This is a genomic window from Oerskovia sp. 140933 (assembly GCF_059651515.1).
Genome location: NZ_JAMXIO010000018.1, coordinates 1 through 57,671, shown reverse-complemented (window position 1 = coordinate 57,671; position 57,671 = coordinate 1). Strand labels below are relative to the sequence as shown.

Below are 57,671 nucleotides of genomic sequence, written 5' to 3'. Positions count from 1 at the left end.
CCCGCGACCAGATGGCCGCCCGAGCAGCGCACGAGCTTCGTGATGGCGACTACGTCAATCTCGGGATCGGCATCCCCACGCTCGTCGCCGGTCACGTGCCGGGCGACGTGCGTGTGACCTTGCAGAGCGAGAACGGACTTCTCGGCATCGGTCCGTTTCCGCTGGACGGCGACGAGGATCCCGACCTCGTCAACGCCGGCAAGCAGACGGTCACCATGCAGCCCGGTGCCAGCTCCTTCGACTCCGTGACGTCCTTCACCATGATCCGCGGTGGACGCATCGCGGTGGCGATCCTCGGCGCGCTCCAGGTCTCGGCCGCCGGTGACCTCGCCAACTGGCAGGTCCCCGGGTCCATGGTCAAGGGAATGGGAGGGGCGATGGATCTGGTCGTGGGTGCGCGACGGGTCGTCGTCCTCATGGACCACCTCACCCGGGACGGCGCACCCAAGATCGTCGAGGAGTGCGACCTGCCGTTGACGGCCCGAGGCGTCGTCGACCGCATCATCACAGACTGCGCCGTGCTCGACGTCGCGCCGAGCGGGCTGATCCTGCGCGAGCTCGCGCCCGGCGTCACCGCCGACGACCTTCGGACGTCGACGGAACCAGCGTTCCACGTTGACCTCGATCTCACGCGGCTCCCTGCCGCGGATTCAGGCACATGAGGCAGACCAAGGCGCACGAGATCGTCATCGTCGGCGCCGCTCGCACACCGCAAGGACGACTGCGAGGCCAGCTCGCACCGGTACCCGCCACCGAGCTCGGCGCGATCGCTCTCCGCGGCGCACTCGCCCAAGCCGACATCAGCCCCCGTGTCGTGGACGGAGTCGCGATGGGGCAGGTCCTCCAGGCCGGCGCCGGCCAGAACCCCGCCCGTCAGGCCGCGCTGGGCGCCGGCCTCGACTGGGAGGCTCGCGCCGTCACGGTCAATACAGTGTGCCTCTCAGGCCTCACCGCGATCATCGAAGCGGCCCGGTGGCTGCAGCTCGGCGAGGCAGAGGTGGTCGTCGCAGGCGGGATGGAGTCGATGACCCGGGCTCCTCACCTCCTCCCCGAGTCTCGCGCGGGATACACCTTCGGCGATGTGGGGCTCCTCGACCACGCAGGTCACGACGGCCTCACCGACGCGTTCGACGAAGTCGCCATGGGCGAGCTGACAGAGCGCAGCATCGTCAGCCAGCCGATCAGCCGAGTCCTCCAGGACGCCCTCGCGGTGCGTTCTCACCGCCGAGCGGCACGGGCCAGCGCGGACGGCACCCTGCGCGCCGAGATCGTCCCAGTCCACGTCCCCCACCGCCGTGGCGAACTCCTCGTCACGGACGACGAAGGCGTTCGCCCGCAGGCCACGGGCGACACGCTGGCGCGTCTCGCGCCAGCGTTCCACCCCGACGGCACCATCACCGCCGGCAACGCCTCTCCGTTGTCCGACGGCGCAGCAACGGTCGTCCTCACGACCCGAGCGCGCGCCGAGGCCGAGGCATGGCCCGTGCTCGCCTCACTCCGAGCGCACGCCGAAGTAGCGGGACCGGACAACACGCTCCTCGAACAGGCCGCCCGCGCGCTCACCATCGCGCTCAAGGCCGAGAACTGGACCACCGACCAACTCACCACGATCGAGATCAACGAGGCCTTCGCCGTCGTCGTCGCCGCATCGGCGCACGCCCTCGGCATCGACCCATCAGATCCCCGGCTCAACACGGACGGTGGCGGCATCGCCCTCGGACACCCGCTCGGAGCGAGCGGAGCACGGCTCGTCGTCCACGCAGCACACACCCTCCGACGCACCGCAGGGCGAGCAGGCGTTGCGCTCTGCGGTGGCGGCGGACAGGGGGCCGCACTCCTCCTCCAAGGGTGAGCCATCTGCCCAGGCACCCCCTCAGGTGACGGCCCGTCACTTCCCATGACCGCTGGCAGGCGCACGTCTCCTACCGAGCGCCCGCTAACGACGCGCCTCGACGACGAGACGCACGCAGTTGACACACCACCGTCGAAGATCAAAGGAGATCTCATGACTGACGTTGTTGAACATCACACGGCGACCCCACGCAGAGCGGGCGTCGCCCAAGCGGTGCCCTTGCTCGCGGCCAGCTGCATGCCGGTACTCGGGTCAGTCCTCATCACCCCGGTACTGCCGCAGATCTCCGAGCACTTCGCGACCGTCCCCGGCGCTCCCGTGCTCGTGCCGATGATCGTCGCCATACCGGCCCTGATGATCGCCCTCTTCGCGCCCTTCGCCGGGCAGATCGCCGACCGGATCGCGCGCAAGAAGCTCCTCCTGGGCGCACTCATCATCTACTCGGTCGTCGGTGTCGCCCCCGCGTTCATGGACGCACTCCCCAGCATCCTCGTCACCCGCGTCCTTCTTGGCATCTGCGAGGCCGCGATCATGACTGTCGCGACAGCGCTCATCGTCGACTACTTTCCCGACGAGAAGCGCAGGAATCGCTACCTCGGGCTGCAGGCCGTCACCGCGACCCTGGCCGCGACAGCCTTCATCGCCATCGGCGGCGCGCTGGGTGCCAGCGGCTGGCACACACCGTTCTGGATCTACTCAGCGGGGTTCGTGATCGCCGTCCCGGTCGCGCTCCTCCTCTGGGAACCCACGGCCCAGCGGTCCACCTCCGCCGCGACATCACTCGCGCTGTCCCGCATCCCCTGGCGCGAGATCTCCGTCCCCCTCCTCGTGACGCTGACAGGCGGCATCACGTTCTACGTGCTGATCGTCGAGATCAGCTACCTCGTGGTCGGTACCGGAGTCGATGCCCAGTCCACCGCGGTTATCGGTGCCGTTGCGGCCGGGGCATCTCTGGCCACTGCCGTCGGCGGCCTCACCTTCCCGCGCGTGGCACGGTTCACCCCCGCGACGCTGCTTCCCACGGCATTCGGGTTGCAGGCCATCGGCATGCTGGTCATCTGGCTCGCACCAGGCGGCCTCGCAGCATTGGTCACGGGAGCGGTGATCACGTCGGTGGGATCTGGACTACTCCTGCCAACCCTGGTGGTCTGGGTCATCGCACGCCAGCCGTTCGAGCAGCGTGGTCGTGTCTCCGGGCTATGGAACTCATCCTTCTACCTCGGTCAGTTCCTCGCTCCGCTCGTCGTGACCGGAGTGGCCGCCGCTCTCGGCGGTCTGCCCGCGGCGATCGGTGCCGTCGGGGCAGCGGCACTCGTACTCGCCCTACTCCTGCTCGCGCGGAGCCGACGATCACCGATCGGCGACAGCACGCCCGACTGACGGCCTTCGCCGCTACAAGTGATGCAGGGCCGGGGCGCACCAGCAGCCCCGGCCCGATCGCGGCCTAGAAGTGGTGTGCAAGCGGTTGGAGTCCACTGACCGCGCATCCACTGCCACAACAGCGCGCTTGATCAATCGACACCAGCACCACCGATCGCCGCCACACGTACCGTGGTCTCGCACTTGTTTGTTACAAAGGTGCGTTCGTTTGCAAACTAGTCTGCATCTCGACACCGGTCAGACCAGGGAAGATGACGAAACTACGGGCTAGACCTGCATGTCCACGAAGCGCGCGTAGTGCCCTTGGAACGCGACGGTGATCGTGTCGGTCGGGCCGTTACGGTGCTTTGCGACGATCAGGTCGGCCTCACCGGCTCGCGGGGACTCCTTCTCGTAGGCGTCCTCACGGTGCAGAAGGATGACCATGTCGGCGTCCTGCTCGATGCTGTTGTGGACGGCGATACCGTTGGCGACGAAGTTGTGGGTCCCGACGACCGTCGCGTCGTAGACGGGCTTCTCGCCCTCGGGGGTGATGGAGACGACCTCGTCCCACAGCAGGTCGTTGACCGCCATGATCTCGAGCTCCTCGCTGTCGAGGACTTCCGCGATCTTCCCGAGCCGCTGCCGGGAAGGCGATGCCTTGAACATCGCGCTCCCGCTGAACTGCGTCCCCATGGCTTCGGCGAACTTGCGGTGCGACATACTGCGTTCCTCGAGGAGCACGCGGACGTCGTCCCACACCTGGCGCGGCACGGTGTCGACGTTGGTGTTCGCGCGGGTGTCCCGGATGATCTCGAGGAGGCGCTCGGCGGCGGCACCGCGCTCGCCGTGCACCCCGATCTCCTGGAGGAACCGTCGCTGGTCGTCCACGCCGGAGATGTCGAGCGTGTACCCGGTCCGGTACGCGCCCTTGGCGGTTGCCGTCCGCAGGCGTGTCGAGATGCCGAAGCGCAGCAGCAGGCGGGAGAGCCCGTCGACGAGCTGACGCGAGGTCGAGGCGTAGTAGATGCGACCGCTGCGACCGTTGGCGTTGACGGTCACCGAGCCGTCGGTCGCCCAGATGTGCCGGATGAAGAGCGCGATCTGCTCCTTCGGCAGGTGGAACACGGTGGACGGCACGAACTTCTCGTGGCTCCGCGCCCCGAAGAGCCCCATGTCGTCGAGCCACTCCGCCACGGGGTTCCGCTTGCCCCGGGCGAGCCGGTACGGCGCGGGGAGGCGAAGCGTGGTGCAGCGGGCGACCGCGTACTCGTCGCGGATCGGGGTGATGCCGAAGGCACCCGCGGCCTCCGAGACGACCGCGAGGTTCTTCTCGTCGATCGACGCGTAGCGGATGGGCTGGCGCTTGACGAACGAGCCGTCGCCCAGCATGTGGGCGAGCATGACGACCTTGCGGTCGTCCCACGCGACGCTCTGCTCCGGTCCGGGGACGTGGCGCGGCACGCCGAGGCGCGAGCCCACCTGCAGCTCGCCGAGCGGCGTCCAGCCCTCGTAGGTGAGGAACGGGTGGTTGGCGGTCGCGCTGATCTCCTTGCCGGAGGCCAGCTTGAGCCGGAACGTCTCGCGCGTCCCGGTGGGGAACACGTGCGTGAGGTGGCGTCGCACGTACTGGAGGCGCTCGTTGAGCGCCCACACGGGCACGTCCTTGGCACCGAGGGCGTACAGCTCACCCATCGTGGTCTCGGCCCCCGTGTCGGCTCGCAGGATCTTGGTGTCCTCGGTGAGGCAGCCCGACTCACGCAGGTCGCTCATCGCGGGCTTCTTGTCCGTGCGCTGCTCGGCGCCACGGTTCAGCTGCGAGATCGCGATGACGGGCACCTCGAGCTCCTTCGCGAGGAGCTTGAGCGCACGCGAGAACTCGGAGACCTCCTGCTGTCGGGACTCGACTCGCTTGCCCGACGTCATGAGCTGGAGGTAGTCGATCACGACGAGCTTGAGGTCGTGCTTCTGCTTGAGCCTGCGGCACTTGGCGCGGATCTCCATGAGCGACATGTTGGGCGAGTCGTCGATGAAGAGCGGCGCCTCGGAGATCTTGCCCATGGTGCCGGCGAGCTTCTGCCAGTCGTCCTCCCCCATGGAGCCGTTGCGCATCTTCTGCAGGTGGATGCGCGCCTCGGCAGCCAACAGACGCATCGTGATCTCGTTGCGGCTCATCTCGAGCGAGAACACGACGGACGTCATGTTGTGCTTGATCGACGCCGACCTGACGATGTCGATTCCCAGCGTCGAGTTGTGCGTGGGGATCATCGTGCGACTAGCCAGGTAGAGGTGCTCGGGGTGGTCGATCTCCACGCACCGGACGGGCACCGAGTCGATGCGTCGGACGTCGACGATGAAGCGAGACCTCAGTCGAGGGGTCGACGGGCGACGACGTTCCTTGTGAACCAGTTTCTTCCGCTCGAGAGCGAAGACGTCGTCGTCGGTCGTGAACGTGATGGTGTAGGCGGTGGACGACTTTTCGGATCGCCCGCCCACCCTCTTCTCGGACCAACCCGTCCGGTACCCGAGGCTGTGGATCAGTTCGCGGACGCCTTCGGCAAGGCGCCGGTTCGTCAGGGCGATCTGGGGGCTACCCGTGGGATTGACCGTGCCGTCCGTGTCCAGGAGTCCCGCCAGCAGCTCGCGACGCTGCGCCTCGCTCGCCCGGAGGTAGGTGAGGGGGATGTGCTTGTCGTCCATCACACCGAGCGTGCGCAGGATCCCGGCGACGGTCCCGCGAGCGTTGTGGCAGTCCTGGCAGCGCCGAAGACCGGTGCTGGGGCGTCCGCAGTCCGGGCACGTCGGGGCAGGCATCTTCTCGGAGATGCCCTTGGACTTCCCACCGCACGAGCGTCCACAGGTCTTGATCTGGCTCGTACGTGGCAGGAACTCGCGCCCGCAGACGACACAGTTCCGCGTGGCGACGGCCGGTGCCTCGGGAAGCTGCAGCGTGTAGAGGCGCGCCGCCCCCTCGAAACGCGTGCGCTCCTCGGCGACCAGTCCCAGCCCTTCGATACGTGCCGCGATCTCGGGATCGGCAGACGTGAACCGGGCTGATGCGGAGTGACCGTCCCCCAGCCAGACACCCAGGGCGTAGGGATGCAGGGGAAGGTCCGCCACGGGGAGTGCCAGCGCACCCGCCGTCCTCACCGCGTGGTTGGCGCGTCGGTCTGCCGTCTCGCACCGGAGCGTCGCGGCGATCTCCTCGGTGGTCCGAACGGTCCCGTCCAGCCCACCCTTCCGGCGCGACGCCCTGGTGCTCGTCGACCATTCGTGCAGCGCATCGGCCACGATCGTCGTACCGTCGTCGAACACGACCTCGTAGCACGGCCGGTCCGTGAGGACCTCGGTCGCGCCCACGACGGTCGTCGGGGTGCCGTCCGCAGCGAGGAGCTGGTCACCGACCGCCACCTCGCCCATGGTGGTCCACCCCGTCGGCGTGGGCAGGAGGGTGTCGAGCGCGAGCGCCTTCCCGATGGCCGGGCGCGCCGCGATCACGATCATCTGCCCGGGGTGCAGCCCGTTGGTCAGGCGGTCAAGGTCCGCGAACCCGGTCGGGACCCCCACCATGCCCTCGCCGCGGTGCCCGGCGGCCTCGATCTCGTCGACGGTCCCGCCGATGACCTCGCCCAGGACGATGTAGTCCTCGGCGGTGCGTCGTTCGGTGACCGCGTAGACCTCGGCCTGCGCGTTGTTGACGACGTCGTCGACGTCGCCCCCGTCGGTCGCGTACCCGAGCTGCACGATGCGCGTCCCGGCCTCGACGAGGCGGCGCAGCACGGCCCGCTCGCGCACGATGCGGGCGTAGTAGCCCGCGTTCGCGGCGGTGGGGACCATGGCCATGAGGTCGTGGATGTAGGGCGCTCCGCCGATCCGTCCCAGCTCGCCGCGGCGCGTGAGCTCGGCGACGACCGTGATGGCGTCGGCAGGCTCACCACGACCGTAGAGGTCGATGATGACGTCGTAGATCGACTCGTGCGCGGGCTTGTAGAAGTCGGTGCCGCGGATCTGCTCGATCACGTCCGCGATGGCGTCCTTGGACAGGAGCATGCCACCGAGGACGCTCTGCTCGGCCGCGATGTCCTGCGGCGGGGTGCGGTCGAAGCCGGGACCACCGCTGCCTGCGGGCGGTCCGAAGCTCGACTCGAGCTCGTCGATCGACATGCGGGCCCCTCACTCCCCCGGCGTGGCCGGGTATCGTCCTGCGTCGCACATCTGTTCTACTCCGGCCCACCAACACGTCCTTGAGCCCGCGTCGTTGAGGGGTGTCGTGTGGTGCTGCACCGTCGACCGTCCGTAGGCCCGAGCATGCACGACTCAGCGACAGTAGATCGCGCTTCCATCCCCCGCAAACGACCCTGTTCACAGAGGTGTGGACAGCCTGTGGACAGACCCCGCCAGCCTGTTCACAGCCATGTGGACAACCATGTGGACAACTGACGAGTTGTCCCCTGTACAGGCCCATGAGCAGCCTGTTCACTAGGCTCAGGGGTGTGGACGAAAGAAATTCCGGCGACACGCCGCACGCACGCCAGCCAGCTCCCGGTCAGCCCTCCGACGCCGGTCGTTCACCCCGTTCACCCGAGGACCCCTCCCCGGTCACCGCCGGTGCCCCGCACCCGCAGCCGTCGTCCACAGGGAGCGCCCCGCCGAGCCGTCGCGTGATCGACCGGCAGATCCTGGCCCTCGCGGTCCCTGCCCTGGGCGCGCTCGTCGCGGAGCCGATCTTCGTGCTCGTGGACAGCGCCGTCGTCGGGCACCTGGGGACCGCCGAGCTCGCCGGGCTCTCCCTCGCGTCCACGGTCCTCCTGACCCTCGTCGGCCTGTGCGTGTTCCTCGCGTACGCGACGACCGCGGCCGTGGCCCGGCGCATCGGCGCCGGGCACCGGCGCGAGGCGCTCCAGTCCGGGATCGACGGGATGTGGCTCGCGCTCGGGCTGGGCCTCGTCCTCGCGGCGACCCTGTGGGTAGGTGGCGGCTGGGCGATCGGCGCGATGGGCGGCACGGGCGAGGTCGCGGAGCACGCCCTGGTGTACCTGCGGTGGTCGGGTCTGGGCCTGCCCGGCATGCTCGTCGTCCTCGCCTCGACGGGGGTCCTGCGCGGCCTGCAGGACACGCGCACGCCCCTCTACGTCGCCGCGGGCGGAGCGACGTTCAACGCGGTCCTCAACGTCGTCCTCGTGTACGGCGTGGGCCTGGGCATCGCGGGCTCGGGCATCGGGACCGCCGTCGCACAGCTCACGATGGGCGCGGTGCTCGCGGTCGTCGTCGTGCGCGGGGCCCGACGCGAGGGTGCCTCCCTGCGCCCCGCCGCGGGCGGCATCTGGTCCAACGCGCGCGCCGGCGCACCGCTGTTCGTGCGCACGCTCTCGCTGCGCCTCGCGATCCTCCTGACGGTCTTCGTCGCGACGGGGCTCGGCGAGGTCACGCTCGCCGGCTACCAGGTCGTGGCGTCGGTGTGGGGGCTCGCGGCGTTCGCGCTCGACGCCCTCGCGATCGCCGCGCAGGCCCTCGTGGGTCACGGCCTGGGCGCCGGTGACCGGTCGCACGTGCGCTCGGTCCTGCGTCGCACGCTCGAGTGGGGCGTCGCGGCGGGCGCGCTCCTCGGCCTGGTCATGGCGGCGGGCGGATGGTGGTTCGCGCTGTTCTTCACGTCCGACCCCGACGTCCGCACCGCCGTCGCGCTCGGGATGGCCGTGTGCGGTCTGCTGCTCCCCATGGCGGGGTGGGTCTTCGTCCTCGACGGCGTGCTGATCGGCGCCGGGGACGGCCGCTACCTCGCGTGGGCGGGCATGGTCACGTTCGTCGTGTACGTGCCGTTCGCGCTGGCGGTCCGCGCCCTCGCGCCCGACGGCGCCGCCGGCCTCGCGTGGTTGTGGGCGGCCTTCGCGGGGGTCTTCATGGCGGCGCGTGCCCTGACCACGGGGCTCCGTGCGCGCGGCGACCGGTGGATGGTCACGGGCGCCTGAGACGCCGCCCGGCCCGGGACGCACGAAGGCCCGGCCCCCTCCGCAGAGGGGACCGGGCCTTCGGTGACGATCTCCGATCCATCCATCCCTCACGGGACAGGGGCGATCAGTCGATCAGGCAGCCACCACGTTGACCGCGATGTTCGCCGAGACCTCGGCGTGCAGGCGGATGGTGACCGTGTACGAACCGGTCGACTTGATCGGCTGGCCGATCTCGATCTTGCGCTTGTCGACGGACGGGCCGCCGGCAGCCTTCACGGCCTCGGCGATGTCACCCGTGGTGACAGCACCGAACAGACGGCCGCCCTGGCCCGCCTTCGCGGTGACGACGACAGGCTTCGACTGCAGCGAGTCGCGCGTCGCCTTGGCCTCGTCGAGCGTCGCGATCTCGCGAGCCTTGCGAGCCTTGCGGATCGCAGAGATCTGCGACTCGGCACCCTTGGACCATCCGGTCGCCAGGCCACGGGGCACGAGGAAGTTACGGGCGTACCCGTCCTTGACCTCGACCACGTCGCCGGGCTCGCCCAGGCCGGTGACCTCGTGGGTCAGAATGAGCTTTGCCATGTTCTATCCCCTCTCGATCAGCGTGCGGACGACGAGTACGGCAGGAGCGCCATCTCGCGAGCGTTCTTGACGGCACGTGCGATCTGACGCTGCTCCTGGACGGAGACGCCGGTCACGCGACGGGCACGGATCTTCCCGCGGTCGGAGATGAACTTCCGCAGCAGGGTCGTGTCCTTGTAGTCGACCGACTCGATCTTCGCCGACTTCAGGGGGTTGGACTTCTTCTTGGGCTTGCGCACCACTGGCTTCGCCATGGTGTTGCTCCTTCACAAGGTGCTATCCCCGGCCGGGGTGGGTGCCGTCGTCGGGCACCTGCCCCGCCGGGAAGGGTTTGTCTGGGGTGAGCGGTGACTAGAAGGGGGGCTCGTCCGAGAACGAGGACCCACCCGACGACGCCGGGCCAGCCGTGGCCCACGGGTCGTCGTTGTTCTGCTGGCCACCGCCGGAAGCGCTGAAACCACCGCCGTTCGAAGCGCCGCCGCCGCCGAAGCCGCCGCCACCACCGAAGTTGCCGCCGCCCGAGCGCTGGGCCCGGGTGACCTTCGCGGAGGCGTACTTCAGGGAAGGACCGATCTCCTCCACCTGCAGCTCGACGACCGTGCGCTTCTCCCCCTCGCGGGTCTCGTACGAACGCTGGACCAGACGGCCCTGAACAACCACGCGCATGCCCTTGGTCAAGGACTCGGCGACGTTCTCCGCGGCCTCGCGCCAGATCGAGCAGCGCATGAACAGCGTGTCGCCGTCCTTCCACTCGTTGCTCTGGCGGTCGAAGGTGCGCGGCGTGGACGCCACGGTGAAGTTGGCGACGGCAGCCCCAGCGGGGGTGAAGCGAAGCTCCGGGTCCCCGGTCAGGTTCCCGACCACCGTGATGACGGTTTCACCAGCCATGCCAGCTCCTCATTGTTCGTTGCGTATCGAAGACTCTTCGAAGGGGATGACCCCCGTCCGCGGACATCCCACCACGTGCCACCGACGTCGTCCGTGAGGACGCGCAGCGCACCGGGGGTGCCACGAGGGAAGTCAGACGTGCGAGGCGATCAGCGAGCGTCGGTGCGCAGGACCTTCGTGCGCAGGACGACCTCGTTGAGGCCGAGCTGACGGTCCAGCTCCTTGGCCGTGTCCGACGTCGCGGTGAAGTCGACGACGGCGTAGATGCCCTCGGACTTCTTGTTGATCTCGAAGGACAGGCGGCGACGGCCCCAGATGTCCACCTTGTCGACAGTGCCACCGTCGGTCTTGATGACCGTCAGGTACTTGTCGAGCGACGGAGCAACGGTGCGCTCCTCGATCTCGGGGTCGAGGATGATCATCAATTCGTACTGACGCATGCGGTTAACCCACCTCCTGCGGACTCAGCGGTCACGGTCTCTCCGTGACAGGAGGGTTGTGCGTCGCTGTGCGGTCACCGTGCTGATGGCAGCGCGGAACAAGACACAGCAAGATCCCAAGGTACCCGGTCATGGCCGGGGTCGGGAAATCTGGGTGGTGCTCCGGTGGCGGCGCGGACCGCGCCGCCACCGGAGCAGGAGCTACTGGCCCCCGCCGCCGCCTTGTCCGCCACCGGCGTTCCCCTGACCGGTCGAGCCCTCCTCGCCGCCCTCCGGCGGATCAGGGGTCGGGGTCGGGGTCGGTGTCGGGGTCGGTTCCGGTGCGACCGGCTCGGGCCCCTTCGACAGGACGATCGAGACGCGGCTGCCCGGCGCGACCTGCTTCCCGCCGGGGGCGCGGATGACCACGCCCGGAGGCTCGGGCGAGTAGGCCTCCGTGAAGCTGGCGGTGAGGTCGAGCTCCGCGAGGATCTGCGCGGCCTCGGCCTTCGACTTGCCCAGGAGGTTCGTCGGGACAGTCACCGTGGTCGGCTCCTCGGGCTCCGTGGGCTCCTCGGGCTCGACCGGTTCCTCGATCGTCGGGACGTCCGACGGCTCCTCGCTCGGGGTCGCGGTCGGGGTCGGCTTCTTCATCGTGTACTTCGGGAACTCCTGGACGTCGGCGTACTGCGGGAGCGCGAGCACGCCCTCCATGTACGACGTCCACGCCTCCACGGGCCAGGTACCACCCGTGATGGACTGGCGGGACCACTTGCCGAACGAGGTGATGGACTCCTGAGCCTTGGTGTCGTCGTTGTACTGGTAGAGGCCGACGACGGTCGCGAGCTGCGGCACGTACCCGGCGAACCACGCCGACTTGTTGTCGTTCGAGGTTCCGGTCTTGCCGGCCACGGGGCGCCCGAGGGCCTTCGCGTGCGCGCCCGAGCCACCCTTCTGCTCCACGACCTGCGTCATGGCGTAGGTAGCGGCGGCCATCACGTCGGGCGCGAAGACCTGCTCGTTGCGCCCCTCCGGCTCCCAGATCTCGGCGCCGGCGTTCAGCGTCGTGACCGACTGCACGACGTGCGGCGTGGACTCGTACCCCTGCGCGGCGAACGTCGCGTAGGCGTGCGCGAGGTCGATGGGGCGCACCGTGGCGGAACCCAGCACGTTGGACGGGACGGGCAGCAGGTCCTGGGTGTCCTTGGGGATGCCCGCCTTGACCGCCGCGTCGACCGTCGCCTGCGGGCCGACCTCCATGTTGAGCGCCGCGTACACGGTGTTGACCGATTTGGCGGTCGCCTTGACGAGGTCGATCTGCCCGTAGGGCTCGTCGCCGAAGTTCACGACCTTGCGGTCACCGTCGTAGAACCCGGGGACCTGGATGTTGTTGTTCCCGTCGTAGCGCTCCGACAGGTCGATGCCCTTCTCGAGCGCCGCGACCAGGGTGAACGGCTTGAACGTCGAACCTGCCTGAGCCGCGCCCTTGGTGGCCGTGTTGTAGGGCTTGGAGACGTAGTCCGAGCCTCCGTACACCGCCTTGACCGCTCCGTCCGCCGGGTCGATCGACACGATGGACGGGGTCAGGTACGGCGACGCAGCGTTGTCCCCCTCGCGCGGGAGCGTCTCGGGGTTCTCAGCGGTCTTGACCGCCAGCTCCTGCATGGACTTGTTGAACGTCGTGACGACCTTGTAGCCCTTCTTGTACAGGTCCTCGACGTCGCGCCCGGAGTTGGCCCACTCCTCCTCCACCAGCTCGAGCAGGTAGCCGGCCTGGCCCCCCTTGGAGTTCGCCGCGGGCTTCTTCGGCTGAACCTCCGGGAAGACGGCTGCAGCCTTCTCCTCGGCCGAGATGAAGTCGTGCTCGGCCATGCGGTTGATCACGCGCTGCCACTTCTCCTGCGCGATCTCCGGGTTGACGGCCGGGTCGTACCTGTTCGGGCTCGGGATCACCGCGGTGATCAGCGCGGCCTGGGAGATCGTGAGCTGCGCCGCCGGGACGTTGAAGTACGCCTTCGCGGCCGCCTCGATGCCGTGCGCACCACGACCGAAGTAGATCGTGTTGAGGTAGTTCCCCAGGATCTCTTCCTTGTCCTGCTCCTGGGTCAGGCGCAGGGCGAGCATCGCCTCACGGAACTTGCCGACGTAGCTGGAGATCGTCTCGTCGGAGTAGTAGCGCTCGGCGTACTGCTGGGTGATGGTCGAGGCCCCCTGGCGCGCACCACCCTTGAGGTTGTTCACGGCAGCACGGGCGATGCCCTTGATGTCGATGCCGGAGTTCTCCCAGAAGGTCTCGTCCTCGGACGCGACGACCGCGTTGCCCACGTACTCGGGCAGGGTGTCGAACGGCACGATCACCCGGTTCTCGACCTGGAAGGACCCGATCTCCGAGGCACCGTCGTCGTAGTACACCGTGGTCTTCTGCTGCTGGGTCGCGTACGCGGGCTCGCTCGGCACCGACGTCGTGGCGTAGGCCGCGATGACCACTCCTGCGACCAGGGCGACACCCGTGAGGAAGGTCCCGAGCAGCACACGCCACGACGGGAGCCACCGACGGAATCCCTTGACATGGGAGCGGGGGTAGTTGAAGAACCGGCGCTTGCGCGCCGTGGTGGCCGTGCGCGCTGTGCTGGCGGTGCGCGCCGTGCCCTTCGTCTGCCTCGCGGAGCTCGCCACGGTTCACCTTCCTCTGGGAGTCACTTCTGGCCCGGACAGGCGCCGCGCTACGCCCAGGAAGGGGCGAGGGGGGACGCGGACATGCATCGGACCACCCTGAACAATAGGCCGTCGGTCCGCCGGGGCAAGGACCACGACGGGCGGATCGCCATTGTTTCGCCACAGCCACGCTGCAGGTCCGCCAGTCCTTCACATCTGCTCGCCTGCAGGAAGACATTGCGCGCAGGAGCGATTCCACCTAGCCTGTCGATGTATCGACTCGATACATCGAGTAGGTGAACCAGCCCGAACCGCCCTCCGCGCGGCAACGGTCCCAGCGGAAGAGGAGGTGTCATGGCACGCAGCCGTTCCGACGTGCTGGAGACAGCCATCCTCGGCCTCCTCAACGAGTCCCCGCTGCACGGGTACGAGCTCCGCAAGCGGCTCAACCTGATGCTCGGCTCGTTCCGCGCCTTCTCCTACGGTTCCCTCTACCCGGCGCTCAAGGCGATGGTCGCGCACGGCCACATCGTCGGCACCGAGTCACCCACCACCCCTCCCCACGCACTGTCCGGCAAGCGTGCCCGGATCGTGTACCAGCTGACGGCCGAGGGCAAGGAGCGTCTTCAGACGGTCCTCGCGAGCTCGGGACCGGCGGCCTGGGAGGACGAGAGCTTCGACGTCAGGTTCGCGTTCTTCGCGCAGACCGACGCCGAGACCCGTCTCCGCATCCTCGAGGGCCGGCGCAGCCGGCTCACCGAGAGGCTGGAGTCGGTCAGGGAGTCAGCGGCTCGCACTCGCGAGCGGCTGGACGAATACACCCTTGAGCTGCAACGTCACGGCCTGGAACAGGTCGAACGTGAGGTTCGCTGGCTCGACGGACTGATCACGACCGAGCGCGACCGTCGTCGCACCCGGCCGTCGAGCGGCCCCGAGAACCGTCACGGGCACGACAACCACTAATTACGAAGCCGTCGGCGCGCAGCGCCTCCGGCACTGACAGCAAGGAGCGAGGATGTCCTCCATCCGCGTCGCCATCGTTGGCGTCGGAAACTGCGCATCTTCCCTGGTCCAGGGCGTGCACTACTACCGCGATGCTGACCCGAGCAGCACCGTGCCCGGACTGATGCACGTGCAGTTCGGTGACTACCACGTGTCCGACCTGGAGTTCGTCGCCGCTTTCGACGTCGACGCCAAGAAGGTCGGCTTCGACCTCTCGGAGGCCATCAACGCCTCGGAGAACAACACGATCAAGATCGCCGACGTCCCGCCGCTGGGCGTGCCCGTCCAGCGCGGTGTGACGAACGACGGTCTCGGCAAGTACTACCGCGAGACCATCGAGGAGTCCGACGCCGAGCCGGTCGACATCGTCGCCGCTCTCAAGGAGTCGGGCGCGGACGTGCTCGTCTGCTACCTGCCGGTCGGGTCGGAGATCGCCGCCAAGTACTACGCGCAGTGCGCGATCGACGCGGGCGTCGCGTTCGTCAACGCCCTGCCGGTCTTCATCGCGTCGGACCCGGAGTGGGCTGCGAAGTTCGAGGCCGCCGGTGTCCCGATCGTCGGCGACGACATCAAGTCGCAGGTCGGCGCGACCATCACGCACCGCGTCCTCGCGAAGCTCTTCGAGGACCGCGGCGTCGTGCTGGACCGCACGTACCAGCTGAACGTCGGCGGCAACATGGACTTCAAGAACATGCTGGAGCGCACGCGCCTCGAGTCCAAGAAGATCTCGAAGACGCAGGCCGTGACGTCGAACCTCGAGGGTCCCCTCGGCGGCAAGACCGAGGACCGCAACGTCCACATCGGCCCGTCGGACTACGTCGCGTGGCTCGACGACCGCAAGTGGGCGTACGTCCGCCTCGAGGGTCGCGCGTTCGGCGAGGTGCCCCTGAACCTGGAGTACAAGCTCGAGGTCTGGGACTCCCCCAACTCGGCCGGCATCATCATCGACGCCGTCCGCGCCGCGAAGATCGCCAAGGACCGTGGCGTCGGTGGCCCCATCCTGTCGGCGTCGACGTACTTCATGAAGTCCCCGCCGGTCCAGATGGAGGACACGAAGGGCCGTGCGGCTCTGGAGGCCTTCATCGCCGGTGAGAACGAGCGCTGATCCGTAGCGAGCCTGCGAGCGCAGGACCAGCGCGACCATAGCCACCTGCGCTGATCCGTAGCGAGCCTGCGAGCGCAGGACCAGCGCGACCATAACCACCTGCGCTGATCCGACCGCTCACGACGAGGGTCCGGAACCTGAGGGTTCCGGGCCCTCTTCGCGTGCCGACGGCGTCGGTCGCCCACGCCCCTCGTCGCACCCGGGTCGGGCACCGGCACGAGACAGGTGGTCCCGTACGAGACTGGTGGTTCGGGCCGTGTCCGGGGCACCTGTCTCGTACCGGACCACCCGCCTCACGGTTCAGCCCTCCCGGCCCGGGGCGTGGATCCCTCCCGCCACCGCATACCCTGAACCGGTGGGTGTGATCTCGGAACTCGGCGTCCTGCTTCGGCTGCGCGACTTCAGGAAGCTCTTCGCCGTCCGTCTGGTGAGCCAGGCGGGGGACGGGATGTTCCAGGTCGGGCTGGCGTCGCTCCTCTTCTTCTCCCCGGAGTCCCAGGGCACGGCAGCCTCGATCGCTGCGGCGTTCGCGGTGATGCTGGCTCCGTTCACGATCGTGGGACCGTTCGCGGGGGTCTTCCTGGACCGCTGGAGCAGGCGGCAGGTGCTGGTGTGGGGCAACGCGGTGCGCGTGGTCCTGACGGCCGCGACCGCCGTCCTGATGCTGACCACGGGCGTGACGCCGTGGATCTACGTCCTGGCGCTGGCGACGCTCTCGGTCAACAGGTTCCTGCTCGCGGGCCTGTCGGCGGGTCTGCCGCGCGTGGTCGACGGGCCGCTGCTCCTCACGGCGAACTCGCTGACGCCGACGCTCGGTGCCGCGGCGGCCTTCGTGGGCGGCGGCATCGGCTTCCTGCTGAGCCTCACGTTCGAGCCGGGCCGCGTCAAGGACTCGGTCGCGCTGGTGTGCGCGGCGGTCGTGTTCGGGCTGGCGTCTCTGCTGGCGCTGCGCATGTCGCGCGGGCTGCTGGGCCCGGACAAGCCTGCCGAGGCCGCGATCACGACTGAGATCGCGAAGGTCGCGCGCGGGCTCGCGGACGGTGCGCGCTATCTCGTGGCGCGCCGCACGCCGGGTCAGGCCCTCATGGTCATGGCGACGCACCGGTTCCTGTACGGGGTGACGTTCATCGCGTCGATCCTCATCTCGCGCAACCTCCTGTCGGACCCGGGGAACACCAACGCGGGGCTGGCGACGTTCGCGACGGTCGTGGGGCTCACGGGGGCGGGCGGTGCGCTGGCCGTCGTCCTGACCCCGACGGTGTCGCGGTACACGGGCCCGCACCTGTGGATCGCGCTCATGCTGGGCCTGGCGGCGGTGAGCCAGCTGCTGCTGGCGACGACGCCGTCGCGCACCGTCGTCTACGCGGGGGCGCTGCTCCTGGGCCTGGCCGCGCAGGCGACCAAGATCGCGGTGGACACGATCGTCCAGCGGGACACCGCGGACGCCTACCGGGGTCGCGCGTTCGCGTTCTACGACGTCCTGTACAACGCCGCGTTCGTGGGGGCCGCTGCCCTCGCGGCGTTCACGCTGCCGGACTCGGGGTACTCGCGCCCGGTCTTCGTGGTGCTCGCGGTCGCGTACGTCGCGGCGGCTGTGGTGTTCGGCCGGTTCGGGGCGCGGCACGCCGCGGGGCCCGACGACGTCGCTCGCCTCCCGGCGGGACCTTCCGACGAGCGGACCACGGCAGGCTGAGCCGGCCCGCCCCTCGCGCCGGGCGCCGCGATCTCGCGGTGCAGAGCGACCGATGAGTCGTGCCCGGAAAAGGAGTCGTCAGGACCGGGGGGAATATCCGAGGATGGATGAGCGTCGTTCTCGTAGGGCGTACGACATCACGACCGGCGCTCCCCCCGTTCCTCGCTGCGTGCTGTCCTCAGTCGCGTGCGCACCGACCCCACAGGAGAGCACATGCAGGTACCTCAGAGCACCGCCCCGTCCTTACGCACCCCGGAGAAGCTGTCACGCGAGAACTTCCTCGTGATCGCGCTCCTGCTCGTGTCGGCCTCGGTCGTCATCCTCAACGAGACCACCATGGGCGTCGCGCTCCCCCACCTCATGGAGGAGATGGGCATCACGGCGACGACCGGGCAGTGGTTGACCACGGCCTTCATGCTGACCATGGCGGTCGTCATCCCCGCGACGGGTTTCCTCCTGCAGCGGCTGGGCACGCGTGGCGCGTTCCTGCTCGCGATGTCCCTGTTCAGCGCTGGGACGGCCCTCGCGGCGTTCGCGCCCGGCTTCGGCTGGTTGCTGGGCGCTCGCGTGGTGCAGGCGTCGGGCACGGCGATCATGATGCCGCTGCTCATGACGACGATCATGACGCTGGTCCCGCCGAGCGCGCGCGGCCGCATCATGGGCAACGTCGCGATCGTCATGGCGGCGGCGCCGGCCCTGGGCCCGACGCTGTCCGGACTGGTGCTCGAGGCCCTGTCGTGGCGGTGGATCTTCGGCTTCGTGCTGCCCATCGCTCTCGTCGCCCTCGCGTTCGGCGCGAAGTACGTCAAGGACTCGGCCGACCGTACACACACCCGTCTGGACCCGTTGTCGCTGTTCCTGGCCGTGCTGGCGTTCGGCGGGCTGGTCTTCGGCCTGTCCAACCTGGGCGAGGCGGCACGCGCCACCCCGGCCGTGCCGGTGTGGATCCCGCTCGTCGTCGGGCCGGTGGCGCTCGCGCTGTTCGTCGCGCGCCAGCTCGTGCTCCAGCGTCGCGACGCCGCGCTGCTCGACCTGCGCGTGTTCTCCTCGCGCGGTTTCACGGTGTCGCTCGGCATCATGTCGGTCGCGATGATCGCGCTGTTCGGGTCGATCATCCTGCTGCCGCTGTACCTGCAGACCGCGTTGGGCCTCGAGCCCGTGCTCACGGGTCTGCTGATGCTGCCGGGCGGGCTGATCATGGGTCTGCTGGGCCCGACGGTCGGCCGCCTGTACGACCGCATCGGTCCGCGGCCCCTGGTCCTGCCCGGGCTGAGCGCGGTCGCGGTCTCGCTCGCGACGCTGACGACGGTCGGCGCGACGACGTCACCGTGGTTCGTCCTGGGCGCGCACGTGGTCCTGAGCCTGGGTCTGGCGTTCGTGTTCACGCCGCTGTTCACGGGGGCGCTCTCGTCGCTCAAGCCGTCGCTGTACTCGCACGGCAGCGCGATGATCGGCACGGTCCAGCAGCTCGCGGGTGCCGCGGGCACGGCGCTGTTCGTCGCGGTCATGACGTCGCGCGAGGTCGCCCGGGCGGCGGAGGGTGCCACCGCCCGGGTCGCCCTGGCCGACGGTGTGTCCACGGCGTTCGTCTGGGGCGCGGTGGTCATGCTGGTCGCGGTCGCGCTGTCGTTCCTGCTGCGCAGGCCCGCGGCCGAGGAGCCCACGGACACCGTGCCCGACGGCGCCGCGTCCGTCACGCAGGACGCCCCGGTCCTCGAAGGGGTCGGGGAGGCGGCCGAGCGCCGCTGACGCTCCGTCCCGGTCCCTGCGGACCGGGCACGGGAGGCGCGAAGGGCGGGCACCGTGGGTGCCCGCCATTCGCGCGTCGGGACGCCGTGCGGGGTCCGTGGTCACGACCCCTGGTCGGTCACGCCTCGCGCGCTGCCCACCACGTCAACAGCTCCTCGCGTGCCGCGTCCTCACCGAGGGGCCCCCGGTCGAGACGCAGCTCCAGGAGGAACTTGTAGGCCTGCCCGACCTCCGGGCCCGGCGGGATGCCCAGGATCGCCATGATCTGCTGCCCGTCGAGGTCGGGACGGATCGACGCCAGCTCCTCCTCGCCACGGAGCCGCTCGATGCGCTGCTCGAGGTCCGTGTAGGCGTCGGAGAGCCGCTGCGCCTTGCGCTTGTTGCGCGTCGTCGAGTCCGCGCGGGTCAGGCGGTGCAGGCGTTCCAGGAGCGGCCCGGCGTCGGTCACGTAGCGGCGCACGGCGGAGTCGGTCCACTCCCCCTCGCCGTAGCCGTGGAAGCGCAGGTGCAGCTCGACGAGGCGGGACACCTGCTTGACGGTGTCCTTGTCGAAGCGCAGCGCCTTGAGCCGCTTCGCGGTGAGCTTGGCCCCGACGACCTCGTGGTGGTGGAAGCTCACGCCGCCGCCGGGCTCGAACCGGCGCGTGGCCGGCTTGCCGATGTCGTGCAGGAGCGACGCGAGACGGAGGACGAGGTCCGGGCCGGGGACCGCGCCGTCGGGCCCGGTCTCCTGGGCGATCGCCTGCTCCAGGACGGTCAGCGAGTGCTGGTAGACGTCCTTGTGCCGGTGGTGCTCGTCGATCTCGAGGCGCAGCGCCGGGAGCTCGGGCAGGACGTGGTCCGCCAGGCCCGTGTCGACGAGGACCTCGAGGCCCTTGCGCGGGGCGTCGGACAGCAGGAGCTTCGTCAGCTCGTCGCGCACCCGCTCGGCGGAGACGATCTCGATGCGTGCGGCCATGTCGACGATCGCGGCACGGGTCGCGGGCTCGACGTCGAACCCGAGCTGGGCGGCGAAGCGCGCCGCCCGCATCATGCGCAGCGGGTCGTCGTCGAACGAGCGCTCGGGGGCGATCGGGGTGCGCAGGACACCCAGCGCGAGGTCCGCGAGGCCGTCGTGCGGGTCCACGAACAGCATCTCCGGGACCCGGACCGCCATCGCGTTGACCGTGAAGTCCCGTCGCGACAGGTCGCCGACCAGGGTGTCGCCGAACGCCACGAGCGGCTTGCGCGACGCCGGGTCGTACTCGTCCGTCCGGTAGGTCGTGACCTCGACCACCAGCTCCCCCGTGCCCCGCGGGCTGCCCTTGGGCGCGAAACGCTTGGCACCGATCGTGCCGAACTCCTTGCCGATGTCCCAGTGCGCGTCCCCCCACGCCGCGAGCAGGGCCTGCGTCTGGTCCGGGTCGGCCGACGTCGCGAAGTCGAGGTCGTTGCTCGCGCGCCCCAGGAACGCGTCGCGGACCGGGCCGCCGACCAGCGCCAGCTCGTGGCCGGCCTCACGGAACAGCTCACCCAGCTCGATCGCGGCCGGGGCCATCTCGGTCAGGACCGCGAGCGCACGGCGCAGCAGCTCGAGCTGCTCGGGCGTCGTCGGCACCCCGCGGGACCCCTCGGCGGGCAGCGCGAGAGGATCGGGGACGGGAGAGTTCTGGGAAGGAGTGGGCACGACATCCAAGCGTGCCAGATCAGGCCGGGACTCCACACTCGGTAATGTTGGGTCATGTCCACCCCAGCGCACTCTCCGGACCATCGCGGTGTACCAGCGCCGCCCGGTGGGCACGCGCTGCGGATCGACCCGGACACCGCGCGGCCCCCCGACCCGTCGCCCGCCCCGACCGCGCCGCTGCCCGTCGTCGAGGAGATCTCCGCAGGTGGGCTGGTCGTCGACACCTTCGAAGGGCTCTACCGGGCCGCGGTCATCGCGCGGCGCAACCGCGGCGGTCGGCTCGAGTGGTGCCTGCCCAAGGGGCACCTCGAGGGCGAGGAGACGCCGGAGGAGGCGGCCGTCCGCGAGATCGCGGAGGAGACCGGGATCACGGGCGTCGTCCAGGTCCCGCTCGGCATCATCGACTACTGGTTCACCGGCGAGGACCGCCGCGTCCACAAGGTCGTCCACCACTTCCTCCTCCGGGCGACCGGCGGTCGCCTCACGGTCGAGGGCGACCCCGACGGCGAGGCCGAGGACGTGGCCTGGATCCCCTTCGAGGACCTCTCCGACCGCCTGTCCTACCCCAACGAACGGCGTCTCGCGGCCGTCGCCCACGACGTCCTGCGAGGACGACGCACGGGCGCCCGCTTCCGGGGTACCGTGACTCGCACCGTCGTCCGTACCAGCCGGCCGGCACCCGACGACCCACGGAACCCGACCGACCTTCCATGAGCTCCCACTTCTCCGGCGGCGCGCCCCGCACGCCGACCCGCCGTCCGGCACCGCGCAGACCGTTCTCGTCCGCGGGCAGGCCTGCCCGCGGTCTCCTGGCCGCGCTGCTCCTGCTCGGCCTCTCCGTCGTGCCCTCGACGGCTCTCGCCACGGCACCGACCGCGACGCCGGTCTCGACCGGCACCTCGACGGACACCCACACGGCCGGGTCCACCGGGGCGGTGACGACGACCCTCGTGTCGATGACCCCGACCACGGTCCGGCCCGGCGACACGGTCACGGTCGCCGTGAAGGTCCACAACGGCACCGACGAGACGATCGACGACCCCCAGGCGACCCTCGGGGTCAGCTGGCGCACCGTGACGAGCCGGTCCGCGCTCGAGGCCTGGGCCGACGCACCCACCTCGCAGCAGTCCGCCGAGCGCATGGCCGTCGAAGACCTCGACCCCCTCGGCCCGGGCCGCGACGCCACGGTCACGTTCACGGTCGCCGCCGACGACTTCAACCTCGAGCCCGGCTCGAGCTGGGGTCCCCGCCCGCTCTCCGTCACCGTGACCGACGGCGGCGAGCGCCTCGACGTCCTGCGCTCGTTCTTCCTGTGGGAGGAGTCGCAGGCCCCGCTGCCCGTCCGCGTCAGCGTCGTCGCGCCCGTCACGGGGCCTGCCCTGGGCCTCCTGGAGAGCACGGCCGACACCGGCACCGAGATCCAGTCGACGGTCGACGTCCGGGCGGTGGACGAGGCGCTCCGGCCCGACCAGCGGCTGAGCCGCCTCCTGGCCGCCACCGCGGGAGACCCCGTGATCTCGTGGGCCGTCGACCCGGCCCTCGTCGCTGCCGCGGAGACGTCGTCGGACGCCGACTCCGTCGCGTGGGCAGCGCAGCTGCACGACGGGACCGCCGGGCGGACCGTCTTCGGCCTGCGCCCCTACGACCCCGACGCCGCGGCCTACGCCCAGGTGGGCGCGCTCCTCCCTGCCCCCACGATCCCCCTGCCGGGGGCCGTCGCGACTGACCCCGCGTGGCGGACCGACCTCACCTACCCGGCCGACGACGTCCCCGACCTCGCGACCGTGCGCACGAGCGTCCAGTCGGGCTCACCCCTGGTGGTCGTCCGGGGAGACGGGCTCACCCCCGAGATCTCGGTGAGCTACACCCCGACCGCGCTCGCCACCGTGCAGACCGACGCCGGTCCGGCGACGGCGCTCGTCGCGGACGACACCCTCGGCCAGGTCCTCGTCGACGCGACCCGCTTCGAGCCCGGCGCCGAGGAGCCGTCCACGGCAGACGGCCTGCAGCGGCTGCTCGCCGAGACGGCCGTCGTCGCGTCCGAACGACCGACGGACTCGCGCCACGTCCTCATCGCCCTCCCGCGGTCGTGGGACCCGGACCCGGGCGCGCTCGCGACGGTCCTCGAGACCCTGGGTACCGTGCCGTGGGTCGACGTCGCCCCCGTCCAGGACCTCCTCGACTCCCCGGTCCCGGACGTCCCACGGACGGCCCTGCCCGAGTCGTCGACCGACGAGGACGCCCTGCCCGCGTCCGAGATGGACGCCCTCCAGCGGGCCCGGACCCAGGTCGCGACGTTCGCGACGATCGCCACGGACCCGGCGCCCATCGTCCAGAGCGCCGAGCCCGCGCTCGTGGTCCCCACCGCGGTCGCCTACCGGAACCGTCCCGACGACCGCAGGAAGGCCGTCGGCACGGCCGTCCAGGACGCCGCGGTGATCCGGTCCGCGGTGTCGATCGTCCCGCGCGGCCTGGACGTCACCCTCATCAACACGTCGGGCAACCTTCCCGTCTGGGTCCGCAACACCCTGGACCAGCCCGTCACCGTGCAGGTCGCGCTCCGACCCGACAGCGGGCTCCTCAAGGTCGTCTCCTTCCCCGTGGGGACGGTCGCGCCGGGGACCGAGACGGACTTCAAGGTGCCGGTCCAGGCGATCGGCAGCGGTGACGTGAGCGTCGAGGTCGAGCTGCTCAGCGTCCCGGCGGGCACGGTCGTGTCCCCGCCCTCGGAGTTCGTGGTGCAGGTTCGCGCCGAGTGGGAGAACACGGGGACGGCGATCTTCGCCGGGCTCGTCGCGCTCCTGCTGGTCGGCGGGATCTGGCGCACGATCCGTCGTGGTCGTTCGCCGCGCCGTGTCGCCGAGCTGACGCCCGCCGCAGGCGTGCCGACCGCCCGGGGTGCGGCCGCGCCGTCGGGCACGAGGGGCGACGCCGGGTGAAGCACGTACGCCCAGCGGGAGCCGCGCGCACGCGCCGCGACCGACCCGACGACGGCACGCCCGCCGTGCCGTCCGGCACCGCTCCCGCAGAGGACGGGTCCGCCACCACCGCCGACGCACCCACCCCGGCGCGGGCGACGAGCAGCCTGGGGCGGAGCTCGGCCCTCATGGCTTCCGGCACCGCCGTCTCACGCGTGCTCGGACTGGTCCGCAACGTCCTGCTCGTGACCGCGATCGGGACGACCGGTCTGGCCGCGGACGCGTTCGACGTCGCCAACAAGATCCCCAACGTGCTGTTCGCGATCCTCGCCGGGGGTGTGCTCAACGCCGTCCTCGTCCCGCAGATCGTCCGCGCGTACCGCTCCAAGAACCCGCAGGAACGCCTCGACAAGCTGCTGACGCTGTCCGGGACCCTGATCCTCGGGCTGAGCCTCGTCCTCACCGCGGGCGCTGCCGTGATCGTGTCGCTCTACACGGACGGCTGGGGCTCTGCCCAGTTCTCCCTCGCGGTCGCGTTCGCGTTCTGGTGCACACCCCAGCTCTTCTTCTACGGGCTCTACACCCTGCTCGGGCAGGTCCTCAACGCGCGCGGCCAGTTCGGGCCGTTCATGTGGGCCCCGGTCGTCAACAACGTCGTCTCGATCGTCGGGTTCGGCGCCTTCATCGCGATCTACGGCCCCTACGCCACGGGAGCGGCCGACGACCTCGGCACCTGGGACGGCGCCAAGATCGCGGTGCTCGCCGGCACGGCGACCCTCGGCGTCGCCGCGCAGGCGCTCATCCTGCTCGTGCCGCTGTGGCGCTCCGGCTTCCGGTGGCACTTCCGTCTCGGCCTGCGCGGCATCGGGCTGCGCTCCGCCGGGCAGGTCGCGATCTGGACGTTCGGCGCCGTCATCCTCGAGCAGGTCGGCGTCCTGTTCACCACGCAGTTCGCGTCGAGCGCCCCCGCCGCCGCGCTCCGCGAGACGTTCGGGGCGTACGAGGGCGACCCGATCGCGAGCGGCATCGTGACCGGGGTCGTGACCGGGGCACCCGAGGTCTTCGCGGTCGCGGGGAACGCGGCCTACACGCAGGCGCTCATGATCTACCTGCTGCCGCACTCGCTCGTCACCGTGTCGATCGCGACGGCCCTGTTCACGGGGATGAGCGCCGCTGCGGGAGCGGGCGACTACGCCCGCGTCCGGCACGACCTCTCCCGCGGTGTGCGGACGGTGGGCGTGTTCACGGTGTTCGCGACCGCGGTGTTCGCGATCCTCGCCCTCCCGATCACCAAGCTCCTGCTCATCAACGTCACGCCCTCGAGCGCCGTGGCGGTCAGCCAGATCCTCGTCGCGATGGCCTTCGGCCTGGTCCCGCTCGGCGGCATGGTCCTCATGAAGTGGGTCTACTACGCGTACGAGGACGGCCGGACCGTCTTCTGGATCCAGGTCCCCGCGACGATCGCCCTCGTCGGCGTCGCGTGGCTCGCGACGCGCACCCTCGACCCTGTCTGGTGGGTCGTCGGGGTCGGCGCGGCCATGTCGATCTCGAACGTCGTCGCGGTCCTGCTGCGGACCGCGGGGCTGCGTCGCAAACTCCACGGGCTCGACGGTTTCCGGATCGTCCGGATGCACGTCAAGACCGTCCTCGCCGCGGGGCTCAGCGCCGCAGCCGGCTGGGGGGTCCTCCAGCTCTTCGGCGACCTGTACGGACTGTCGTGGCTCCGTGCCGCCCTGGTCACTACAGTCGTCGGGATCGTCATGACCGCCGTGTACATCGGCGGTCTCAAGGTCATGCGCGTCCGCGAGCTCGACCAGCTCGCCGACCCGCTGCTCCGCAAGCTCGGGCGGCGACGCCCGGCCCCGAGATAGAGGACGCCCGTACCATGTGGGGGGAAGATGTCGACGGCAAGGAAGTTCGAGGTGGGCAGGTGACCACAGCAGGACCCGGCACGACACTGGTGGGGCGCTACCTGCTGGCCGAACGGCTGGCGAGCGACCTGGTCGACGTCACCGCCTGGTCCGCGCACGACTCGGTGCTGAACCGTACCGTGCGCGTCTCGCTCGTCACCGGTGAGCACGTCGCGGAGGCCATCGACTCGGCGCGGCGCGCTGCGCTGGTCGCCGACCCGCGCCTGACCCGCGTCCTGGACGTCGGCACCGACGACGGTGTCGCGTACGTCATCACCGAGCCTTTTGCGGGCATCACGCTGTCCGAGGTCGTCGCGGGCGGGATCGTGGACGCCCAGCAGGCCCGCGCCATCGTCGGCGAGGCGGCGGCGGCGCTCGAGGTCGCCCGACGACGCGGCGTCCACCACCTGGCACTGCGCCCGGAGGCCCTCCGGGTCGACGGCGACCGCGTCGTCGTGACGGGCCTCGGCCTCGACGCGGGCATCAGCGGGCAGGACCAGCACGACGCCGAGAAGACCTCACGCACGGACACCGTCGGTCTCGTCGCGCTCCTGTACTACGCCATGACGGCGCGCTGGGCCGGCCCCAGCCTCGACGTCCCGTGGATCAGCCCGGACTCCGTCCACCCGCTGCCCGCGCAGCGCGACGCCTCCGGCATCGTCCCGCTCGCGACGCTCGTCCCCGGCGCGCCCACCGACCTGTCGGACCTGTGCGCCGCGGTGCTCGCCGACGAGGAGCCACGCTCGTCGTCCGCGACGGGCGGCTCGTCCACGACGAACGACGACACCCAGGAGTTCGACAGCCTGAACGCGCCCCCCTCGTCCCCCGCGGACCTGGTCAGCGCGCTCGAGCCCTGGGGCGCGCTGTCCGTGGTCGCTGCGCTGCCGACGTTCGTCCAACCGCCGCCCGCACCGCCCGCCGCGAACCGGGTCAGCCGCCAGTCCATCCGGAACGCGTTCGACGTCCCGCTGTCGACCCCGCCGGGGACGCCGCCGCCCGCCGTCCCGTTCCACCGCCCGACCACGGGGCGGATCCACCGCGTCCCCCTGACCGGTGCCTCGACCCTGCCCGACGGGGCAAGCTACCCCGCCCCCACGTACGCCGACCCGGCCCCGGCCTACGCGGCTGCGCCCGTGGTCCCGACCGCACCGGTCACGGGCTCCTACCCGACGCACGCTGCACCCACCGGGCAGTACCCCACCGCGCCGCCGCCCCTCCCCGTGCCGCCGCCCCCGGCGCAGCCCACGGCCGCCGCCGCGGAGGGCGCTCCACGCACGGGTCCCTTCGCCACGACGAGCGCCAAGAAGCGCGGGGTCCGGACCACCTGGGTCGTGATGCCCATCGTGCTGCTCCTGGTCGTCGTCGCCGTGGTCTGGGGCGTGAAGATCGGGCTGCAGGGCTTCGACCCCGTCGTGACGCCGAACGCCGGCCAGGGCGGGACGACCTCCGAGGGCTCGGGGACGTCCACGGACGCCTCGGGGGACGACGACGGCGACGAGGTGGTCGTGAACACCGAGCCCCTCGCGATCGCCTCGGGTGGGCTCCTCGACCCCGACGTGACCGACCCGAACGACGTCGGTGAGAAGCCCGAGGCGGTCCCGCGCGCGATCGACGGCGACGACTCCACGTACTGGTTCACGTACTCGTACAAGTCTGCCGACTTCGGTCGCCAGAAGTCCCGGACGGGCTACACCGTGACGCTCGAGGAGCCCGCCACGGTGCAGCGCATCGTGCTGAGCACGAACAACACCGGTGGTCACGTCGAGGTCCGCGCGGTCACCGACGACGGGAAGGCCGGCGACGAGGTTCTCGCGTCCTCCGACCTGTCGGGCACGGTCGAGCTGGAGCTCGACCCCGCGACCGAGGGCACCACCTTCGTCCTCATGTTCACGGAGCTCCCGCCGACCGCGGACGGGTTCTTCCGCGTCGAGCTCAACGAGGTCACGGTCTACTGACCCGGGTGGCTGCGCCCTGGTCGGCGCAGCCACCCGGTGCGGCCGAACGTCCTGAAGCCATCCTGCCGCCGGTGCCACCGGAACAGAACGACGCCTCGTGGCGTTGGACCCGGTGCACCACCCACCACTGAGGAGTACACGTGACGGAACAGACCCCCACGACCGCGCCGCGGAACGTCATCATCGTGGGTTCGGGCCCCGCCGGGTACACGGCCGCCGTGTACGCCGCTCGCGCAGGCCTCGAGCCCCTGGTCCTGGCGGGTTCGATCACCGCGGGTGGCGCGCTGATGAACACGACCGAGGTCGAGAACTTCCCCGGCTTCCCCGACGGGATCATGGGTCCTGAGCTCATGGAGAACCTGCAGAAGCAGGCCGAGCGCTTCGGTGCGCAGGTCGAGTGGGACGACGCGATCGAGCTGCAGCTCGACGGTCCCGTCAAGACCGTGGTCACCGGGAACGGTGAGACCTACACGGCACGCGCCGTGATCCTGGCGACCGGCTCGGCGTACCGCGAGCTGGGCCTGGAGGACGAGAAGCGCCTGTCCGGCCGCGGTGTCTCCTGGTGTGCGACGTGCGACGGGTTCTTCTTCCGCGACCAGCACATCGTGGTCGTCGGCGGCGGGGACTCGGCCGTCGAGGAGGCCACGTTCCTGACCCGCTTCGCGTCCAAGGTGACGATGGTGCACCGCCGTGACGAGCTGCGCGCCTCCAAGATCATGGCCGACCGTGCCAAGGCCGACCCCAAGATCGAGTTCGCCTGGAACAGCGAGGTCGTCGGGATCCACGGCGAGAACAAGGTCGAGTCCCTGACGCTGCGCGACACGGTCACGGGCGAGGAGCGTTCGATCGACGCGACGGGCCTGTTCGTCGCGATCGGGCACGACCCCCGCTCAGAGCTCGTCAAGGGGCAGGTCGACCTGGACGACGAGGGCTACATCAAGGTCCTCGGGCGCACCACCGCGACCAACCTGGAGGGCGTGTTCGCGTGCGGCGACGCCGTGGACCACACGTACCGCCAGGCCATCACGGCCGCCGGCTCGGGCTGCTCCGCGGCTCTCGACGCCCAGCGTTACCTGACCGAGCTCGTCGATGCGGTCGAGACCGAGAAGGGACTGCCGGAGATCGCCGGCACCCCCGACTCCCCCGCACCGGAGGAGCTGCCCCGCGCACTGGAGGAGATCCGATGACCAACACCGTCAAGGTCACCGACGACACGTTCAAGACCGAGGTCCTCGAGTCCGACATCCCCGTCATCGTGGACTTCTGGGCGACCTGGTGCGGTCCGTGCCTCCAGATCGCCCCGATCCTCGAGGAGCTCGCCGGTGAGTACGCCGGCAAGGTCAAGATCGCGAAGCTCGACTCCGACGAGAACCCCGCGATCACCGCGGCCTACGGCGTGGTCTCGATCCCGACGCTCAACTTCTACTCGGGCGGCGAGCTCGTGAAGTCCATCGTCGGTGGTCGTCCCAAGCGCATCCTCGCCGAGGAGATCGACGCGCTGATCGCCTGATCCACCGTCGCGGCTCGCGACACGCAGCACGCCCTGGGGCGGCCGGTCTCGTCGGACCGGCCGCCCTTCGTCGTCGGAGCCAGGCCGGACGGCACGGGCCGGCCGCCGTCCGGGGAGCGGCCCCTTCACTGTTTCCCCCGATCCGTCGTGCGAGACTGGGGATCGTGAGCACGACACCGACGCACCCCGCTCAGTCTGCCGCTTCAGGCGGCACCCGCCTCGACCCCTGGTTCGGCGCCTACGCCGAACGAGCGCACGGGATGCGAGCGTCGGAGATTCGCGCCCTGTTCGCGGTCGCGAATCGCCCCGAGGTCGTCTCGCTCGCCGGCGGCATGCCCTACCTCGAAGGACTCCCGCTCGACGTCATCGCCGACGCCATGCAGAAGCTCGTCGCGACGCGCGGGACCACGGTCCTGCAGTACGGCTCGGGTCAGGGAGACGAGTCGCTGCGCGAGAAGATCGTCGACGTCGTGCGACTCGAGGGCATCGACTGCCACCCGGACGACGTCGTGGTCACGACCGGATCCCAGCAGGCGCTCGACCTCGTGACACGGATCTTCATCGACCCCGGCGACGTCATCGTCGCGGAGGCTCCCAGCTACGTCGGGGCGCTCGGTGTCTTCCGGTCCTACCAGGCCGACATCGTCCACGTCCCGCTCGACGAGCACGGGCTGGTCCCGGAGGCTCTCGAGGAGACGCTGACGCGGCTCGCTGCCGAGGGCCGCCGCGTCAAGCTCCTGTACACCGTGCCCAACTTCCACAATCCTGCCGGTGTGACACTCTCGGCCGAGCGGCGCCCCCGCATCCTCGAGATCGCGCAGCGGTTCGGGGTCCTCGTGATCGAGGACAACCCCTACGGCCTGCTGGGGTTCGACGGCGACCCGCTGCCGGCCATGCGGTCGCTCGACGACCAGGGCGTGCTCTACCTGGGCTCGTTCTCCAAGACGTTCGCGCCGGGCTACCGGGTCGGGTGGGTCGTCGCGCCGCACGCGGTCCGCGAGAAGCTCGTGCTGGCCAGCGAGTCGGCCATCCTGTGCCCGTCGAACGCGTCCCAGCTCGCGATCGCGACGTACCTGGAGACCTGCGACTGGCAGGGTCAGATCAAGCAGTTCCGTGAGCTCTACCGCGAGCGACGCGACGCGATGATCGGCGCCCTCTCGGAGTACCTCCCGTCGGCGTCCTGGAACGTCCCCGACGGCGGGTTCTACACCTGGGTGAAGCTTCCGGACGGGCTCGACGCACGGTCCATGCTTCCGCGGGCCGTGACCGCTCGCGTCGCCTACGTCCCCGGCACGGCGTTCTACGCCGACGGCACGGGGGCGGACCATGTGCGCCTCTCGTACTGCTTCCCGACGCCGGAGCGCATCAGGGAGGGCGTGCGCCGGTTCGCCGGGGTCGTCTCCGCCGAGCGAGACCTCGTCGACCTGTTCGGGACGTCAGGGACTCAGGACCCGGACCTGACGGACGTCGAGAACCCTGGCCCCAACCTCGCGTGAGCGCCACCCCTGCTCGTGCGAGAACCCCGCTGAACGTCGAGAGGACCAAGACCGTGGGCACCGCTGCGGAATCACTGACCGTCACCGAGGAAGCCACCGAGAACGTCTCGGCCGACCTCCCGACCCCCGTCGGCGACACGGGGACCACCGGACCGGACCGACGTCCGGTCGAGCGTGTCGTCGTGCTCGCGGGCGGGTTGTCGCACGAGCGGGAGGTCTCGCTGCGCTCCGGACGCCGCGTCGCTGACGCCCTCCGGGGAACGGGGATCGAGGTCTTCGTCCACGACGTCGACGCGTCGCTCCTCCCCTTCCTCGACGAGATCAAGCCCGACGTCGTCTGGCCGCTCCTGCACGGCGCGAGCGGTGAGGACGGCTCGATCGGCGACGTGCTGGAGCTGCTCGGCATCGACTACGTCGGCACCGGCCCCCGCGCGTCGCGCGCGGCCTGGAACAAGCCGATCGCGAAGAACGTCGTGCTCGGCGCCGGCATCGACACCCCGGACTACGTCACGCTGCCCCAGAGCCTCTTCCGGGAGCTGGGTGCGCAGCCGGTGCTGGACGCCGTCGTCGGGCGCCTGGGCCTGCCTCTCGTGGTCAAGCCCACCCGCGGGGGCTCCGCTCTGGGGGTCACGCTCGTCCGTCGCGCAGAGGACCTCCCCCGCGCCATGGTGGACTGCTTCTCCTACGGCGACATCGCCCTCATCGAGCGTGCCGTCGAGGGCACGGAGATCGCCGTGAGCGTGGTGGACGGACCTGACGGACCCGAGGCGCTTCCCGCCGTCGAGATCGTCACCGACGGCACGTACGACTACGACGCACGGTACAACCCGGGCCGCACCCGGTACTACGCGCCCGCACGACTCACGCCGGAGATCGCCCGTCACGTCGGGGACGTCGCCGTCCGTGCTCATGTCGCGCTCGGCCTTCGAGGCCTGTCCCGGACGGACCTCATCGTCGACGCTGACGGGAATGCCCAGTTCCTCGAGGTGAACGTCGCACCTGGGATGACCGAGACGTCGCTCTTCCCCCAGGCCGCGCAGGCGGCGGGCCGTGACCTCGGAGAGCTCTACCGGGCGATCGTGACGCAGGGCGTCAACCGTCGGACAGCCTCGCGGTAGACGCCTCGGCCTCGTACGACATCGGCCCCGATGAGCAGCTGCTCATCGGGGCCGATGTTTCACGTGAAACGCTGGTGACGCCTGGCGGCTACCGCCGCAACAGGCCAGGATCCTGGGGGGCCATGAGATCGAGGATCCGGTTGAGGTCCTCGACCGACGCGAACTCGACCGTCAGGCGCCCCTTGTTCTTCCCCAGGTCGACCTTGACGCGCGTCTCGAACCTGTCGGAGAGACGCGAGGCCAGCTCGTCGATCGCTGCGCTGCGCTGCCCCGGACGGGGCGTCCGCTCGACCGGGCGCTTGGCGTCCAGTCCCCCGAGAGCGACGATCTCCTCGGTGGCCCGCACGGAGAGCCCCTCGGACACGATCCGCTGTGCGAGGCGTTCGATCTCCGCGCCGTCGGTCAGCCCCAGGAGGGCGCGAGCGTGACCCGCCGACAGCACTCCCGCAGCCACCCGTCGCTGGACCAGCGGCGGAAGGCGCAGCAGACGGAGGGTGTTGGAGATCTGCGACCTGCTCCGGGAGATTCGGCTGCCGAGCTCCTCATGGGTGCACCCGAAGTCGTCGAGGAGCTGCCGATACGCGGCCGCCTCCTCCAGGGGGTTCAGGGCGCTGCGGTGGAGGTTCTCGAGGAGCGCGTCGCGCAGCAGGTCTGCGTCCTCGGTCTCGCGGATGATCGCGGGGATCACGTCGAGGCCGGCGGCCTGCGTCGCTCTCCACCGACGCTCACCCATGATGAGCTCGTACCCGCCGGCGTTCTCGGGGTCGCGGCGAACCACGACCGGCTGAAGAACCCCGATCTCGCGGATCGAACCGACGAGCTCGTCGAGCTCACCCTCGTCGAAGACCGTGCGCGGCTGTCGAGAGTTCGGCCGGATCAGCCCGACGGGCAGCTCGGCGAAGGTCGCACCAGGGACCGGCAGGAGGCCGTCCTCTGCCGGCGCCGTGTCCTCGCTGCTCGACTGCGGGGTTTCACGTGAAACATCCGCCTCCGCTTCACCAGGAACCGTGGAGTCCGTCTCCTCTGCTGTCGACTCCTCCGGTTCCTGCGTGTCCTTCCCCGGGCCCGCCGCATCCTTCGGGGAGGCCGCCTCAGGCTCCGTCTCCACGTCCGCGGGCAGCGAGGTCGGCGAGTCCGCCTCAGGCCGTTCGATCGTGAGCACGGAGGTAGCGGGCTCCGCTGGCTCCGCTCCCCCGGCTTCGACGGCGACCCGCTGACCACCTGCCTCGGCGACGCGCGGTGCCGAGGGGAAGAACACGTCCACGGGGCGCTCTCGCTCAGGACTCGTCGGGATCAACGCCCCGAGTCCACGGCCGAGTCCACGGCGCTTCTCACTCATCGTGCATCCTCCTGATAGCTAGGCAGCACTGCCCATCGCTCGGCGAGGTAGTTCTGCCGCGAGACGTTGCGAGACGCTCCGTCGACGGGTTGAACAGACAAAGGCTGAGGACGACCGCGGTCGGCAACCTCCCGCGCTGCTTCGAGATAGGCCAAGGCGCCCGTGGAGCTCGGGTCGTAGGTGATGACGCTCTGACCGTGACTCGGCGCTTCCGAGATCCGCACCGAGCGAGGGATCGACGTCTTGAGAGTCTGTTCGGGGAAGTGCTCGCGGACCTCGGCGGCAACCTGTTGCGCCAGGTTGGTCCGACCGTCGTACATGGTCAGCAAGATGGTCGAGACGTGGAGCTGCGGATTCAGGTGCGCCTTGATGAGCTCGATCGTCTTGAGGAGCTGGCTGAGTCCCTCCAGTGCGTAGTACTCGCACTGGATGGGGATCAGCACCTCGCGGCCCACCACGAAGGCGTTGACCGTCAGCAGCCCCAGGCTCGGAGGGCAGTCCACCAGCACGTAGTCGATGGGCTCGAGGCCCTGTTCGACGCGCTCGGCCAGGAAGTCGTCCACAGCCTTGCGAAGCCGTGTTTCACGTGAAACCAAGGACACGAGCTCGATCTCTGCGCCCGACAGGTCGATCGTCGCCGGTACGCACCACAGGCTCGGGAGGTCGGGGCACTGCTGCACCGCGGAGGACAGGGGTGCGCCGTCCACGAGCACCTCGTAGACCGAGGGCGTGCCTGCTCGATGCTCGACCCCCAACGCGGTCGAGGCATTCCCCTGCGGGTCGTTGTCGATCACGAGCACGTTCAGACCCGCCTGCGCCAGGCCGGCAGCCAAGTTGACCGTGGTGGTCGTCTTGCCGACTCCGCCCTTCTGGTTCGCGATCGTGATGACGCGCGTCGACGCCGGACGTGGGAACCGTCGCCCTTGAAGGTCGATCCGACGACGCGCATCGATGGTGAGCTGCGCGGCGAGCGGCGTGTCCTCGTCCATCTCCGGAAGGCTCGCCATCAGGGCTTCCCGGCGGTCCTGATCGAAGCGGGACGAGGACACCGAGTCGACAGGGGCTTCACGTGAAACATCCCTCAGGCTCATCCTGTCCTGCGCCTGGCCCGGACCGTCCTGTTGCTCGTCGGAACTCTCCGTCACGCCCATCTCCCTCACTTGACCTACTACAGCATGCGCTCCGTGGCAGCCTCATTCGTGGACCGTCGAACGCGTGTCGTGCCGGGGTTCTGGCTACCCGAGACCATGCGTCGACGCACCACTTCCCCGAGCCACCCTATGTGCTGCGCACCACTGGTGGTGTGATCAGTCCCGCTGGACATCGGGTGGTTCGGCGAGCGAGGCGGGCGAGGCGCGATCCGGACGCAACGCTCAGAACTGGGCCGGTGTCCGCCGGACGCGGAGCACGGTGGTGGGCTCGACGCCCTCGATGCTGAACGCTTCCAGAATCTCCGGCTCCTCGGTCTTGTACTTCCGAAGCACCTTGCGCGCGGGCTCGATCTCCTGCGTGACGTTGCGCCCCTTGAGCACGACCATCTCTCCCCCGCGTTCCACCAACGGGAGCGACATCCGGGCAAGCTTCTCCAAGGCAGCGACCGCACGCGAGGTGACGGCCTCGCACTGGAACGCGCCGTGATACTCCTCGGCACGACCGCGCTTCACCTCGACGTTGGCCAGGCCGAGCTCCTCGATCACCTCGGACAGCCAGACGCACCGGCGCTCCATCGGTTCGATCAGCAGGACCTCGGCCTCCGGTCGCATCGCGGCGATCACGATGCCCGGGAGTCCGGCCCCAGATCCGATGTCGGCGATGGTGCCGGTCTCAGGAAGGAACTGGACGACCGCCGCAGAGTTGAGGATGTGCCGGTCCCAGATGCGCGAGACCTCGCGAGGACCGATCAGCCCCCGGAGCTCGCCCTGATCGCGCAACATCTCGGCGAACCGAGCGACAAGCGGGTACGCGCTGCCGAAGTAGGTCTTCACCTCCGGCGAATCGGCGAGTGTTTCACGTGAAACATCGCTCTCAGCAGCGTCGCTCGTCTCGTTGGCCATCTACTCCTCTTTCGATACTCGAGTACTCACCGGCAAACGTCGGTTCCTCACCGACAGCCTGGCACCCCATGGTGTCATGTCTCGCGGCCACACGGCGGAATGCCCACTCCCGGTACTGCGTCGCGTCCACGACCGTCTCGTTCAATCACTCGCATCTGCCTCCCGTGCCGACGTCCGGTCCGTGACCGCTCCCTTGGGCAGCGTCCGTCGGGGACGGGACCCCGGCGGCATCACGGAACGCGCCGCGGACAGACCAGCCCGACACGTGAGTCGAACCGGTCCCCCCGGACCTGGACGGTGCATCACTGTCGTCGGGCGTGCGGGCCGCCGACCACTCGGCTCGACGGCCATCGGACATCTGCCCCGGCTCCCTCGTGAGACACCACGGATGACAGCCGATGGGTACTGCCGCTGTGCTCGACCTGGCGCCCTGCACGCGTCACGCGGACCGTGGCACACGGACCGTCGCACGCGGCGGAGGGCAATCGGCACTCGGCGCACAGGACCCGGAACTGACGACGCAGCGCCCGGGCGCGCCAACGCCGGACGCTGGACAGCGCCGGTCGCCCAGTCGTCACGAGACCCGGGTTGTCGGCCCCTGTCGCCACCCAGCGAACCGTCGAGCATCGTCAGTCCCCCGCTGGATCTGATGGGCGCGTCAGGGACCCTCGACCGGGGCCACCATTGCTCAGAGAGAGGCTGCGGACGGCGGCCCCCGCAGGGGTGCCGCATGGCGCTCAGCGAGCCCTGTTCCCCGGCGTAGCCCGCCGTCCGTCGTCGACCCTGCCCGCGCACACGCGGAAGCCCCTCGCCCCCGTGGCATCGCCGCTCCCCCGTCGCACAGAGAAACGGCCGCCAGATGGTTCACGTGAAACATCAGGCGGCCGTCTGTGGTGCGGACGATCAGGAGGCGTCTGCAGGCCGGATCACGACGTATCGCTCGGGGTCCGTCCCCCGAGAGTCGCTCGTGAGCCCCGCGGCCGCGACGACGTCGTGCACGACCTTGCGCTCGAAGGCGTTGAGAGGTTCCATCGAGAGCTCTTCACCCGACTCGCGCACGGTCGCGATGGCCGTGGTCGCGATCTCGGTCAGCTCGACCTTGCGCTGAGCCCGGAAACCGGCGATGTCGAGCATCAGTCGGCTTCGTTCGCCCGTCCGGGCCTGGACAGCCAGGCGGGTGAGCTCCTGGAGCGCGTCGAGGACCTCCCCTTCCTTGCCGACCAGGTGGCGCAGCGAGGCGGGCTCGTCGGCGACGATCTCGAGCGCGGCACGACCGTGGTCGATGTCGATGTCGATGTCCCCGTCGAGGTCTGCGATGTCGAGGAACTCCTCGAGGTAGTCAGCAGCAACCTCGCCCTCTTCCTCGAGGCGCGTCATCTCGTCGGGCGCTTGGTCTTCGGCAGCGGGTGCGTCGGTCGACGACATGCTGACTCCTTGGAGGTGGTCGGGAGAACCCGGGTCGGGAAGGATCCTCGGTGCTCTCGGAACAGGACTGGGGCTACTTCTTCGGCTTCTTCGGCTTCGAGGAACCCGAGCCGGTTCCCTTGGGCTGACCGTCGGTCTCGTCGGTGACGGGCGCGTCCTCGACCTGGTCCGCGGGCGCAGTGGTTCCCGTGATCACGCGGGGAGTGCCCGGCTTCCGGCGATCCTTGCGCTTGGGCTGCTGCCGCTGGCCGCGGGGCTGCTCGATGACGGGGGCCGCATCTTCGACGATGCCCTTGGCCGCCGCCTTGCGTGCCTTGCGCTCCTTCATGAGGCGCTCGGCCTCGGAGCCCGGGGCCGGCATGCGCTTGATCGTGTAGAACTGCTGGCCCATGGACCAGAGGTTGGTAGTGGTCCAGTAGACGAGGACACCAACGGGGAAGTTCACGCCCGAGACGGCGAAGATGAAGGGGAAGACGTAGAGCATCATCTTCTGCGTCGACGCCATGGGGCCCTCGAGGGCCGACTTCGGCATGTTCTTCATGGTCAGCTGACGCTGCGTGAAGAACGTCGTGGCGCACATCGCGACGATGAGGGCGCCGATGACGATCTTCGCCTGCACGTCGTCGGTCTTGAGGAAGATGTCCGAGAGGTGCGCACCGAAGAGCGATGAGCTCTCGATGTCGCTCGCGACGCTCGCGTCGATCGGCCCGATCGCCTTGGCGTCGCCGTTGGAGATCGGCACCAGGCCGTTGAGCACGCGGAACAGGGCGAAGAAGATCGGCGACTGCAGCAGGATCGGCAGGCAGGAGGCGAACGGGTTGGTCCCGTGCTTCTTGTAGAGCTCCATGGTCTCGCGGCTCATGGCCTCGCGGGACGCCGGGTCGGACTTGCCCTTGTACTTCTTCTGGATCGCCTGCATCTCGGGCTGCAGCATCTGCATGCCGCGGGAGGCCTTGATCTGCTTGAAGAACAGCGGGATCAGGAGGATACGGATGATGATCACGAGCCCGACGATCGAGAAGACCCAGCCGAGCCCCGGTCCGTCGCCCATGCCCAGGAACACGAGCCCCTGGTGGCACAGGTACATGATCCACGCGACCGCCCACTCGATCGGCGCGAGGAACGCGAAGAAGTCCATCCGTACTACTCCCTAACCTTCAACAAACTGGGTCCTGACCGACGTCGCCGGCAGGAGGACTAGTGCGAGTGCTTCCTCGGCGCCTCGGGGACGTCGTCGACGCCTCCCTTGCTCCAGGGATTGCATCTCAGCAGCCGCCACACGGCGAGCCGTACTCCGCGCAACGCACCGTGTCGTCGTATCGCGACGAGCGCGTACTGCGAGCACGAGGGGTAGTACTTGCAGGTGGGACCGGTCATCGGGGAGATCACGCTCTGATATCCCCGGATGAGCCCCACGAGCACGAGCATCGGAACTCGCCGGACGAACCGCCACGACCGCACGCCCCACCCGGGCGAGGCGACCGCGGGGCGGTCCACCTGGGCGGTCGCGCTCACGGCTCGGCCCTCCGGCGGTCCCACTGGGCCACTGCTCGCGCGAGGCAGGACGCGAGGTCCTGCTCGAGCCGGGAGTAGTCGCTGTCGGCGGAGGCCGGGAGGGCTCGCACGACGACCCGTGTCCGTGGGGGCAGCGCTTCGAGGTACGCCGAGGACGCAGCGCGCAGGCGCCGCTTCACCTGGTTGCGGTGAACCGCGTTGCCGACGGCCTTGGATACGACAAAACCGACCTGTGGTGGTTCTTCTCCCCCAGGATCCTGGGCGAGATGAACCACCACGGTCGATCGTCCCGCGCGCACGCCACGTCGCACCGCCCGCTCAAAATCTACGGAACGGCGCAAGCGGTGCGCCGCGGGTAGCACCTGCTGTCAGGCAGAGAGCTCGGCGCGGCCCTTGCGACGACGGGCTGCCAGGATGGCGCGGCCGGCGCGGGTGCGCATACGCAGCCGGAAACCGTGGGTCTTCGCACGGCGCCGGTTGTTCGGCTGGAAAGTCCGCTTGCTCACGAGGTACTCCAAGAACGTCGGGGAGGTACACCGTCTATGTCCTCGACGATGCAGTGCTACAGCTGGAAGAGATGCAGTTCTGCATCCCAGCCGCCCGTGTACCCGCCACGATCAGTCCGTGGATTCGCCCCCGTGAGGGCGCGCGAAAGTACCTGGAACGGCTGTATGACGTTACGCCGGGGACCCCCCTCGGGTCAAACCCAGGTACTCAGCGCCGAGCCTGTCATGATATGTCGCGCAGCAGGCGATACGTCTACCCTGGTCATGGGACCGTGGGCGCCGGCCGGGGCACCAGACCGCCTGGCGTGCGCCGACGGCGCAGCAGGCCCGAGAGGGCCGGAGTGCTTCCGAGCATCCCCACAGGTTGTGGAAAACTATGTGGATAACGTGCCGGCGTGGCACACTCCAGACTGATCCCCCCGCATCACGCCCCGCCCGACGACGAAGGAATCACCTGGTGTCCAACCCTGACGAGAACATCGCTGACGTCTGGGCCCAGACCATCGCCGTCCTCGAGGCCAGTCCCGACATGACGCCGCGGCAGATCGCGTTCATCAAGCTTGCCAAGCCTCTGGCGATCCTGGACGACACCGTCTTCATCGCCGTGCCGCACGAGCAGACGCGAACCTACCTGGAGACCCGGGTCCGGGACGAGCTCGTCTCGGCGATGGCCGGCGCCCTCGGCCGGGACGTCCGGTTCGGGATCACGGTCGACCCCGAGCTCGCGGCCGAGCCCCCCTCGCCCGCCGCTCTCACGGCGAGCGTGCCGGACCAGCCTCTTCCCATGCCCGTGCGCGTCGAGCCCGAGCGTGAGCGGATGCTCCCCGCCCCGGCGCAACAGCGCCCGCACGCCGAGCCGACCCGGCTGAACCCGAAGTACATCTTCGAGACCTTCGTCATCGGTTCGTCGAACCGGTTCGCCCACGCGGCCGCCGTCGCCGTCGCGGAGGCACCCGCCAAGGCGTACAACCCGCTGTTCATCTACGGCCAGTCCGGTCTGGGCAAGACCCACCTGCTGCACGCGATCGGGCACTACGCGCACAACCTGTACCCCAACGTGCGCGTGCGGTACGTGAACTCGGAGGAGTTCACGAACGACTTCATCAACTCGATCGGTGAGGGCAAGGCAGGGGCGTTCCAACGGCGCTACCGCGACGTCGACGTCCTCCTCATCGACGACATCCAGTTCCTGCAGGGCAAGGAACAGACGATGGAGGAGTTCTTCCACACGTTCAACGCGCTGCACAACGCCAACAAGCAGCTCGTCATCACCTCGGACCTGCCCCCCAAGCAGCTCAACGGCTTCGAGGACCGGCTGCGCAGCCGGTTCGAGTGGGGCCTCATCACCGACGTCCAGCCTCCGGACCTCGAGACCCGTATCGCGATCCTCCGCAAGAAGGCGGCGAGCGAGCGCCTGGCGGTCCCGACCGACGTCCTGTCGTACATCGGGTCCAAGATCTCGACGAACATCCGCGAGCTCGAGGGTGCGCTGATCCGAGTCACGGCGTTCGCGAACCTGAACCGGCAGCAGGTGGACCTGGCGCTCGCCGAGATCGTCCTCAAGGACCTCATCACCGACGACGACGCCTCGGAGATCACCCCGGCGAGCGTCATCGCGCAGACCGCGGCCTACTTCGGTCTGACCATAGAAGATCTGTGCGGCAGCTCGCGCTCGCGTGTGCTGGTGACCGCGCGCCAGATCGCCATGTACCTGTGCCGCGAGCTCACCGACCTCTCCCTGCCCAAGATCGGCCAGCAGTTCGGTGGACGCGACCACACGACGGTCATGCACGCGAATCGCAAGATCACGGAGCAGATGGCTGAGCGTCGTTCGACGTACAACCAGGTGACCGAGCTGACGAGCCGCATCAAGCAGCAGCACCGGGGCTGACCTTCGTCCCGTGCTCGTCGGGGGACCAGGCCGGCAGAGGCGAGGCCTGGCCACGTGCCCGCGGCTCCTGTCCCGGTCCGGCCTGGAGCCGTGTGCCGCGGGCTCCTCCGTCCGTCGCCCTGCCGTGCTGACGTAGCGCCTCCGCAGCTCCTTCCTCGTCGTGGGGTGACCGCCTGGCGGTCTAGCGCGAACCAGCGCCGTCCAGCGCGGCCCCGCACCGTCTCCCCGTCCCGAGGTCACCCCGCGCCGCGCTCGTCTGGTCCGGTCCCGGGACGTCCCGATCCCGGGACGCAAGGACGGCCCAGGTTCGCCGGCCGTCAGCCCTGTGTGACGACGGGGTCCACGCGCGTCGTCGCACGTCCAGGGTCTGTTATGCACCTTATGCGGCTTAACTGTGGATGAAATCTCGTCCGGCGCTCGACACTGTGCACAGACGCCCCGACGACGTCGCTCACCCTGTTCACAACTGGCTGAGCCGTCCGCGAGGATGCACAGGCTGTCGGAACCGATGTGTACAAGTAGCTGTGGATACGACGTCGTCCCCATGGTTGTCCACAGCGCCTGGGGGTATGTCCACCACTCACCCTCGATCGTCCCCAGATCGGTGGTCCTGCGTCCCCAACAGGCTGTGTACAGGGCACTCTGTGCTGTGTACAGATCAGGTGGAGGCCGCGCTCCCCCACAACCTTGTGCACCTACCTGTGGATAACTGTGGATGAAGGGGCACATCGTGTGGACAGAGGAGGTGCCGTCGGTGGACGGCGATCTGTGGACAACTCGCCGTCAACAGTGCCTGCGATTTACCCACAGGTTCGTACCCGGCTCGTCCACACGCAGAACATGCCTCTGACCTGCGAAGAGACCCGTTTTCCACACTTTGCACAACACCGATGACTACGACGAATGATCTCTAAGAGGAAAAATCCACACGCCTTCATCTGGTGCCGCGCCGTTCGAGCTGCCTCAAGTCGCAGGTGTGACCGCAGTCACAGCACGTGCGTCCGAGAGCCCGGGCAGGACCAGGATCACCCGAGATCCACAGAGCGTGCCAGAGGTACCGGGCAGGGCCACGACTCGCGTAGGGTTCATGCGGGCACGACGACCCGAACAGGTCTCGTCCTCCCCGACGGTGAGGAGGTCGACGCGACGAACCGCGACGTGCGGTCTTCATGCACGAGCGAACTCACCCCTGTGTACCGCGCGGTCGGGTGCCTGACATGTGAAGATCGATCCATGGACGAGAGGGTGTGGGATGAAGTTCCGGGTTGAGCGTGATGTCCTGGCCGACGCAGTGACCTGGACGGCCCGTACGTTGCCGACACGGCCGCCGGCGCCCGTCCTCGCAGGGGTGCGGATCGAGGCCGACGCGATCGGCACGATCGGGCTGTCGAGCTTCGACTACGAGGTCTCCGCACGGTCCGAGATCCCGGCCGAGGTCGTCGAGCCGGGCACCGTCCTCGTGTCGGGCCGGCTCCTCGCCGAGATCTCGCGCGCCCTGCCGGCCAAGCCGGTGGACTTCGCGGTCGAGGGCAACAAGGTGATCGTGACGTGCGGTGCGAGCCGCTTCACGCTGCTCACGATGCCCGTGGAGGACTACCCCGCGCTGCCCGCCATGCCGGAGCTTTCCGGGACGGTCTCGGGCGACGAGCTGACGCACGCGGTCGCCCAGGTGACGGTCGCGGCGAGCCGTGACGACACGCTGCCGCTCCTGACGGGCGTGCGCATGGAGATCGACGGCGAGCGCATCACGCTGCTCGCGACGGACCGCTACCGTCTCGCGCTGCGCGAGCTCACGTGGACCCCGTCGTCCCCCGACTTCAACGCGGTCGCCCTGGTACGTGCCCGCACGCTCAACGACGTCGCGAAGTCCCTCGGCAGCTCGGGTCTGGTCAACGTGGGCCTCACGGCCGGCTCCGGCGTGGACCTCATCGGTTTCGAGGCGGGCGGGCGCCACACGACGTCGCAGCTCGTCGACGGCGACTACCCCGCGGTGCGTCGCCTCTTCCCCGACGAGACCCCGATCCACGCCGTGATGGCGACGGCACCCCTGATCGACGCGGCCAAGCGCGTCTCGCTCGTCGCGGAGCGCAACACCCCGATCCGCCTGTCGTTCACGGACGGTCAGGTCGTGCTCGACGCCGGCCAGGGCGACGACGCGCAGGCGTCCGAGGCCCTCGAGGCGGTCCTGGTGGGTGAGGAGATCTCGGTCGCCTTCAACCCGCAGTTCCTGCTCGACGGGCTGGGGGCCCTGGGGACGGACTTCGTCCGCCTGAGCTTCACGCACCCCAACAAGCCGGTCGAGTTCACGGGCCAGGAGTCGCTGGACGGCGAGGACTCCTCGCACTACCGCTACCTGCTGGTCCCCATCCGGTTCGCGAGCTAGCAGCGGCGGGACGAGCCCTACGGCACGGAGGTACGCCATGGTCATGCACATCGGTCTGGTCGGTCTGGGCAAGATGGGCGCGAACATGCGCACCCGTCTGCGCGCGGGCGGCATCGAGGTCACGGGCTTCGACCGCAACCCGGAGGTCTCGGACGTCGCCTCGATCGCCGAGCTCGTCGCGGCGCTGCCCGCGGGCCGGCGGTTCGTGTGGGTCATGGTGCCGGCGGGTGACGTCACGCGCGGCGTCGTGACCGAGCTGGGGGACCTCCTGTCGGAGGGCGACGTCGTGATCGAGGGCGGCAATTCCCACTTCTCGGACGATGCGGCGCACGCGGCACAGCTCGCCCCGCGAGGAGTCGGCTACCTCGACGTCGGGGTCTCGGGCGGCGTCTGGGGCCTCGAGAACGGCTACGGCCTCATGGTGGGCGGTGACGCGGCGCTCGTGGAGGCCGCGATGCCGGTCTTCGACGTGCTGCGCCCCGAGGGCCCGCGCGACGAGGGCTTCGTCCACGCCGGTGCGGTGGGGGCGGGGCACTACGCGAAGATGGTCCACAACGGCATCGAGTACGGCCTCATGCAGGCCTACGCCGAGGGCTACGAGCTGCTCGAGGCCAAGGACATCGTGACGGACGTGCCGGGCACCCTGAAGGCCTGGACACGGGGCACGGTCGTCCGGTCGTGGCTGCTCGAGCTCCTGGTCAAGGCCCTCGAGGAGGACCCGGAGCTGGGCGAGATCAGCGACTGGGTCGAGGACTCGGGCGAGGGCCGGTGGACCGTGGACGAGGCGATCGACAGCGCGGTCCCGCTCCCGGTGATCTCGGCCGCCCTCTTCGCGCGCTTCGCGTCGCGCCAGGGGGCGTCGCCCGCGATGAAGGCCGTGGCGGCGCTGCGCCAGCAGTTCGGCGGTCACGCCGTGAAGCCCGCGGGCGGCTCCTGAGGCCGTCGTGTCCCGCGCCCGACGGCGTCGCGCGCCCGGTCGTCCGTCGCACCGCGGAGCCTGCACACTGGTGGGGAACGTCGCCCGGTGCCTCGTCCCCCGCCCTGTCCACACCCTGTGGGCGGTCGCACCGCAGAGCGACGACCGACCTCTCGACCCGACGCCGTAGGACCTGATGTACATCTCTCACCTCTCGCTCGTGGACTTCCGCTCGTACCCGTCCGTCGACCTCGAGCTCGAGCCGGGCGTCAACGCCTTCGTGGGCCCCAACGGGCAGGGCAAGACGAACCTCGTCGAGGCGATCGGCTACGTGGCGACCCTGGGGAGCCACCGGGTGCCGTCGGACGCAGCACTCGTCCGGGCGGGCGCCTCGCGGGCCCTGGTCCGGGCACGGATCGTCCGTGGCGACCGCGCGAGCACGGTCGAGATCGAGATCGCCGCGGGCAAGGCGAACCGGGCACGGATCAACCGGGCGCCCGCGGGCAAGCCGCGTGACGTGCTCGGCATCGCCCGGACGGTGCTGTTCGCGCCGGAGGACCTCGCCCTGGTCAAGGGGGACCCGGACGGTCGTCGGCGCTTCCTCGACCAGCTCGCGGTGCTCCTGGTCCCCCGCTTCGCGGGGGTCCTGAGCGACTACGACCGGGTCCTGCGCCAGCGCAGCGCGCTGCTCAAGTCCGCGGGCGGGGCGATGCGTGCCTCGCGCTCGTCGACGCCGGACCTGCGGACGCTCGACGTGTGGGACGCCAAGCTCGCAGCCACGGGCGCGGAGATCGTCGCGCTGCGGCTCGAGCTGGTGGCGGCGCTCCAGCCGTACACGGCCGCGGCGTACGAGCAGGTCAGCTCGGGGCAGGGCGAGGCGCACATCGCCTACCGGTCCTCGGTGGCGGCCGCGCTGGAGGACGGGAGCGACGCCGTCGGGCAGGAGGCCGGGCCACGGACCGTCGAGGCCCTCGAGGCCCAGCTCCTCGAGGCCATGGCCGCGGTGCGGAAGAAGGAGATCGAGCGCGGGGTGTGCCTCGTGGGGCCGCACCGGGACGACCTCGTGCTGACCCTCGGCGGCCTGCCCGCCAAGGGGTACGCGAGCCACGGGGAGTCGTGGTCGTTCGCGCTCGCGCTGCGCCTCGCGTCGTACCGGCTCCTCACGGACGGCGCACCGGAGGCGGCCGGCTCGCTCCTGTGGTCGCCGGACTGGGGGCCCGACGGCGAACCCGTCCTCCTGCTCGACGACGTGTTCGCGGAGCTCGACGTGCGCCGCCGCAACCGGCTCGCGGACCTGGTCGCGGGCGCCCACCAGGTCATCATCACGGCGGCCGTCCCGGAGGACGTGCCAGAGCAGCTCTCGGGTCTGCGGCTCGACGTGCTCGACGGCACGGTGACCCGTCGTGCGTGACGTCGAGCGGCCGGAGGAGGGCGACGCGGCCCGTGAGGACGACGAACCGACGCGTCCTGCGGGGCTGCCCGTCGGGGAGGTCGTGGACCTGACGCCCCCGGCGCAGGTCGCGCGCGAGGCGCTCAACCGGGCACGCGCCGCGGCGCGGGCGAAGGGCATCCGTCCGGGACAGCCCTCGCGGCGGGTCCTGGCGGACCCTCCCCCGTCGAGCGGCGCCCGGCCGGGGGGACGCGACCCGCAGACGTTCGGTGCGGTCGTCCAGCGGCTGCTGCACGAGCGCGGATGGGTCCAGGACGTGTCGGTCGGCGGGGTGATCGGGCGGTGGCGCGAGGTGGTCGGCGACCAGGTCGCGGACCACTGCGAGCCGGAGACGTTCGAGGACAAGGTGCTCGTCGTGCGGGCGGACTCGACCGCGTGGGCCACCCAGGTGCGTCTGCTGACGCCCCGGCTGCTCGAGCGCCTGGCCCAGGAGGTCGGCGAGGGCGTCGTCGAGACCGTCACGGTCCTGGGGCCGACGGGGCCCAGCTTCCGGCGTGGCCCGAAGTCGGTCCGGGGACGTGGACCGCGCGACACGTACGGCTGATCCCGGTGCCCGGTTCGCCCGAGTTTGTCCACAGGCGGACCCGCTGGTTCCGCCTCGGCGGCGGACAGATTCACCACCCTGTGGAGAACCTTGTGGAGAACTTGCCGGGAAGGGCCCCTGATCCGCTGTTTCGGCCACCTCCCGGGTAGAATGGAGAGGTCATTCCGGGTACCTCCGCGAGCACCGAACCGGTGCACCGTGCGAGCCGGAACCGATGAGCCGTGCAGCGATCCTCCCCAGCGGGTGAACCTGTCGCGTGCATGATGACGAGGAGCGCTTCCGCCCGTGGCAGAGCACACAGACAACGTCCCTTCGAGCCTGCCCCCGGAGAGCGGTGGAGGTCCGGGCCTGGACCGGGATCCCTCGGGTGGCACGTACGACGCGAGCAACATCACCGTCCTCGAGGGGCTCGAGGCCGTGCGCAAGCGGCCCGGCATGTACATCGGCTCGACCGGTGAGCGCGGGCTCCACCACCTCGTGTACGAGGTTGTGGACAACTCTGTGGACGAAGCCCTCGCGGGGTACGCCGACACGATCGACGTGACACTTCTGGCCGACGGAGGTGTACGGGTCTCGGACAACGGCCGCGGTATCCCTGTCGCGATGCACCCGACCGAGGGCAAGCCCACGGTCGAGGTCGTCATGACGATCCTCCACGCCGGCGGGAAGTTCGGGGGCGGCGGGTACGCGGTCTCGGGCGGCCTGCACGGCGTGGGCATCTCGGTCGTCAACGCGCTCTCGCGCAAGGTGGAGACCGTCATCCGGCGCGACGGCCACGTGTGGAGCCAGAACTTCAAGGACGGCGGCAAGACCGACGGACCGCTCGTCCAGGGCGAGGCGACCACGGAGACCGGCACGACGCAGACGTTCTGGCCGGACCCGGAGATCTTCGAGACGACCGAGTTCGACTTCGAGACGCTGCGCTCGCGCTTCCAGCAGTACGCGTTCCTCAACAAGGGGCTGCGCATCACGCTCACGGACGAGCGCCGCCAGTTCCTCGACACCGACGACGAGGTCACGGGCCAGGTCGCCGACCCGTCGGAGGACCTCGTGGCCGCACCCGAGGGCGACGAGGAGTTCAAGCCCCGCGTGGTCTCGTACAAGTACGACGACGGTCTCGTGGACTACGTCCGGCACCTCAACTCGGCCAAGAAGGTCGAGCTGATCCACGACCAGATCATCGACTTCGAGTCCGAGGACAAGGAGCGGCGCATCTCCGTGGAGATCGCGCTCCAGTGGACCAGCGCCTACTCCGAGTCCGTGCACACGTTCGCGAACACCATCTCGACGACCGAGGGCGGCACGCACGAGGAGGGCTTCCGTGCGGCCATGACGTCCCTGGTCAACGAGTACGCGCGGGCCAAGTCCATCATCAAGGAGAAGGACGACAACCTCACGGGCGACGACATCCGTGAGGGCCTCACGGCCGTCCTGTCGATCAAGCTCGGCGAGCCCCAGTTCGAGGGGCAGACCAAGACCAAGCTGGGCAACACCGAGGCCAAGTCGTTCGTCCAGCGCGTCGTGCGCTCGCAGCTCACCGACTGGTTCGACTCGCACCCGACCGAGGCCCGCGACATCATCCGCAAGGCGATCCAGGCCTCGCAGGCCCGCCTGGCCGCCCGCAAGGCCCGCGAGGCGACGCGGCGCAAGGGGCTCCTCGAGTCCGGCGGCATGCCGGGCAAGCTCAAGGACTGCCAGTCGAACCGTCCGGAGGAGTGCGAGGTCTTCATCGTCGAGGGCGACTCGGCAGGCGGCTCGGCGGTCCGTGGGCGCAACCCGCACAACCAGGCGATCCTCCCGCTGCGAGGGAAGATCCTCAACGTCGAGCGCGCGCGCCTCGACCGTGCGCTGGGCAACAACGAGGTCCAGGCCCTCATCACGGCGTTCGGTACGGGCATCGGCGAGGACTTCGACATCGCCAAGCTGAGGTACCACAAGATCGTCCTGATGGCGGACGCCGACGTCGACGGGCAGCACATCTGCACGCTGCTGCTGACGCTCCTCTTCCGCTACATGCGCCCGCTCATCGAGCACGGTCACGTGTACCTCGCGCAGCCGCCGCTGTACCGCCTCAAGTGGTCCAACGCGCCGCACGACTACGTGTACTCGGACCGGGAGCGCGACGCGTTCCTGCTCGAGGGGCAGGCCGCGGGCAAGCGCATCCCCAAGGAGAACGGGATCCAGCGCTACAAGGGTCTGGGCGAGATGGACTACTCGGAGCTGTGGGACACGACCATGGACCCCGAGCACCGCACGCTCAACCAGGTCACGCTCGACGACGCCGCTGCCGCGGACGAGATCTTCTCGATCCTCATGGGCGAGGACGTGGAGTCGCGACGCAACTTCATCCAGCGCAACGCCAAGGACGTGAGGTTCCTGGACATCTAGCGTGCGGTCGTGGTCGGTGCCACGGAGCGGTCGGGTCCTCGACCCGGCCGCTCGCGGCGCCCGGCCCGACCCCGGGCCGGGGTCTCGACCCGGGCCCGGACCCGGCACAGCCACCCGCGCCGGCGGACCGTCCGAGAGGGCGGGACCCGCGGCCCGGGCACAGGCTCCGTGCCACGACGACTCAGCTTCACCACTCAGCAGGACCACGACAGGACGAGGTAGACGACGGTGACGGACGAGACTCCCGAGCAGGACGAGAACCAGGGAACCCTCCCCGGGGACGGGACCGAGGCGGCGCTGGGGGCCGACGGCACGGTCGCCGTGCACCACGGCCGGATCGCGCAGGTGGACCTGCAGCTCGAGATGCAGCGCTCGTACCTCGACTACGCGATGAGCGTCATCGTGGGCCGTGCGCTGCCGGACGTGCGTGACGGGCTCAAGCCCGTGCACCGTCGCGTCCTGTACGCGATGCACGACGGCGGCTACCGCCCCGACCGTGCGTTCTCCAAGTGCAGCCGTGTCGTCGGCGACGTCATGGGCAAGTTCCACCCGCACGGCGACACCTCGATCTACGACGCCCTGGTGCGCCTGGTCCAGGACTGGTCGCTGCGCTACCCGCTGGCCGCCGGGCAGGGGAACTTCGGCTCCCCGGGCAACGACCCCGCGGCAGCGCCGCGATACACCGAGTGCCGCATGGCGCCGCTGGCCACCGAGATGGTCCGGGACATCGACAAGGAGACGGTCGACTTCCAGGACAACTACGACGGCCGGACGCAGGAGCCCGTCGTCCTGCCCTCGCGCTTCCCGAACCTGCTGGTCAACGGCTCGGCCGGGATCGCCGTCGGGATGGCCACGAACATCCCGCCGCACAACCTCCGTGAGGTCGCGGACGGCGTGAAGTGGCACCTGGAGCACCCCGAGGCCTCCAAGGAGGAGCTGCTCGAGGTCCTGCTGACCAAGATCAAGGGCCCGGACTTCCCGACGGGCGCCACGATCCTGGGCCACAAGGGCATCGAGGAGGCGTACCGCACGGGCCGCGGCTCGATCACGATGCGCGCGGTCGTCAACGTCGAGGAGATCCAGAACCGGATCTGCCTCGTCATCACCGAGCTGCCCTACCAGGTCAACCCGGACAACCTGGCGCTGCGCATCGCGGACCTGGTCAAGGACGGCAAGGTCCAGGGCATCGCGGACATCCGTGACGAGACCTCGGGTCGTACGGGCCAGCGCCTGGTCGTCGTGCTCAAGCGCGACGCGGTCGCCAAGGTCGTCCTGAACAACCTGTACAAGCACACGTCGCTCCAGGAGAACTTCGGCGCGAACATGCTCGCCCTGGTCGACGGGGTGCCGCGCACGCTGAGCATCGACGCGTTCGTCCGGCACTGGACGACGCACCAGATGGACGTGGTCATGCGCCGCGCCCGGTTCGACCTGCGTGCCAAGGAGGAGCGGGCCCACATCGTCCGTGGCTACCTCAAGGCGCTCGACGCCCTCGACGCGGTCATCGCGCTCATCCGCGGGTCGGCCACGGTCGAGGACGCGCGCGAGGGGCTCATGGCCCTCCTCGAGGTCGACGAGGTCCAGGCACGCGCGATCCTGACGCTCCAGCTGCGGGCACTCGCGGCCATGGAGCGGCAGAAGCTCATCGACGAGTACGCCGAGCTCGAGGCAGCGATCAAGGACCTCAACGACATCCTGGCCCGGCCCGAGCGCCAGCGTCAGATCGTGGGCGAGGAGCTCGAGGAGATCGTCGCGCGGTACGGCGACGAGCGCCGGACCACGATCCTGCCGTACGACGGCGAGGTCTCGATGGAGGACCTCATCGCCGAGGAGGAGGTCGTCGTCACGATCACGCGCGGCGGCTACGCCAAGCGCACGCGCAGCGACAACTACCGCCAGCAGAAGCGTGGCGGCAAGGGCGTGCGGGGTGCGCAGCTGCGCGAGGACGACATCGTCGACCACTTCTTCGTGACGACGACGCACCACTGGCTCCTGTTCTTCACGAACCTCGGCCGGGTGTACCGGGCCAAGGCGTACGAGCTGCCCGAGGGCGGCCGGGACGCCAAGGGGCAGCACGTCGCGAACCTGTTGGCGTTCCAGCCGGGCGAGAAGATCGCGCAGGTCCTGGACATGCGCGACTACGACGCGGCCGAGTACCTGGTGCTCGCGACGCGTCGTGGCCTCGTGAAGAAGACGCGCCTGTCGGAGTACAACTCGCCCCGTTCGGGCGGTCTCATCGCGATCAACCTGCGCGAGGACGAGGAGGGCAACACCGACGAGCTGGTCTCGGCCCGTCTCGTGGACGCGACGGACGACCTGATCCTGGTCTCGCGCAAGGGCCAGTCGATCCGCTTCACGGCCGACGACGAGGCGATGCGTCCGCTGGGGCGCTCGACCTCGGGTGTCACGGGCATGAAGTTCCGCGACGAGGACGACCTGCTGGCCATGGACGTCGTCCGTGACGATGCGTACCTGTTCACGGTCACGGAGGGCGGGATCGCGAAGCGGACCCAGCTCACCGAGGACAACTACCGGGTCCAGGGCCGCGCAGGGTTCGGCATCAAGGTGGCGAACCTGCCCGAGCGCAACGGTGACCTGGTCGGCGCCCTCGTGGTGGACGACGACGACGAGGTCCTCGTGATCATGGAGCGGGGCAAGATCGTCCGTTCGTCGGTCGACGAGGTCAAGCCCACGGGCCGCACGTCGCAGGGCGTCATCTTCGCCAAGCCGGACAAGAACGACAAGATCATCGCCGTTGCCCGTAATGTCGAACGTCGGCTGGGAGAGGATCGGGATACCGTGGACGAGGACGCGTCCGAGCAGGGGCAGTCCGAGGTCGCCTCTCCCGCCAGCACGACCGGGCAGGAGGCTTCGTCGGAAGCGGCCCCCGGAGCCACCGAGGATGGTAGATGAGCAGCGAGAAGAAGTCCCCGCCGACGATCGTGCCGAAGGTGGTGCCGCCACGTCCTGACGAGGTGACGAGCACCGCCACCCGCCCACCGGCGAGCAACGGCACCGCACGGACCGCAGGGGGCGGGACGACCAACGGTGCGCAGCCCGGGGCGAGCGCCCCGGTGCCGCCGCCACCTCCGACGACCGGCGCTGCGCCGTCGGGCGGGACGGTGGCGAGCGGCGAGCCCGTGCCGCCGCCGCCCTCGGCCGGCTCGACCGCACGGTCCGGCGCGCTCAAGGCGGCTGCGGCCGCCATGGCGACCGCCAAGGCTGCTGCCAAGAAGCTGGCGGAGCCCGCCCCGGCGCCCACGCCGACCAAGCAGAGCGAGAAGTCCTCCGACGAGATCGACGACCGGACGGTGCCACGAGTGACGACCAACTCGACCAGCACGGGGAAGCCTTCCGTGGGCGAGACCCGGGAAGTGCCTGCGATGCACTACACCGCGGCAGGGTTCAGCGGATCGGCGAGCCCCGTCACGGGCAGCACGCCGGCGACCGGCGAGGCGCAGCCCGGGACCGGTGCGACGCCCGCGGCGCGCCCCGCTGACGGCCCTCGCCGGGTGCGGCTCGCGATCTCGCGCGTCGACCCCTGGTCGGTCATGAAGCTGTCGTTCCTGCTGGCCGTGGCGATCGGGATCATGACGGTCGTCGCGACGGCGGTCCTGTGGACGGTCCTGGACGGCATGGGCGTCTTCACCGAGACCGATGCGCTGATCCGCAGCATCGTCGGCGAGGAGTCGAAGGTCGACGTCCTGCAGCTCGTGGAGTTCAACCGCGTGGTCGCGCTGTCGACCTTGATCGCGATCGTGAACATGGTGCTCATCACAGCGCTGTCCACGATCATGGCGTTCATCTACAACATCGTCGCGGCGATGGTGGGCGGAATCCACCTGACCCTGACGGACGACTAGGACATAACGCACCATACCGGGACGTCGTCCGGAGGCCCTGACAGGGCGTCGGAGCACGTCGGACGATGTCCCGGTTTGGGCGCACCCCGAGAAGTGCGGTAGTCTCAAGCGCTGCCGCAGCACAGCAAGGGCCTATAGCTCAGACGGTTAGAGCGCTTCCCTGATAAGGAAGAGGTCAGAGGTTCAAGTCCTCTTAGGCCCACTGCAGGAAACCCACCCGAGGGGGAACGTCATGAAGAAGTTCTTCGCACTGCTGCTCGTTGCCGGCGCCGGATTCTTGATCTGGCGCAAGGTGTCCGAGGACAACAACGAGCGCGATCTCTGGGCAGAGGTCACCGACACCTTCGAGTGACGGCCTCTGTGAGGTAGTTCCGCACGATCTGGGGCCATGGCGCAATTGGTAGCGCACCTGCTTTGCAAGCAGGGGGTTGGGGGTTCGAGTCCCCCTGGCTCCACAGCACGAACAGGCCGTCGGCCGGGTACAGCACCCGGACGGCGGCCTTTCGCGTGCCCGCAGCAGGACGTCTCGCCGCCAGGCCGTGGCGGTGCACCGGCACCCGCCCGACGGGCTCCGTGGCGCCCCCTCGACGACGAAGGCCCCGACCCGAGGTGATCGGGTCAGGGCCTTCGTGCTGCGGGCGCTGGTGCGCAGTGCGTGCGTCAGACGGTCGGCTTCGTGTCGTCGCCGGCCGCGTCGCCCTCGCTGCCCGACGGCGCAGCGTCCTTGGCGCGGCTCGTCGCCTTGCGCGTGGCCTCCTTGGCCTCGCTCACGGCGTCCTTGGCCTTGCCCGTGATCTTCTCACCGGCGTCCGTGACGGCCTCCTGCACCTTGCCGGTCGTCTCGCGGCCCTTGGCGACAGCGACGCCCGCAGCCTCGCCCACCGCCTCGGCGGCGTTGTTGACGGCCGCACGGGCGTCCTCGAAGGTCGAGGCGGGGACCTGGTCCCAGGGCTCGGCCCAGGGGTCGGTCGTGGGCTGCGCGCGACGCCACAGGACGTAGGCACCGCCAGCGGCCGTGACGCCGCCCACTACCCACCACAGCGCCTTGCTCTTCTTCTGCGGGTCGGCCTTGTCCGCAGCGGCGGTGAGCCGTGCGGGGGCGGCCTTGGCTGCCTTCTTCGCGGAGGCGGCCGAGGAGTCGATGCCGCGCTTGGCAGCCTTCGCCGCCTTCTTGGCGGTCTTCCTCGCGGCCTTCTTGGAGGCAGTGCCGGCGGCGACCGCGGACGCGGCCGTGGCGGCGGCAGCGGCCTCCACGTTGCGGGACGCGGAGTCCGCGGCGGCAGCCGCAGCAGCGTTGAAGCTCGCGACGATCTTGGGCAGGACCTCGTCCACGAGCTTGTCGTGAGCCGTGTCGATCGCCGGACCGGCCTTCTCGGCGGCCTTCTCGACCCGGGGAGCCGCGGCCTGCAGGCTGTCCTGCCACGCCTTCTCCAGGCGGGGCGTGACCCACTCGACGAAGGCCTCGACCTTGGGCTGTCCCCAGTCCTTGGTCTGCCCTGCGAGGTGGGCCGCCGAGCTCTGTGCCTTGGTGCCCGCCTCGCCGACGAGCGCGGCGAGCTCTGCGGCCTGATCCTTGATCTTCTCGGAGTCGATCGACGAGAGAGTGTCGTTCACGGCTCGAGCGGAACGGCGGGTGCGGTCGGACATGGAGCCTCCTGGTGTTCGCAGTGCTGGTCAGGGTCGCTGGGACTCCACTCTGCCACCGCGCCTGGGGACCCGCGAGGCAAGCGCGCCGGTGGGTTCGGCGCGAGAACGGGCGACTCGCCGACGCCACAGCACGTCATGTGAGAATGAAGCCATGTTCGCAACCCTCCACACCACTGCTGGTGACATCCGTATCGAGCTCCTGCCGAACCACGCGCCCAAGACGGTGGCGAACTTCACCGGACTGGCGAAGGGCACCACGACCTGGACGGACCCGCGCACGGGCGCCGAGAGCAACGCTCCGTTCTACGACGGCCTCATCTTCCACCGCGTGATCCAGGACTTCATGATCCAGGGCGGCTGCCCGCTGGGCACCGGTACGGGTGGTCCTGGCTACACGTTCAACGACGAGATCCACCCCGAGCTGCAGTTCGACCGCCCGTACCTGCTGGCCATGGCCAACGCGGGTTCGCGTCGCAACCCGGTCTCGGGCGAGGTCGAGGGCACCAACGGGTCCCAGTTCTTCATCTCGACGATCCCCACGCCGTGGCTCAACGGCAAGCACACGATCTTCGGCGAGGTCGCGGACGACGAGTCCCGCGCGGTCGTGGACGCGATCAACGCGACCCGCACCCGCCCGGGCGACCGCCCGGTCGAGGACATCGTCATCACCTCGGTCACCATCGAGGACTGACCATCTCCGTCCCCGCCTTCGGGACACCGGGGCCGGCGCAGCCGGCCCCGGTGTGTCCCCGACACCCCGACCGCGTCTCCTACGTCCGCTGCCAGCGCTGCGGCCGTCCGGCCTGCCCCGAGTGCCAGCGTCCGGCCGCGGTGGGCATCCAGTGCGTCGACTGCGTGCGCGAGCAGGCGAGGTCCGCACCGCAGACGAAGACGGCCCTCGGCGGGACCGTCCGGACGGGGCGCCCGGTCGTCACGCTGACGATCATCGCCCTGTGCGTCGTGAGCTGGCTGCTCCAGCGGTTCACGGGGGGCGAGTGGACCCAGCTGCTGGCGTTCGCACCGTTCATCGGCGACGTGCAGCCCTACCGCTTCCTGACCGCGGCGTTCCTGCACTCCTCGAGCGTCTTCCACATCCTGTTCAACATGTACGCGTTGTGGATCACCGGGCCCTTCCTGGAGCAGATGCTCGGGAGGGCGCGCTTCATCGCGCTGTACGTGCTCGCGGCCGTCGGCGGGTCGGTCGGCGTCGTGCTGCTGGCGCAGCCCACGATCGACGGCGGGTGGTTCACACCGGTGGTCGGTGCGTCGGGCGCCGTGTTCGGGCTCTTCGGGGCGATCCTCGTCGTCCTGCGCCGACTGGGCCGCAACGCCGCCCAGATCCTGGTGCTGATCGGGATCAACTTCGCGATCGGCTTCATGATCGACAACATCGCGTGGCAGGCGCACCTGGGCGGGCTCGTCGTGGGACTCGTGCTCGGGGCCGGCTACGCATATGCCCCGAAGGAACGCCGCAGGCTGTGGAGCGTGGGCATCACGGTGCTGGTCGCGGCCGTCCTGCTCGTGCTCACGGTGCTCAAGTACGCGTCGGCCCCGGCCTTCATGCTGTCCTGAGCCGATTACTCGACCTCGAATAGTTATCCACAGAGTTACTCACACCTGTGGAACTACACCCGTGTAGTTATCCACAGGGTGAGTGGATCTGTGGACGGCGGGCCGCCGAGACCGACTGGGCGAGGACACCGGGCCCTCGCCCGGTCGGGCTACTTCCAGCGGGTCGTCAGGACGAACCCGGCGATGATGAACGAGAAGCCGATCGCCAGGTTCCACTGCCGGATCGCCGGGATCGGCAGGCCCAGACCGTTGCTGGTGAGGTAGTAGAGGACGATCCACGCCAGACCCACCAGCATCAGGGTCAGCATCGTCGGTACCAGCCAGCGGGGGTTGCCGGTCTCAGGCTTCTTCACCTGCGGGGGCTTCACCTTGACGGGCTTCTTGCGGGACTTCGACTCGGGCACGAGAGCTGGCTCCTGTCCTCGGTTTGCGCGTTCCTGGCACGGGTGGTGTGCAGGAGCTGTGTCGGGTGGGACGAAGCGACTGCGCGCGACGTCGTGAACGGCAACGCCATTCGACGTCTAGCGTAGTGGGCGGACAGAATAGCCGTGTGCACGGTGAGGCGGAGGTGAGCCAGTGAGCCAGGACGAGGGGAACGTCGACATGACCCGCAGCGGGCCAGAGGGCGTCGACGGCCGTGAGACGCCCGGTGACGGCGCGCCGGCCGCGGCAGGAGGGATCCTCTCGCGTGGTCGACGTGTCCGGTCCGGCGTCACCGTCCTCCTGGTCCTCGCGCTCTCGGGGCTGATGTTCACCGCGAGCGCGCGCCTGGCACGCAACCAGGACGGGCGGCACCCGCAGAACCTCACGGAGCTCGTGCAGAGCGAGGAGCGCCGCGTCAAGAGCATGACGGAGAAGGTGGTCCAGCTCGAGGTCGAGGTGACCGGTCTCGCCGAGGAGCTGGCCCCCACCGAGGTCGCCGCTCCGGAGGACGTCGTCAACACGGGGATCGTGGCCGGCTCGATGCCGCTCACGGGTCCGGGCCTCAGCGTCACGCTCGACGACGCGCCGCCGACCCAGCTGGGTCGCGGTGCGACGGTGGACCAGCTCGTGGTCCACCAGCAGGACCTCCAGGACGTCATCAACGCGCTCTGGGCCGGCGGGGCCGAGGCCATGACCCTCCAGGGGCAGCGCGTCACCCCGACCACCGCCTTCCGCTGCGTCGGCAACGTGCTCAACCTGCACGGTCGTGTCTTCTCGCCGCCGTACACCGTCTCGGCGATCGGGAACACCGACGCGCTCCAGGCGTCGCTCGACCGGTCGCCGGCGATCGACCTCTACAAGGACTACGTCGACGCGTTCGGCCTGGGGTGGAAGGTCGAGAGGTCCTCCTCCTTGACCGTCCCGGCGTTCGAGGGCACGACGGACCTGCAGTACGCACGCGTTCCCGGTGCGAAGGACGATGCGTGACGCTCTGGTCCTGTGCCGTCCCGTGGTGGACGCGGTGACCGGCTCGGTGCGCCGGCGACGATGATGTACTGAGCACTGCGGCGCGGACGTGCCCGGGCCGGACCTCTCCGGGACCCGCTGCTGACCGTGCTCCCCGGGTGCCTCCTCCTCGCAGGGCGCACCCCTCCACAACGGAACGACAGTCGAAGGAACAGGTGGGTAAGGGATGGTCCGCATCCTCGTCGTGGACAACTACGACTCGTTCGTCTACACGATCGTGGGGTACCTGAACCAGCTGGGTGCCCGGACGGTCGTGGTGCGCAACGACGCCGTCCCTGCGGTCGGCGCAGACGGTCTGTTCCGGGACGACGACGGCGCGTTCGACGGCGTCCTCGTCTCTCCAGGCCCTGGCACTCCCGCGGAGGCCGGGCAGAGCGAGGAGGTCATCCGCGCCTGTGCGGAGTCGAGGACCCCGCTGCTCGGCGTCTGCCTGGGACACCAGGCACTCGCCGAGGTGTACGGCGCGACGGTCACGCACGCTCCCGAGCTCATGCACGGCAAGACGAGCCTGGTCGAGCACCAGGACGTCGGCGTCCTGGCCGGGCTCCCCTCCCCCTTCACGGCGACGCGCTACCACTCGCTCGCGGTCGTTCCCGAGACGGTCCCGGCGGAGCTGGTCGTCACGGCGACGACCGAGAGCGGGGTCGTCATGGCGCTCCAGCACAGGGACCTGCCGCTGCACGGCGTGCAGTTCCACCCCGAGTCCGTGCTGACCGAGGGCGGGCACCGTCTCCTGGCGAACTGGCTCCAGGCCTGCGGGGCGACCGACGCCGTCGAACGCTCGGAGGGGCTCGCGCCGCTCGTGCGCCGCTGAGGCGACCAGGCGCGTCCCCGGTGAGGCCGCGCACGGTGCTCGATCCCCGGGACGGGTGAGGGCCCGGCACCTCTCGGGGCCGGGCCC

Annotated in this window: 46 protein-coding genes and 2 tRNA genes (1 of these 48 running past the window's edge); 31 read left to right on the top strand and 17 right to left on the bottom strand. The window is 69.8% G+C overall.

What is annotated here, in order from left to right:
* From NHG27_RS11205 to NHG27_RS11195, 3 genes are all read left to right on the top strand, one after another.
* Window positions 1-662 carry the 3' portion of a CoA transferase subunit B gene (locus NHG27_RS11205; RefSeq protein WP_497016344.1) on the top strand. Its footprint begins 10 nt before the window's first position, so 662 of the gene's 672 nt are visible here — the last part of the coding sequence; its start codon lies beyond the left edge, outside the window; its stop codon occupies window positions 660-662.
* Entirely contained in the window at window positions 659-1,852 is a 1,194-nt protein-coding gene (locus tag NHG27_RS11200; RefSeq protein WP_497016343.1) for an acetyl-CoA C-acyltransferase, read from the top strand. The genes NHG27_RS11205 and NHG27_RS11200 overlap by 4 nt, the downstream gene beginning before the upstream one ends.
* A 153-nt stretch (window positions 1,853-2,005) precedes the next feature.
* Window positions 2,006-3,232 (top strand): MFS transporter, encoded by a 1,227-nt coding sequence (locus NHG27_RS11195; protein ID WP_497016342.1) that lies wholly within the window; start codon window positions 2,006-2,008, stop codon window positions 3,230-3,232.
* Window positions 3,233-3,499: 267 nt separating this feature from the next.
* On the opposite strand, the gene NHG27_RS11190 is transcribed toward NHG27_RS11195, so the two are convergent.
* Window positions 3,500-7,375 (bottom strand): replicative DNA helicase, encoded by a 3,876-nt coding sequence (locus NHG27_RS11190; protein ID WP_497016341.1) that lies wholly within the window; start codon window positions 7,373-7,375, stop codon window positions 3,500-3,502.
* A 497-nt stretch (window positions 7,376-7,872) separates the two neighbouring features.
* Here NHG27_RS11190 and NHG27_RS11185 point away from each other — a divergent pair, with 497 nt between their 5' ends.
* Window positions 7,873-9,180 carry an MATE family efflux transporter gene (locus NHG27_RS11185; protein ID WP_497016340.1) on the top strand — a complete coding sequence of 436 codons (1,308 nt, stop codon included), beginning with the start codon at window positions 7,873-7,875 and terminating at the stop codon, window positions 9,178-9,180.
* A 114-nt stretch (window positions 9,181-9,294) separates the two neighbouring features.
* Here the strand turns inward: NHG27_RS11185 and rplI are convergent, their stop codons facing one another.
* The 5 genes from rplI to NHG27_RS11160 form a co-directional block, all read right to left on the bottom strand.
* Window positions 9,295-9,744, bottom strand: coding sequence for a 50S ribosomal protein L9 (gene rplI, locus NHG27_RS11180; protein WP_030152656.1), 450 nt, complete (start codon window positions 9,742-9,744; stop codon window positions 9,295-9,297).
* 17 nt (window positions 9,745-9,761) lie between these two features.
* Complete coding sequence (rpsR, locus tag NHG27_RS11175) at window positions 9,762-9,998, bottom strand: 30S ribosomal protein S18 (RefSeq protein WP_030152654.1); 237 nt, start codon at window positions 9,996-9,998, stop codon at window positions 9,762-9,764.
* A 97-nt stretch (window positions 9,999-10,095) separates the two neighbouring features.
* On the bottom strand, window positions 10,096-10,632 hold the full coding sequence (locus tag NHG27_RS11170; RefSeq protein ID WP_497016339.1) for a single-stranded DNA-binding protein: 537 nt from the start codon (window positions 10,630-10,632) through the stop codon (window positions 10,096-10,098).
* A 149-nt stretch (window positions 10,633-10,781) separates the two neighbouring features.
* Window positions 10,782-11,072: a 30S ribosomal protein S6 gene (gene rpsF, locus NHG27_RS11165; RefSeq protein WP_056654034.1), complete on the bottom strand. Its 291-nt coding sequence runs from the start codon at window positions 11,070-11,072 to the stop codon at window positions 10,782-10,784.
* A 201-nt stretch (window positions 11,073-11,273) separates the two neighbouring features.
* Window positions 11,274-13,727, bottom strand: a complete 2,454-nt coding sequence (locus tag NHG27_RS11160) for a transglycosylase domain-containing protein (RefSeq protein WP_497016338.1) — start codon at window positions 13,725-13,727, stop codon at window positions 11,274-11,276.
* A gap of 333 nt (window positions 13,728-14,060) precedes the next feature.
* Here NHG27_RS11160 and NHG27_RS11155 point away from each other — a divergent pair, with 333 nt between their 5' ends.
* From NHG27_RS11155 to NHG27_RS11140, 4 genes are all read left to right on the top strand, one after another.
* On the top strand, window positions 14,061-14,669 hold the full coding sequence (locus tag NHG27_RS11155) for a PadR family transcriptional regulator (protein WP_193719470.1): 609 nt from the start codon (window positions 14,061-14,063) through the stop codon (window positions 14,667-14,669).
* A 52-nt stretch (window positions 14,670-14,721) separates the two neighbouring features.
* Window positions 14,722-15,813: an inositol-3-phosphate synthase gene (locus tag NHG27_RS11150; protein ID WP_193719471.1), complete on the top strand. Its 1,092-nt coding sequence runs from the start codon at window positions 14,722-14,724 to the stop codon at window positions 15,811-15,813.
* Window positions 15,814-16,168: 355 nt separating this feature from the next.
* Window positions 16,169-17,506 carry an MFS transporter gene (locus tag NHG27_RS11145; protein WP_193719472.1) on the top strand — a complete coding sequence of 446 codons (1,338 nt, stop codon included), beginning with the start codon at window positions 16,169-16,171 and terminating at the stop codon, window positions 17,504-17,506.
* A 213-nt stretch (window positions 17,507-17,719) separates the two neighbouring features.
* Window positions 17,720-19,255: an MDR family MFS transporter gene (locus NHG27_RS11140; RefSeq protein ID WP_497016337.1), complete on the top strand. Its 1,536-nt coding sequence runs from the start codon at window positions 17,720-17,722 to the stop codon at window positions 19,253-19,255.
* 118 nt (window positions 19,256-19,373) lie between these two features.
* Here the strand turns inward: NHG27_RS11140 and NHG27_RS11135 are convergent, their stop codons facing one another.
* Window positions 19,374-20,852: a CCA tRNA nucleotidyltransferase gene (locus NHG27_RS11135; RefSeq protein WP_456093951.1), complete on the bottom strand. Its 1,479-nt coding sequence runs from the start codon at window positions 20,850-20,852 to the stop codon at window positions 19,374-19,376.
* 123 nt (window positions 20,853-20,975) lie between these two features.
* On the opposite strand from NHG27_RS11135, the gene NHG27_RS11130 reads away from it, so the two are divergent.
* From NHG27_RS11130 to NHG27_RS11095, 8 genes are all read left to right on the top strand, one after another.
* Complete coding sequence (locus NHG27_RS11130) at window positions 20,976-21,635, top strand: NUDIX hydrolase (RefSeq protein WP_497016336.1); 660 nt, start codon at window positions 20,976-20,978, stop codon at window positions 21,633-21,635.
* Complete coding sequence (locus NHG27_RS11125; RefSeq protein ID WP_497016335.1) at window positions 21,632-23,860, top strand: DUF6049 family protein; 2,229 nt, start codon at window positions 21,632-21,634, stop codon at window positions 23,858-23,860. Before NHG27_RS11130 ends, NHG27_RS11125 begins: the two co-directional genes overlap by 4 nt.
* The gene (gene murJ / locus NHG27_RS11120) at window positions 23,857-25,710 is read left to right on the top strand and encodes a murein biosynthesis integral membrane protein MurJ (protein WP_321575337.1); all 1,854 of its coding nucleotides are present in this window, start codon (window positions 23,857-23,859) and stop codon (window positions 25,708-25,710) included. The genes NHG27_RS11125 and murJ overlap by 4 nt, the downstream gene beginning before the upstream one ends.
* Window positions 25,711-25,769: 59 nt before the next feature.
* Entirely contained in the window at window positions 25,770-27,704 is a 1,935-nt protein-coding gene (locus NHG27_RS11115; RefSeq protein ID WP_497016334.1) for a protein kinase family protein, read from the top strand.
* A 140-nt stretch (window positions 27,705-27,844) separates the two neighbouring features.
* Entirely contained in the window at window positions 27,845-28,891 is a 1,047-nt protein-coding gene (gene trxB / locus NHG27_RS11110; protein ID WP_193719478.1) for a thioredoxin-disulfide reductase, read from the top strand.
* Window positions 28,888-29,214 carry a thioredoxin gene (gene trxA, locus NHG27_RS11105; RefSeq protein WP_193719479.1) on the top strand — a complete coding sequence of 109 codons (327 nt, stop codon included), beginning with the start codon at window positions 28,888-28,890 and terminating at the stop codon, window positions 29,212-29,214. The genes trxB and trxA overlap by 4 nt, the downstream gene beginning before the upstream one ends.
* 164 nt (window positions 29,215-29,378) lie before the next feature.
* Window positions 29,379-30,710: an aminotransferase-like domain-containing protein gene (locus NHG27_RS11100; protein WP_497016333.1), complete on the top strand. Its 1,332-nt coding sequence runs from the start codon at window positions 29,379-29,381 to the stop codon at window positions 30,708-30,710.
* Window positions 30,711-30,763: 53 nt separating this feature from the next.
* Window positions 30,764-31,828 (top strand): D-alanine--D-alanine ligase family protein, encoded by a 1,065-nt coding sequence (locus tag NHG27_RS11095; RefSeq protein ID WP_497016332.1) that lies wholly within the window; start codon window positions 30,764-30,766, stop codon window positions 31,826-31,828.
* A gap of 88 nt (window positions 31,829-31,916) precedes the next feature.
* On the opposite strand, the gene NHG27_RS11090 is transcribed toward NHG27_RS11095, so the two are convergent.
* The 8 genes from NHG27_RS11090 to rpmH form a co-directional block, all read right to left on the bottom strand.
* Window positions 31,917-33,167 (bottom strand): ParB/RepB/Spo0J family partition protein, encoded by a 1,251-nt coding sequence (locus NHG27_RS11090; protein ID WP_497016331.1) that lies wholly within the window; start codon window positions 33,165-33,167, stop codon window positions 31,917-31,919.
* Entirely contained in the window at window positions 33,164-34,174 is a 1,011-nt protein-coding gene (locus tag NHG27_RS11085; protein WP_497016369.1) for a ParA family protein, read from the bottom strand. The genes NHG27_RS11090 and NHG27_RS11085 overlap by 4 nt, the downstream gene beginning before the upstream one ends.
* Window positions 34,175-34,540: 366 nt before the next feature.
* Entirely contained in the window at window positions 34,541-35,221 is a 681-nt protein-coding gene (gene rsmG / locus NHG27_RS11080; protein WP_193719481.1) for a 16S rRNA (guanine(527)-N(7))-methyltransferase RsmG, read from the bottom strand.
* Between the two features lie 903 nt (window positions 35,222-36,124).
* On the bottom strand, window positions 36,125-36,646 hold the full coding sequence (locus NHG27_RS11075; RefSeq protein ID WP_497016330.1) for a Jag family protein: 522 nt from the start codon (window positions 36,644-36,646) through the stop codon (window positions 36,125-36,127).
* Between the two features lie 73 nt (window positions 36,647-36,719).
* On the bottom strand, window positions 36,720-37,784 hold the full coding sequence (gene yidC, locus NHG27_RS11070; protein ID WP_497016329.1) for a membrane protein insertase YidC: 1,065 nt from the start codon (window positions 37,782-37,784) through the stop codon (window positions 36,720-36,722).
* A gap of 59 nt (window positions 37,785-37,843) precedes the next feature.
* Complete coding sequence (gene yidD / locus NHG27_RS11065; RefSeq protein WP_193719524.1) at window positions 37,844-38,074, bottom strand: membrane protein insertion efficiency factor YidD; 231 nt, start codon at window positions 38,072-38,074, stop codon at window positions 37,844-37,846.
* An 83-nt stretch (window positions 38,075-38,157) separates the two neighbouring features.
* Entirely contained in the window at window positions 38,158-38,523 is a 366-nt protein-coding gene (gene rnpA / locus NHG27_RS11060; protein ID WP_193719484.1) for a ribonuclease P protein component, read from the bottom strand.
* Window positions 38,524-38,529: 6 nt separating this feature from the next.
* Window positions 38,530-38,667, bottom strand: coding sequence for a 50S ribosomal protein L34 (gene rpmH, locus NHG27_RS11055; protein ID WP_010849920.1), 138 nt, complete (start codon window positions 38,665-38,667; stop codon window positions 38,530-38,532).
* 457 nt (window positions 38,668-39,124) lie between these two features.
* Here rpmH and dnaA point away from each other — a divergent pair, with 457 nt between their 5' ends.
* The 11 genes from dnaA to NHG27_RS11000 all read left to right on the top strand — a co-directional run bounded on the left by dnaA (window position 39,125) and on the right by NHG27_RS11000 (window position 52,557).
* The gene (gene dnaA / locus NHG27_RS11050) at window positions 39,125-40,558 is read left to right on the top strand and encodes a chromosomal replication initiator protein DnaA (RefSeq protein ID WP_193719485.1); all 1,434 of its coding nucleotides are present in this window, start codon (window positions 39,125-39,127) and stop codon (window positions 40,556-40,558) included.
* Window positions 40,559-41,810: 1,252 nt separating this feature from the next.
* The gene (gene dnaN / locus NHG27_RS11045; RefSeq protein ID WP_193719486.1) at window positions 41,811-42,941 is read left to right on the top strand and encodes a DNA polymerase III subunit beta; all 1,131 of its coding nucleotides are present in this window, start codon (window positions 41,811-41,813) and stop codon (window positions 42,939-42,941) included.
* A gap of 43 nt (window positions 42,942-42,984) precedes the next feature.
* On the top strand, window positions 42,985-43,878 hold the full coding sequence (gene gnd, locus NHG27_RS11040) for a phosphogluconate dehydrogenase (NAD(+)-dependent, decarboxylating) (protein WP_497016368.1): 894 nt from the start codon (window positions 42,985-42,987) through the stop codon (window positions 43,876-43,878).
* 175 nt (window positions 43,879-44,053) lie between these two features.
* Complete coding sequence (recF, locus tag NHG27_RS11035; RefSeq protein ID WP_193719487.1) at window positions 44,054-45,268, top strand: DNA replication/repair protein RecF; 1,215 nt, start codon at window positions 44,054-44,056, stop codon at window positions 45,266-45,268.
* Window positions 45,261-45,851: a DciA family protein gene (locus tag NHG27_RS11030; protein ID WP_497016328.1), complete on the top strand. Its 591-nt coding sequence runs from the start codon at window positions 45,261-45,263 to the stop codon at window positions 45,849-45,851. Before recF ends, NHG27_RS11030 begins: the two co-directional genes overlap by 8 nt.
* A 318-nt stretch (window positions 45,852-46,169) precedes the next feature.
* Entirely contained in the window at window positions 46,170-48,239 is a 2,070-nt protein-coding gene (gyrB, locus tag NHG27_RS11025) for a DNA topoisomerase (ATP-hydrolyzing) subunit B (RefSeq protein ID WP_193719527.1), read from the top strand.
* Between the two features lie 228 nt (window positions 48,240-48,467).
* Entirely contained in the window at window positions 48,468-51,152 is a 2,685-nt protein-coding gene (gene gyrA, locus NHG27_RS11020) for a DNA gyrase subunit A (RefSeq protein WP_193719488.1), read from the top strand.
* Window positions 51,149-52,102: a DUF3566 domain-containing protein gene (locus NHG27_RS11015; protein ID WP_497016327.1), complete on the top strand. Its 954-nt coding sequence runs from the start codon at window positions 51,149-51,151 to the stop codon at window positions 52,100-52,102. Before gyrA ends, NHG27_RS11015 begins: the two co-directional genes overlap by 4 nt.
* Window positions 52,103-52,230: 128 nt before the next feature.
* Window positions 52,231-52,304 (top strand) — tRNA-Ile (locus NHG27_RS11010).
* Window positions 52,305-52,334: 30 nt separating this feature from the next.
* Entirely contained in the window at window positions 52,335-52,454 is a 120-nt protein-coding gene (locus tag NHG27_RS11005; RefSeq protein WP_227748331.1) for a DLW-39 family protein, read from the top strand.
* 30 nt (window positions 52,455-52,484) lie between these two features.
* A tRNA-Ala gene (locus NHG27_RS11000) sits at window positions 52,485-52,557 on the top strand.
* 205 nt (window positions 52,558-52,762) lie between these two features.
* Here NHG27_RS11000 and NHG27_RS10995 read toward each other — a convergent pair.
* Window positions 52,763-53,716: a hypothetical protein gene (locus NHG27_RS10995; RefSeq protein WP_497016326.1), complete on the bottom strand. Its 954-nt coding sequence runs from the start codon at window positions 53,714-53,716 to the stop codon at window positions 52,763-52,765.
* Between the two features lie 184 nt (window positions 53,717-53,900).
* Between NHG27_RS10995 and NHG27_RS10990 the strand changes: the two genes are divergently transcribed.
* Both NHG27_RS10990 and NHG27_RS10985 read left to right on the top strand, forming a co-directional pair.
* Window positions 53,901-54,440: a peptidylprolyl isomerase gene (locus NHG27_RS10990; protein ID WP_193719490.1), complete on the top strand. Its 540-nt coding sequence runs from the start codon at window positions 53,901-53,903 to the stop codon at window positions 54,438-54,440.
* Between the two features lie 140 nt (window positions 54,441-54,580).
* Window positions 54,581-55,321, top strand: coding sequence for a rhomboid family intramembrane serine protease (locus NHG27_RS10985; RefSeq protein WP_497016325.1), 741 nt, complete (start codon window positions 54,581-54,583; stop codon window positions 55,319-55,321).
* Between the two features lie 149 nt (window positions 55,322-55,470).
* Here NHG27_RS10985 and NHG27_RS10980 read toward each other — a convergent pair whose 3' ends face one another.
* A complete protein-coding gene (locus tag NHG27_RS10980; protein ID WP_193719491.1) occupies window positions 55,471-55,725 on the bottom strand; it encodes a cell division protein CrgA in 255 nt (84 codons plus the stop codon).
* Between the two features lie 172 nt (window positions 55,726-55,897).
* Between NHG27_RS10980 and NHG27_RS10975 the strand changes: the two genes are divergently transcribed.
* A complete protein-coding gene (locus tag NHG27_RS10975; RefSeq protein WP_321575342.1) occupies window positions 55,898-56,731 on the top strand; it encodes a DUF881 domain-containing protein in 834 nt (277 codons plus the stop codon).
* 205 nt (window positions 56,732-56,936) lie between these two features.
* Window positions 56,937-57,584 carry an aminodeoxychorismate/anthranilate synthase component II gene (locus NHG27_RS10970; RefSeq protein WP_497016324.1) on the top strand — a complete coding sequence of 216 codons (648 nt, stop codon included), beginning with the start codon at window positions 56,937-56,939 and terminating at the stop codon, window positions 57,582-57,584.
* The last annotated feature ends 87 nt before the right edge of the window (window positions 57,585-57,671 follow it).

Excerpts from the sequence above, each read along its gene's own strand:
- NHG27_RS11200 (WP_497016343.1), top strand. The coding sequence starts at position 659 with ATGAGGCAGACCAAGGCGCACGAGATCGTCATCGTCGGCGCCGCTCGC.
- NHG27_RS11195 (WP_497016342.1), top strand. The coding sequence starts at position 2,006 with ATGACTGACGTTGTTGAACATCACACGGCGACCCCACGCAGAGCGGGC.
- NHG27_RS11190 (WP_497016341.1), bottom strand. The coding sequence starts at position 7,375 with ATGTCGATCGACGAGCTCGAGTCGAGCTTCGGACCGCCCGCAGGCAGC.
- rplI (WP_030152656.1), bottom strand. The coding sequence starts at position 9,744 with ATGGCAAAGCTCATTCTGACCCACGAGGTCACCGGCCTGGGCGAGCCC.
- rpsR (WP_030152654.1), bottom strand. The coding sequence starts at position 9,998 with ATGGCGAAGCCAGTGGTGCGCAAGCCCAAGAAGAAGTCCAACCCCCTG.
- NHG27_RS11170 (WP_497016339.1), bottom strand. The coding sequence starts at position 10,632 with ATGGCTGGTGAAACCGTCATCACGGTGGTCGGGAACCTGACCGGGGAC.
- rpsF (WP_056654034.1), bottom strand. The coding sequence starts at position 11,072 with ATGCGTCAGTACGAATTGATGATCATCCTCGACCCCGAGATCGAGGAG.
- NHG27_RS11155 (WP_193719470.1), top strand. The coding sequence starts at position 14,061 with ATGGCACGCAGCCGTTCCGACGTGCTGGAGACAGCCATCCTCGGCCTC.
- NHG27_RS11150 (WP_193719471.1), top strand. The coding sequence starts at position 14,722 with ATGTCCTCCATCCGCGTCGCCATCGTTGGCGTCGGAAACTGCGCATCT.
- NHG27_RS11140 (WP_497016337.1), top strand. The coding sequence starts at position 17,720 with ATGCAGGTACCTCAGAGCACCGCCCCGTCCTTACGCACCCCGGAGAAG.
- NHG27_RS11130 (WP_497016336.1), top strand. The coding sequence starts at position 20,976 with ATGTCCACCCCAGCGCACTCTCCGGACCATCGCGGTGTACCAGCGCCG.
- NHG27_RS11125 (WP_497016335.1), top strand. The coding sequence starts at position 21,632 with ATGAGCTCCCACTTCTCCGGCGGCGCGCCCCGCACGCCGACCCGCCGT.
- trxA (WP_193719479.1), top strand. The coding sequence starts at position 28,888 with ATGACCAACACCGTCAAGGTCACCGACGACACGTTCAAGACCGAGGTC.
- NHG27_RS11090 (WP_497016331.1), bottom strand. The coding sequence starts at position 33,167 with ATGAGTGAGAAGCGCCGTGGACTCGGCCGTGGACTCGGGGCGTTGATC.
- NHG27_RS11085 (WP_497016369.1), bottom strand. The coding sequence starts at position 34,174 with ATGGCGAGCCTTCCGGAGATGGACGAGGACACGCCGCTCGCCGCGCAG.
- rsmG (WP_193719481.1), bottom strand. The coding sequence starts at position 35,221 with ATGGCCAACGAGACGAGCGACGCTGCTGAGAGCGATGTTTCACGTGAA.
- NHG27_RS11075 (WP_497016330.1), bottom strand. The coding sequence starts at position 36,646 with ATGTCGTCGACCGACGCACCCGCTGCCGAAGACCAAGCGCCCGACGAG.
- yidC (WP_497016329.1), bottom strand. The coding sequence starts at position 37,784 with ATGGACTTCTTCGCGTTCCTCGCGCCGATCGAGTGGGCGGTCGCGTGG.
- yidD (WP_193719524.1), bottom strand. The coding sequence starts at position 38,074 with ATGCTCGTGCTCGTGGGGCTCATCCGGGGATATCAGAGCGTGATCTCC.
- dnaN (WP_193719486.1), top strand. The coding sequence starts at position 41,811 with ATGAAGTTCCGGGTTGAGCGTGATGTCCTGGCCGACGCAGTGACCTGG.
- gnd (WP_497016368.1), top strand. The coding sequence starts at position 42,985 with ATGCACATCGGTCTGGTCGGTCTGGGCAAGATGGGCGCGAACATGCGC.
- recF (WP_193719487.1), top strand. The coding sequence starts at position 44,054 with ATGTACATCTCTCACCTCTCGCTCGTGGACTTCCGCTCGTACCCGTCC.
- NHG27_RS11015 (WP_497016327.1), top strand. The coding sequence starts at position 51,149 with ATGAGCAGCGAGAAGAAGTCCCCGCCGACGATCGTGCCGAAGGTGGTG.
- NHG27_RS11005 (WP_227748331.1), top strand. The coding sequence starts at position 52,335 with ATGAAGAAGTTCTTCGCACTGCTGCTCGTTGCCGGCGCCGGATTCTTG.
- NHG27_RS10990 (WP_193719490.1), top strand. The coding sequence starts at position 53,901 with ATGTTCGCAACCCTCCACACCACTGCTGGTGACATCCGTATCGAGCTC.
- NHG27_RS10970 (WP_497016324.1), top strand. The coding sequence starts at position 56,937 with ATGGTCCGCATCCTCGTCGTGGACAACTACGACTCGTTCGTCTACACG.